We start from the raw sequence: 56,585 nt of genomic DNA, 5'->3' as shown, positions 1-56,585 counted from the left end.
GCGGTGTCGGAGTGCGGGGACGCCGCAAGTACGTCCTTGTAGGCTTGGCAGCCGCTTGCTCGTGTGCGCTTTCCTGCGCACACGGCAAGACCGGGGTTGGGCGTCCTGTCCAACCCGCCCGAGGCATGCCTCGGGCCCATGCGGCTGACACCCCGCACTCCGACACCGCCCCACCTCTGACAGATCGCGGCGGCTGTTGGTGGGTGTCGACCTTGGTCGACACATCTGTCAGGTATCGAATGAATCATCCACGCATGGCGTGGCTCTACTGTGTCGACCAAGGTCGACACCCACCAGAGCAGAACGCCATTCCGACAGATCGCGGAAAACTGTCGAAGGCGGGGTGGGTCCGGTGGCGGGAGTGTCCGCGGCATGGATGCCGCGGCCAAGCCCCCATGGACGGGTTTACGGCGTCTCCCGCCACCGGACCCACCCCGCCAACCGTCAGGAAACCCGCTTCTGCTGTTGCTTCAGCCGTTGCGGTTGACGTTGCCTCTGCGGGTGCAGGGCTGCAAGCCCTGCCGAACAACCCTCAACCTTCGCAGTTGGCGAACACGTCGCGATCGCGCTCGTACAGCGCCGTCTTCACTTGCATCAGGCCCAGCACCGACGGGAACAGGTTGTCATGGTCGGTATACGCCGCCGAACGCTTGCGCACGCACTGCAGGTCCAACCCACGGCTGCTGGCGAAGCCCGGCGAGAACCACATCGTCATCGGCACACGGGTCTGCTCGGCCGGGGCGATCGCATACGGCACGCCATGCAGGAACAGGCCCTTTTCGCCCAGCGATTCGCCATGGTCGGACAGGTAGATCATCGCCGTGTCGTAATCCTGCATGCCCTGCAGCGTGCCGATGGTCTTGCTCAGGAAGTGATCGGTGTACAGCACCGCGTTGTCGTAGCTGTTGGTGATCTCTTCGCGCGAGCAGCGGCCGATGTCACGGGTGTCGCAGGTTGGCTTGAAGCGGGCGAAGGCGGCCGGGTAGCGCTCGAAGTACGCCGGGCCGTGGTTGCCCAGCTGGTGCAGCACCACCACCCGGTCGCCGGGCTTTGCGCGTACCTGGGTAGCCAGGTCCTGCAGCAGGATTTCGTCCATGCAGCGGCCATCGGCACACAGCCCCGGCGTGGTCGCATCGGACAGCGACTGGAACTCCAGGCCTTCGCACACGCCCTTGCAGCCGGACTGGTTGTCACGCCACAGCGGTGCGATGCCGGCGCGGTTCAGCACATGCAGCAGCGACTGGTGTGCACGGATCTTCTTCTCGTCGTACTCGTGGCGTCCCCACGGCGAGAACAGGCACGGCAGCGACACTTCGGTGCTGGTGCCGCAGGAGTGCATGTCGGGGAAGTTGATCACCGGTGCCTGGGCCAGTTCCGGGGTGGTGTTGCGGCCACCGTTGAGGCCCCAGTTCTGCGCACGCACGGTCTCGCCCATCACGATCACCAGCAGGCGAGGCTTGCTGGCCGCAGCGCGCGGCGTGGCCTTGGCGTCGGTGCCGATCGGCAGCTTCGGCGCGCGCTGCACCGGGTTGTCGCCACGCAGTGCACGCGGCAGGCCCAGCAGCACGTTGGCCGGGGTGGCGAGGTAACGCACTTCACGCTGGTTGCGCATCAGCGCGGAGACATCCTGGAACGAGATCAGCGCACCGCCAACGGCGGTCACCGCTGCCACGACCAGGAAGCCGACGCGCCACAGCAGGCTGCGGCCCCAGCTGCGGCGGCGCAGCTGCACGCGCCACAGCACGACCATCGGCAGGATGGCCAGCAACAGCACCGGCCACAGCAGCGACACGGTCATCAGCTCGCGGCTTTCCTTGGGGTCGGTCGCCAGCACGTTGCGCAGCATGTCCGCATCCAGGTAGATGTGGTAGCGGCTCATGTAGTGCGCAGCAAACGCTGTCACCAGCAGCAACAGGCTGATCACCACCTTGGCATTCCAGCGCCAGACCAGGATGCCCAGCAGCACACCGTGTGCACCCAGCAGCAACAGCAGCAGCGAAAGCCCGTAGCGCAGGCTGCCCGGATGGCTGGCCATCGCGCTGTGCCAGAACAGGCCGTTGCCGGCCACCGCAAAGAACAGGCTGGTCAGCGCGATCAGTGCTTCGGTGGAAAGCTGCGGCCGCCAGTTGCGAAGACCCGCAAGCGCGGGGAGGCGGGCGGGGCGTTGGACCGATGCACTCATGCGTTTGCCTCCTGGCGGTTGGGACGGTCCAGCTGACGGCGTGTCAGGACGCGTTTGACGATCAGATACAGGCCCAGCGAAAGCAGCCAACATATCAACGCAGTGGCAACGTCATGCGAAAGGAAATGGGCGCCCCGCAGCTGCTGGCTGACGCCGAATACCAGGCCGGTGCCGAGGCCGATCCACAGCCCGGCCAAGCGCCAGGACGGGCGCCACAGCAACGCGAAGAAATACAGGCAGAGCCACGCGTAACCTGCGCTGGCATGCCCCGCCGGGAAGCAGGCCTGCGCGGCCATGCCGGCCGGGCGTGTGGTGAACAGACCGATGAAAGGTTGGTTGCCACCATAGCGGAGCAGGTCCCAGGGGCATTCCATCGGCACCAGCGACTTCAGCAGGGAGATCACGCCGGTGCCCAGTGCCATGGCAATCACGACATAAAGCAGCGCCCATTGCAGAGTGCGATCGCGACCCTTACGCCAGTGGTGGAAGCACAGCAGGATCACGACCAGCGCCGCTGCCGTGCTCAGCCATTTGCCGGCCTTGTGCACGATGCTGCGGGTGATCCAGGCGTCCTGCAACGCCCAGTGGCCGCCTTCAAGGCGGAACAGATGATCGGCCACCCATTGATCGCCGCCGAAGCCCATCAGCAGCGTAAACAAGGGCAGACCGATTGCGACAGGCAGCCAGAGGTGAATTACGGCAAATCGAGACGCCAGTGGCGATGTCGCAAGCGGCGCTACCGAATCAAGGGGACGGACGGGCATGCTGGGAAAGGGCGGTTCGGGAATCCGCGGTCATGCTCGTCACCTGGATGTCGGAGAAGGGTCGGACGCTCGTTCGTGCCGGGTTAATGCTTGCCCGGCACGTGTCAACGTTCAGTCTTCTTCGGCGGTCGATCCTGTCCGCTCGGAGTGGCAGTCCGGGTTCCATGCCGTACCGGGAAGCAGTTGCCAACGATTCCTGTTGGCAACACCGATGTCGATCACCTTGGCCGGATCCACACAGGGGCTCATCGCGTCGTCCAGCACCAGCAGCCAGCGCTTGTCCGGTGCCTCGGCCAGCCACGGGCCGGCATCGTGCCATTGCTCGGCCCAGGGGCGCTTGAAGCCGAACTCGCGTACCGGGCGGTCGGCCTGCAGCAGGTTCTGTTCGCGCCAGGCCACCAGCGCCAGTTCGGCGTCTGGTCCGATCCGCGCGCCGACCCGGCGCATCAGCGCCGACGCCGAGGCGTAGGGGTCCAGCGCCGGAATCAGCACCAGGCCGTAGAGCATCCACAGCATGCCGTGGGTCAGCAGCACCAGCGTCGCCGCGCGGCGCACCCGCAACCAGACAATCAACGTCGCCAGCGCGATGGCGAAGGTCAGCAGGCCATCACCCAGCACCGGCAGCAGGGTGTCGGGCATCGCCCGGCGTTCCAGCTGGGCCACCGCCCACGGGTGTTCGGTCATCAGCATCACGCCCAGCGTGCCGGTGGCCAGCATCAGCACCACGCTGTAGCCGAACAGGTAGCGGCGCACGCACAGGCGGCGCAGCAGGCCGGGCAGCAATGGCGCCACGGCCAGGGCCATCGCCGGCAGCATCGGCAGCAGGTACACCTCGCGCTTGCCCGGGCTGGCGCTGAAGAACACCAGCACCAGCACGGCCCAGCCCAGCAGCAGCCACTGGCGGCGGTCGCCGCGGCGGATACGGCGCCACCAGGGCTTGAACAGCATCGGCAGCAGCAGGCTGCCCGGCAGCCACAGGGTCAGGATCACCTGCAGGTAGTACCAGGCGGGCTGCCGGTGGTGCCAGGCATTGGCGTAACGGGTACCGGTCTGCTTGAACAACAGCTCATGCGCGTAGGCCTGCAGTTCGGCCGTGGGCGTGTGCAGCAGGGCCCAGCCCAGCGGCGCCAGCCACACCCCGACACCCAGCAGGAAGGCCGGAATCAGCCACAGCAGGGTGGCCGGATGCGGGCCTTCCACCGCGTACCCCCGGCGACGCTGGTACAGCCACCAGCCAAACCAGGGCAGCACCATCAGCAGCGGCAGGAAGCCCACGCCCTTGGTCACGGTACCCACGCCGGCGGCAAAGCCGGCCAGCCACAGGGCGGGCAGATTGCGGCGTTCGCACAGGTGGCGCATCAGGCCCCACAGGGCCACGGTGGTCATGCCCACCAGCACCATGTCGATCTGCGCGCGCTTGGCCATCAGCCCGAACTGCAGGGTGCAGAACAGCGCCGCCAGGGCGTAGATGGAATGCCGTGGCGACCACAGCCGCCGTGCCAGGTCCGACACCAGCCACAGGCTGAGCAGGGCGCCCAGCAACGATGGCAGCAGGAACGACCACTGCCAGCTGCCGACGATCTCGTAGGCGGCGGCCTGCAGCCACATGAAGACCGGCGGCTTCTCCGCATACAGCTCCACGCCGCGGTGCGGCAGCAGCCATTGCCCGCTCTCGACCATGGTCCTCGCCGCCAGCACGAAGCGCGGCTCGTCCGGCGGCTGCGGCTGCCGAAGGCCGATCCCCGCTGCCAGCGCAGCAATGATCAGCAGCCACAACAGGGGCAGGCGCCAACGGCGGGGCAGGGCTACGGGCACGGCAGGCTCCGGGAGCAAAACGGCCATTCTGAGGTGGCGGGGGTGGGAAAAGCGTCAGAGCGGCGCCGGGGCGACCGCATTCCGACATGTGCGGCGCTACCATGGTACGAACTTCCGTGGATGTTTCGTGCATGCGTCTGTTGGTGATCGAGGACAACCGCCAGCTGGTGGCCAACCTGTTCGACTATTTCGAGTCGCGCGGGCATGTGCTCGACGTGGCGCCGGATGGCATCACCGGACTGCACCTGGCCGGAAGCCATCCGTATGACGCGGTCATCCTGGACTGGATGCTGCCGCGCATGGAGGGCCCGGAGGTGCTGCGCCGGCTGCGCGCCGAGCATGCATCGGAAGTGCCGGTGATCATGCTGACCGCGCGTGACGAGCTGCCGGACAAGATTGCCGGCTTCCGTGCCGGCGCCGACGACTACCTGACCAAGCCGTTCGCGCTGCCGGAACTGGAGGTGCGGCTGGAAGCGCTGCTGATGCGCGCGCAGGGCCGCAACCCGCGCAAGCGCCTGCAGGTGGGCGACCTGGTGCTGGATCTGGCCACCCTGGAAGCCCAGCGCGGCAACCAGGTGCTGCACCTGTACCCGGCCTGCCGCAAGCTGCTGGAGGTGTTGATGCGCGCCAGCCCGGGCGCGGTCACCCGCCAGCAGCTGGAATTCGCCCTGTGGGGCGACGAACCGCCGGATGGCGATCTGCTGCGTTCGCATGTCTACGAACTGCGCCGCAGCGTCGATGGTCCGTTCGCCGAGAAACTGATCCATACCCTGCCGCGGGTGGGCTACCGGCTGGCGGTGACCACCGCCAGCGATGCGAGCAAGGATGGCGATGAAGGCGCGTAAGCCGGGGCCGCTGTACCGGCGCGTGGTGTGGTGGTTGCTGGGCTATCTGGCGCTGCTGTCGATCGCGGTGTTCAGCGTCGGCAACTATGTGCATGAACATGCCGAGCATGCCGCCTGGCGCGCACTGCTCAATTCCGAACTTGACAGCATCGTCGAGCACGTCGAGCACGAGCCGCATTACCGCTGGCAGGATTCGGACACGCTCAGCCTGTACCGGTTCGATGCGGTCAACCTGCCCGAGGGCCTGCGCACATTGCATCCGGGGCTGCATGACGGCGTGATGGTCAAGGGGCGTGAGACGGCGGTGATGGTGCGCGAAACCGAGTCGATGGGCCGGGTCGCGCTGGTTCTGGACATCTCCGACTTCCATGACCTGGAACAGTTCGCCACGCGCTGGGTGATGCTGGCCGGGGTGATCATGATCTTCGTCACCGTGCTGATGGCGTCGTTCGGCATGGAGCGCATGGTGCGTCCGTTGAGCCTGCTGGCGCAGCACATCGCCGCGCTGCGGCCGGGCGTTCAGGGCCAGCGCATCGAGGTCGACCCGCGCGGCAGCTCCGAGCTGCATACCATTGCAGATGCATTGAACGACTACCTGGACCGCAACGAGCAGTTCGTCGAACGCGAACGGGTCTTCATCAGCACCGCCAGCCATGAACTGCGTACGCCGATCGCGGTGATGACCGGTGCTGCAGAGCTGGCACTGGAACAGCCGGGCCTGCCCGAGCGCGCGCGCCAGCAGATGCAGCGCGTATTGCGCACCGCGCAGAGCGTGGAGCAGCTGATCGAACTGTTGCTGGTGCTGGCCCGTGATCCGGCGCGTCTGGCCGCGCGCGCCGAGCGCATCGCGCTGGACCAGCTGTTGCCGGAAATCGTTGACGACCATCGTCATCTGCTCGGCGACAAGGACCTGAGCATCGGCATCCAGGCAGCGCCGGTGGATATCGTCGCGCCGTTGGCGGTGGTGCAGGCTGCGATCGGCAACCTGCTGCGCAATGCCATCGAGAACAGTGGGCGTGGTCACATCGAGTTGCGCCTGAGCTCGTCGGCGGTGTTGACCCTGCAGGACCCAGGGCATGGCATGAGCCCGGAGGAGATCGCGGCGATCCATGCGCGGATGGCCCGTGGCGAGCGCGCCGACCGTGGCGGCGGCATCGGCCTGGATCTGATCGCGCGGCTGTGTGAACACCTGGGCTGGACCCTGCAGCTGCATCCCTGTGACCCGCGCGGAACGCGTGCCACGCTCGATTTCAGCGCCTCACGTCCGGCCTGAACCGGCCGTCCTTCAGGATGCCAACCCTGGTTGGCATGCGGTCCGTCGACCCAGGTTGACGCCTACCCAGCCCAGGCTGGCCGCAATCCGGTAGATGCCAACCTCGGTTGGCATGCCGTCCGCATCACCGCCTGTTCGGCCGCGCCACGTGCTGGTCGATCAGGATCACATTGCCATCCGGATCGGCCAGCTGCAGATAGCCGGTGCCCTGCCCATCAGGGTCGGTGCGCACCGCCAGTTCGATGCCCTTCGCATCCAGCTCCGCCTGCAGCTCGCGCACGTCCTGGAAGTGGGGCAGTTCCTCCTTGTGCTGGTCCCAGCCCGGGTTGAAGGTGAGCAGGTTGCCTTCGAACATGCCCTGGAACAGGCCGATGACAATGCCGTTGTTGCGCATCACCAGCCAGTTCTGAGCCGGCTCGCCGCCGGTCACCGAGAAGCCCAGTGCTTCGTAGAAGGTGCGGGAGGCCGACAGGTCCCTGACCGAGAGGCTGACGGAGAAGGCGCCGAGCTGCATGGGAGAGGCTCCGGGAAAGGGCAGCCGGCACTGCAGCATGACCCGGCGTGAAGACAATGTTAATCTGCGGATGCGCCGCTTTATGCGGCGCTTTTTTTTCCCGCTCTTTCGATCGACAGAGGATCCCATGCCGACCGAACCCGCTACTGCCCTGATCAGCAACGACATCGTTGGACTGGGCCTGATTGCCGCCACCCTGGCCCTGATCTTCTGGGCCGCCAGTGGTCCGACCCCGTTGCTGAAGAAAATCTTCGCCTGGGTGCCGGCACTGCTGCTGTGCTACTTCATCCCCGCCATCTACAACACCGCCGGTGTCATCGACGGCCACAACACCTCGCTGTACAACCCGGTTGCACGCGACGTGCTCCTGCCGGCCGCGCTGGTCCTGCTGACCCTGTCGATCGACCTCAAAGGCATTGCCAAGCTCGGCCCCAAACTGCTGATCGTGTTCTGCGCCGGTACCGCCGGCATCATGCTCGGCGCCATCGTTTCGTTCCAGCTGATGAAGCTGATCCACCCGGAAACCGTGGCCGGTGATACCTGGGCCGGCATGGCGGCGCTGGCCGGCAGCTGGATCGGTGGCGGCGCCAACATGGTCGCCATGCGCGAAGTGTTCGGCACCGATGCCACCACCTTCGGCCAGTTCGCCGTGGTCGACGTGGCCTGCGCCAGCCTGTGGATGGCCATCCTGTTGTTCCTGGCCAACCGCGCACAGCAGATCGACACCCGCAACGGTGCTGACACCCGTGCCATCGACGAGATGAAGGCGCGCATCAGTGCCTACGAGGCGCAGAACGCGCGTATTCCCAGCATGACCGACCTGATGGTGATCGTCGGCGTGGCACTGGGCGGCGTCGGCCTGGCCCATGCCATCGCCGCGCCGCTGGCGGGCTGGTTCAAGGCCAATGTCAGCTGGGCCAGCCAGTTCAGCCTGGACAGCCAGTTCGTGTGGGTGATCCTGCTGTCCACCGCGATGGGCCTGGGCCTGAGCTTCACCCGTGCGCGCCGGCTGGAAGCCGCAGGCGCTTCGCGGCTGGGTACGGTGTTCCTGTACTTCCTGATCGCCTGCATCGGCATGCAGATGAACCTGCTGTCGCTGCTGGACCGGCCGTGGCTGTTCCTGCTCGGCGCGATCTGGATGGCCACCCACGTGCTGGTGCTGTGGGTGGTGGCCAAGCTGCTGCGCGCGCCGTTGTTCTTCTTCGCGATCGGTTCGCAGGGCAACATCGGTGCGGCCGCTTCGGCCCCCGTGGTGGCGGCGGCGTTCCATCCGACACTCGCTCCCGTGGGCGTGCTGTTGGGTACGGTGGGCTATGCCACCGGCACCGGGCTGGCCTATGTCACTGGCCTGATTCTGAAGTGGATGGCCAACGGCTGAGTCCGGGCCTCCGTGGGATCGCGTTCCCATGTAGAGCCGAGCCCATGCTCGGCTCTTTTTTTGCCGGCCGCGGGCGGAACTGTGCAGTACATACCGGAACGTATGGTGTCAGCGTCGTAGCGTAGGCAGCACCTGTCGCTCATCCGCAGCGACGTTGCCGGGGGCTGGAATGACGCAACGACAGATGATTCGCGGGGTTGCAGTGCTGGCGCTGCTGCTGGCCAGTGCGGGGGCAACTGCACAAGGTGCTGCAACTGCGCGTGGCGCCCAGGTTCAGGCCGTGACCGAGGCGAGTGCGCGCGAGGTGGCTTCGCTGATCACGCAACCGGGCTTTGCCGAGATCGTGCGCGGCACGCTGGTGGCATCGCCCGAGCAGGCCGTGGCACTGGATGCGGTGATGGAGCGCTTTGACCCGGATGTTCGTACCCGGGCCAGTGTCTCCCTGGCCAGCAACGATCAACGGTTGCGCCAGGCCAAGGGATTGTCGGAGCAGGGTGAGGGCCTGCTGCAGCTGCGCGCCTATGTTCCCGAGGGCCAGTCGCTGGCGGACACCGCTCCGCAACAGCTGTGGGTGGCCAGCCTGCCGCGCGGCAACGACCGGGACTGGACCACCTTGACCGCCTACGACGCGCAGGGCCGCGCGCATGTGCTGGATGCGAAGCGTGCGCCGTCATTTCCGGTGCTGATCGTCGATGTTGATACCCGCCGTTCGGTGCAGGAGGGCATGGCGCTGGTCAACGCCGGGTTGCGCGCACGCGGCCTGCAGTCACCCGAGCGCATCCAGCTGTCGGCCGATGGCGCGCGCGCGTCGCTGGATATCACCCGCCTCGACCGCATCCGCCTGGCCGATGACCAGGAGCCGTGGGCATTGGGCGCGGCCGAGGTGTTCGCGGTGGTGTCCGGGCTGCAGGTCGGCAAGGCCGAGCCGGAAATGGCCACGGTCGACATGCCCTACCTGGACTACGACAAGACCGACTACACCCCGCAGCAGGCGCTGATCCTGTGGGGCAACTACCGCTTCAACGCGGCCAACGTGCAGCTGTTCGAGGATGACGGCGACACCAACTACCAGGACCTGCTGGTGGCGTTGAGCAACGGTGTGAAGGCGGCACTGGGCGCGTTTGCGCCGGAGTATTCAGTGATCGCCGATATCGCCGGTGCGATTCTGAAGGCGATGCCAACGTCGTGGTTCTCCAACGACATCGATTACGTGGACAGCTTCTATCTGGTACAGCGTGGCCAGGCGTACACCGATCGCATGGGCGCGGCGAACAACGCCAGGGTCACGCTGACACCGATCACGCTGGTGGAGTAGGCCAGCAGGGCTTGCAGCCCTGCACCTGCTCAACGCAACGGCAACGGCCAGATCAAGAGCGGCATTCCGCAGGATGGCGGGGTGGGTCCGGTTGCGGGGGACGGCGCAAGTACGTCCATGTAGCCTCGGTCGCCGCATCCATGCGGCTCACGCCCCCGCAATCGGACCCACCCCGCCTTCGACAGTTGGCCGGCGTCCAGTAGATCCACGCCATGCGTGGATGAAATCTGTCAGATGTCGACAAACAAGATGGGGTCAGATCCGTTTTCCGAAGGAAAACGGATCTGACCCCGGTTGTGTCTTGCCGTCACCGGCAATCTGTCAGAGGCGGGGCACTGTGGGTTTGCGGGGTGTGAGCGGCATGGATGCCGCGACCAAGCCCCCATGGACGGGTTCACGGCGGCCCCGCAAACCCACAGTGCCCCGCCATCCCTCAGGAAGCCAGCTTCTGCAGGTGCCGTTGCCTCCGCGGGCGCCGGGCTGCAAGCCCGGCACCCACCCAGAACCCTCAGCAGCAGCGACCACCGTTGCGTCCGCCGTAGCGCGCTTCCTGGCGCTCGCGGAAGAACGTCTTGTAGTCCATCGGCTCCTGGTCCGGATGCTTTTCCAGCATGTGCCGGACGTAGTTGTCGTAATCAGGAATGCCACAGCACAGCCGTGCGGTCTGCACCAGGCGCCGCCAGATGCGGCGGTGCGCCTGGTACTGGCCGGCGGGAACCAGTTGCGTGCTCATCACAGGTCCACCATTTCATGCGGCTTCAGCGCCACGTACGGGGTCTCGCGGTCGCTGCGCTGCGGGTTGCGGCGTGCCGCCAGGATGGTCTTGATCGAATACACCAGCACTGCACCCACCACCAGCAGGAACAGCGCGGTCAGGCCGGTGTTGACGTAGGCGTTGACCACGATCTGCTTCATCTGCGCCACCGACTTGGCCGGTGCGGTGATGGTGTCGCTGGCGAGGGCGGCCTGGAACTTGTGTGCCTGGGCCAGGAAGCCCTGTGCCGGGTTGCTGTCGAAGATCTTGATGAAGCCGGCGTAGGTGGTGCAGATCAGCAGCCAGATGGCTGGCACCGCCGTCACCCACGCATAGCGGTCACGCTTCATCTTGAACAGCACCACCGTGCCCAGCATCAGCGCGATACCGGCCAGCATCTGGTTGGAGATGCCGAACAGCGGCCACAGCGTCTGGATGCCACCGAACGGATCGACCACGCCGGTGTAGAGCAGGTAGCCCCACAGCGCCACGCAGCCGGCGGTACCGATGATGTTGGCGGTCCACGATTCGGTCTTCTTCAGCGCCGGCACGAAGTTGCCCAGCAGGTCCTGCAGCATGAAGCGACCGGCACGGGTGCCAGCGTCGACTGCAGTGAGGATGAACAGTGCTTCGAACAGGATCGCGAAGTGGTACCAGAACGCCATCATCGCGTCGCTGCCACTGGGAATCGCTTCGTGCAGGATCTGCGCGATGCCCACCGCCAGTGTCGGTGCGCCGCCTGCGCGATGCAGGATGGTCGGTTCACCAATCGCCGCCGCGGTTGCGGTCAGCTGTTCGGGGGTGATGGTGAAGCCCCAGGTGTTGGTGATGTAGTGCGCCGCCGATGCGGCATCGGCACCGATCACTGCCGCCGGGCTGTTCATCGCGAAGTAGATGCCCGGATCGATGATCGAGGCCGCGACCAGTGCCATCACCGCCACGAACGATTCCATCAGCATGCCGCCGTAGCCGATGTAGCGCATGTGTGCTTCATTGGCCAGCAGCTTCGGCGTGGTGCCCGAGGAGATCAGCGCGTGGAAGCCGGACACCGCACCGCAGGCGATGGTGATGAAGAGGAACGGGAACATGCCGCCCTTCCATACTGGACCATCACCGCTGGCGGCGAACTGGGTCAGCGCCGGCATCTTCAGTTCCGGCATCACCACCAGGATGCCGATGGCCAGCGCGATGATGGTGCCGATCTTGAGGAAGGTCGACAGGTAGTCGCGCGGTGCCAGCAGCAGCCACACCGGCAGCACCGAGGCGACGAAGCCGTAGCCGATCAGCATCCAGGTGATCTGGGTGCCGGTGAAGGTGAACGCAGGGCCCCACACCGGATCGGCGGCGACCTTGCCGCCGTACCAGATCGCGGCCAGCAGCAGGATCAGGCCGACCACCGAGATCTCGCCGATCTTGCCGGGGCGGATGTAGCGCATGTACACGCCCATCAGGATCGCGATGGGCATCGTCGCGATCACCGTGAACATGCCCCACGGGCTTTCGGCCAGTGCCTTGACCACCACCATCGCCAGCACTGCCAGGATGATGATCATGATCAGGAACGCGCCGAACAACGCGATCGTTCCAGGCACCTGGCCCATTTCCTCGCGCACCAGATCACCCAGCGAACGACCGTTGCGGCGGCTGGACAGGAACAGGACCATGAAGTCCTGCACCGCGCCGGCCAGCACCACGCCCACCACCAGCCACAGCAGGCCGGGCAGGTAGCCCATCTGCGCGGCCAGCACCGGGCCGACCAGCGGGCCGGCACCGGCAATGGCGGCGAAATGGTGGCCGAACAGCACGTGCTTGTTGGTCGGCACGTAGTCCAGGCCATCGTTGTTGATCACCGCCGGGGTGGCCCGGGTCGGATCCAGCTGCATCACCTTGTTGGCGATGAACAGGCTGTAGAAGCGGTAGGCGACCAGGTACAGCGAAACTGCGGCGACGACGATCCACAGCGCATTGATGTGTTCGCCGCGGCGCAGGGCCACGGTGCCCAGACAGAAGGCGCCGAGCAGGGCGAGGGCCGCCCAGCCTATTTTGGAAAACCCTTTCATGAGGTGCTCTCTCCCGGAAAGACAGTCAAAGAGTCCCGCGTGCCCTCGGCAGGGTCAATTGGCACAGGACGAATCGGCGGTAGTACTTTGGTCGTACGCTTGTTGCGCTGACGTGCAGCGAACATCAGGGATGGAACAATCGGTTGCGGCGCTGTCCATTGGCGCGCAGCCGTGTGGCGTCCATCTTCAGTGGCATCCATCCAACAGGAGTCGCCATGAGCTTTCCCGAACCGGCCCGCGTGCTGCGGACCATCCGTGGCATGCCCACCTCCGACGGTGCCGGCGTGCGCCTGACCCGCGTCATCGGCGGCCCCACGCTGCCGGACCTGGATCCGTTCCTGCTGCTCGATGAATTCGGCACGGACCGTGCCGAGGACTACATCGCCGGCTTCCCGGAGCATCCACATCGTGGTTTCGAGACCGTCACCTACATGCTTGACGGGCGCATGCGGCATCGCGACAACCACGGCAACGAGGGCCTGCTGACCCCGGGCAGCGTGCAGTGGATGACCGCAGGCCGTGGCCTGGTGCATTCGGAAATGCCCGAGCAGGAAAGCGGGCAGATGCGCGGCTTTCAGCTGTGGGTGAACCTGCCGGCGAAGGAGAAGATGACGGATCCGAAGTACCAGGAATTCGCCCCTGAGCGGATTCCGGTCGTGCACCCGGAAGCGGGCGTGGACGTGAAGGTGATTGCCGGCAACGTGGATGGCACGCAGGGCCCGATCGTGCAGCCGGCCACCGAGCCGCTGTACCTGGACATCACGCTGGCCCCGGATCGCGCCTGGACCTATGCGTTGCCGGAAGGGCACAACGCCTTTGCATACGTGTTCGAAGGTGGCGTGACCGTGGGTGAGCAGGACGCGGCGCGCGATGTCGCCCGCCAGGAACTGGCGGTGCTGGGTGGTGGCGAGCAGCTGCATCTGTCGGCCGGCAGCGAGGGTGCGCGGCTGATCCTGGTGGCCGGTCGTCCGTTGCGCGAACCGGTGATGCGCCATGGCCCGTTCGTGATGAACACGCGGCAGGAACTGATGCAGGCCTTCGTCGATTTCCAGGAAGGCAAGTTCTGACGGATTGCGCCGGGCCATGCCCGGTGAAAGAAACCGGCAACGCCGCCGGGCCATGCCCGGCGGACGTCCCGCGCGTCGGATCCTGCGGGGATGCTGCCAGGCAGTCATCCCCGCCATCGTCAGTTCCCGGCAGCCACGGCCGACGGGGTCAGGCTCATGCCCTGCGCCAGCTGCTGCAGCGAGCCCAGTTCCTGCGCGCTGTCCGGATACAGCGAAATCTGCGCGTAACGCCCTTTGTCGAGCTTGACCACACTGATGCGGCGCTCGGCATAACCGGGCGGCTGCTGGCCTCCCAGATCGGGCTGGTACCAGTACAGCGATTCACCGCCGAAGCTGCCCTTTTCCTGGCGCAGCGAGCGGTTCAATGGAAGGTTGGGATCGCGCGCACTGAGCATCAGGGTCAGTACCTCGCGGCCATCGCCGGTGCTGGCGCGGCAGACCAGGAAATCGGCCTGTGCCTGCTGTTGCCACTGCAGGCCGCTGCTGGCCGGCAATGAAGGACATTCGGTGGGAGCCTGCGCGGCGGCCTGGGCCGCAGCGAACAGCAGGCTCGACAACACTACAGGCGCGAACTTCATGCATCCCCCAAGGTGGTGTGTCGTTGGCTCCGCCGGATGGACCGGCAGCCTTGGCATCCCATCCCCGGATGCCACCCCGGCCGGCATGTGCACGGACGGTCAACTCAACCTTAACGGAACGTGAGCGCTCGCACAAATTGCGGTTACAAGCGTAACCATTGCGGCCGAAGGTCGGCCGCAATGGTCGCGCACAGGTCTCAGCGGTCGTTGCCGATCCACTTGTAGATGATGCCGCCGATCGCACCGCCCAGCAGCGGGGCGACCCAGAACAGCCACAGCTGGCTGACCGCGCCGCTGCCGGCGAAGAAGGCCACGGCGGTGGAGCGGGCCGGGTTCACCGAGGTATTGGTGACCGGGATGCTGATCAGGTGGATCAGGGTCAGCGACAGGCCGATCGCCAGCGGCGCGAAGCCAGCCGGTGCCTTTCCATGGGTGGAACCCATGATCACGATGAGGAACACTGCGGTCAGCACCACTTCGCACAGGAAGGCCGCCGCCACGCTGTAACCGCCGGGCGACAGCGCGCCATAACCATTGCTGGCGAACGCACCGGCCTGGCTGCCGTCGATGGCGAAGCCGCTGGCCCCGGAGGCGATCTGCAGCAGGATGAAGCCGGCCAGCAGGCCGCCTGCCACCTGGGCGATGATGTACGGCACGAGGTCCCTGGTCGGGAAGCGGCCGCCGGCCCACAGGCCGATGCTGACCGCCGGATTGAAGTGCGCGCCGGAGATATGGCCGAACGCATAGGCGCCGGTCACCACGGTCAGGCCAAAGGCCAGGGCGACGCCGAGGAACCCGATACCCAGCGGATTGCCGTCACCGCCGAACTTGGCGGCCAGCACCGCACTGCCGCAGCCACCCAGAACCAGCCAGAACGTGCCGAGGAATTCGGCGGACAAGCGTTTACCCATGCTCATGTGTTGCACTCCTTTGACGGTGAAAGTGTGATTTATGTCACATTTCAGTGATCAGCGGGTGACTGTAGCGTCAACGCCGGGTGCAGGGATACACCTTCGGATGTGTGCAACACGCGATGTTCAGTACTGCGGCAGCGGGATGAATTCCTTGTCGTCGCCCGGAATGGTGCCGAAGCGGCCGGCTTCCCAATCGTGCTTGGCCTGCTCGATACGTTCCTTCGAGCTGGATACGAAGTTCCACCACAGATGACGCGGGCCATCCAGCGGCTCGCCGCCGAACAGCATCGCCTTCACCGGCGTCTTCGCGCGCAGGCGGCCACGCGCGCCGGCTTCCGGGATCACCAGGTGCTGCGCGGGGATGTCCACGCCATCCAGCTGCGCCTCGCCCTCGAGGATGTACAGCGCGCGTTCGCGATGGCCGTCGTCGATGTCGATTTCCGCATCCGGGTCGAGATCGATCGCCACGTTGAGGGTGTCGGCGAACACCTTCACCGGCGATTCCTCGCCATAGGCGCGGCCGGCGATCACGCGCAGCCAGGCACCGTTGCGGCGCTGCTCGGGCAGGGTGGCCGCCGCGTGGTGGTAGAACGCCGGTTCGATTTCCTCGTGCGACTTCGGCAACGCCACCCAGGTCTGCATGCCGTGGATCGGGTTGTCATGGTCGCGGTCCGGTTGCGGCGTGCGCTCGGAATGGGCGATGCCGCGGCCGGCGGTCATCCAGTTGACGTCACCGGGACGGATCACCTGGTCAGAGCCGAGCGTATCGCGGTGGCCGATCGCACCCGACCACAGGTAGGTCACGGTGGCCAGGCCGATATGCGGATGCGGGCGCACGTCGATGGCGGTGCCGGGGTGCATGAGTGCCGGGCCCATCTGGTCGACGAACACGAACGAGCCGATGCTGCGGGCCTGCAGGGTGGGGACGGCGCGACGGACTTCGAGGCCGCCGATGTCGTGCACGCGCGGGGCGATGATGGTGGTCATGCGGGCGTTCTCGCTGGCAGGGATCAGAGCGCCAGCATCGCATGCAGGTGTGACGGGGACATGCCCCGTATGGGTAACAGGTTGTTCCAGCCAACGGCGCAGCCCCTCGTGGCTGGACGCGCAATGCGTATCTCGTGCTTGGCCGGGCGGGTGGGTTGCGCAGGACACGCCGTGAACCCCGCTCCGCGGTCCGGCCCAGCCGCTGGCGGCTGTGCGTTCGGGCGCTTGCGAAGCAGTGCTTCGCAAGCAAAGCGTCCTCACCCATGGGGGCTCGATGGCGCCATCCATGGCGCCAACGGTCCTGCGCAACCCACCCGCCCGGCCTCTGACAGTTTCCGCGTGCGTCCAACCACGTAGAAGAAAAAAGAAAATCAAAATCAAAATCAAAATCAAACGCCGGTCGCTTCGCTCCTGGTGTCGACCAAGGTCGACACCCACCAGTTCGTAATGATCCGCCCCGCCCAACAAACAGAAAAGCCAGAGCCGGCTGTTGCTCCGGCTCTGGCTCTGGTTTTTGCTTCGGCGGTTGCCTCTGCGGGTGCCGGGCCGCAGGCCCAGCCGATAAAACCTCTTACACCACCGGTTCGCGCAGGGCGGGGTTGTCCCAGCCCGGGCGCGGGGCGAAGCGGTCGCCGTGGCGCTGCTGCAGCGCCTTCAGCCGCTCGACGATCGCATCGGCACCCACCGCCCGGATGTGCTGGATCGGACCGCCACGGAACGGGGCAAAACCGGTACCGAAGATCACGCCCGCATCCAGCAGGTCCGCATCGGCCACCACGCCTTCGTGCAGGCACGCCACCGCTTCGTTCAACAGCGGCAGGATCAGGCGGTCCTCAAGATCGGCCGGGGCCTGGTAATCGCTGGCCACGTCCGGCTTCTTCGGCTTGCCGTTCTCCCAGGTGTAGATGCCCTGGCCGTCCTTCTTGCCGCGCTTGTCCGGTTCCACCGTCTGCAGCGCGGCCGGAATCTGCAGGCCGAGGAACGGCGCCAGCTCGCGGCCGACGCCGGCGGCCACGTCCAGGCCCACGGTATCGATCAGCTCGATCGGGCCCATCGGCATGCCGAACTTCACCGCCGCCTTGTCGATCACCGGGCCCGGAATGCCTTCGGCATACGCGGTGGCCGCTTCCAGCATGTACGGGAACAGCACGCGGTTGACCAGGAAGCCGGGGCTGCCGGCCACCGGCACCGGGAACTTGCCCAGTGCCTTGCAGAACGCGGCCAGGCGGCGCTCGGTTTCCGGCGCCATGCCATCGTGGTGGATGATTTCCACCAGCGGCATCTGCGCCACCGGGTTGAAGTAGTGCAGGCCGGCGAACTGCGCCGGGCGCTGGATGTGGTCACGCAGTTCCACCAGCGGAATCGACGAGGTGTTGGTGGTCAGCAGTGCATCCACCTTCATCTTCGGTTCCAGCGTCTGGTACAGCGCACGCTTGGCTTCCGGGTTCTCGATGATGGCTTCGATCACCAGGTCGGCCTCGGCCACGCCGTTGCCTTCCAGGTCGGCACGCAGGCGTGCGGCCACCGCCGGGCGCTTGCTCTCGTCGCGCACCTTCTTGGCGAACAGCGCCTGCGCGCGTTCCATGGCCGGGTCGATGAAGCGCTGCTCGCGGTCCTGCAGGGTTACGTCGAAGCCCTTGTACGCGGCCCACGCGGCGATGTCGCCGCCCATCACGCCGGCGCCGACCACGTGCACGTGGCGGATGCCGGAGTCGCCGCCACCCAGGCCCTTCAGGCGCTCGGTCAGGAAGAAGATGCGGATCAGGTTGCGCGCGGTCGGGGTGCTGGCCAGTTTCACCACCGCACGGCGTTCGGCATCCAGGCGTGCCTGGATCGGCTTGCCGCCGCTGCGCTGCCAGGTGCTGATCAGCGCGTAGGGCGCCGGGTACTGGTCCTTCTTCGCCTTGCGCGCGACCTGCTTGACCATCTGCGGGGCCAGCAGGGTGCGGGCCAGCCAGGTGTTGGTCGCCCACGCAGTGGCGCGCTGCTTGAACGGGCGGGTGGTGCCGGACAGGGCCAGCGCCACGGCGGTATCGAGTACCACCGCCGGTGCCACCACCTTGTCGACCAGGCCGATGCCACGCGCGGCCGAGGCCGACAGGGTGCGGCCGGTCAGCATCATGTCCATCGCCGCCGGGGCACCCACCAGCTGCGGCAGTCGCGCGCTGCCACCCCAGCCGGGGAAGATGCCGAGCTGGGTTTCCGGCAGGCCGATGCGGGTGCTGCTGTCATTGGAGGCCACGCGATAGCGGCAGGCCAGTGCGAGCTCAGTGCCACCGCCCAGGCAGTGGCCATGGATGGCCGCCACGGTCGGGCAGGGCAGCTCGGCCAGCTTCTGGTAGGTGGCCTGGCCGCGGCGGATGGCGTCGTTGACGGTGCCGCGGCGGTCGAACTCCTGGAACTCCTTCAGGTCCGCGCCAGCAATGAACCCCGCCTTCTTCAACGACTGGATCACCACGCCCTTGGGCGGGTCCAGCGCGATGCGTTCCAGCAGGTCCCCCAGTTCCAGCAGCACGTCCTGCGACATCGCGTTGACGCTGCTGTCCTGACGATCCAGGGAGAGGACCACCACGCCGTCGTCGCGGATCTCGGGGTGCCAGTGGCTGAAGCGGAGACCATCGAAGCCTGAGAGCATGGACGTTCCATCCGGTTGTGTATGGAGAAGCGGCTATGATCCAGAGGTTGTTTCCCCCGCGTCAAATCCCAATAGCAGGGGAGTGGCGACCCCGGATCCATGGCCGTGGACCGGGACGCTAACGGAACGGTGGTTAAAAGCTGGTGCGGCGCCGGGTGATCGGCGACTGAACTTTTCCCGGGATTGGCAGTCTCATTGCCCGACGTCGGTTGGGCTGACAGGAGTGCGGCCCCTCATGGCCGAGGTTGATACACCACAGGAGCTGGATCTGGAACTGGTCCGGCGCGTGCAGCACGGCGAGAGCGCCGCGTTCGATGTCCTGGTGCGCAAGTACCAGCATCGCGTGGTGGCCCTTGTCGGTCGCTACATCGCCGACTGGAGCGAATGTCAGGACGTCGCCCAGGACACTTTCATCCGTGCCTACCGCGCGATCGGAAGTTTCCGTGGCGATGCCCAGTTCTCAACCTGGTTGCATCGAATCGCCGTGAATACCGCCAAAAACTACCTGGCTTCACACAATCGACGGCCACCGACCGATGACATCGACATCGGCGATGCCGAACAGTTCGACAGTGGTACGCGCCTGCGCGACACCGACACGCCCGAACGCGAGTTGATGCGCCAGGAGCTGGAACAGACGGTGATGAAGGCCGTCAACGCGCTGCCGGAAGAGCTCCGGTCGGCGATCACCCTGCGCGAGGTGGAAGGCCTGAGCTACGAGGAAATCGCGCAGAAAATGGGGTGCCCGATCGGCACCGTGCGTTCACGGATCTTCCGCGCGCGCGAGGCGATCGACACCGAACTCCGGCCGCTGTTGGACATCGGCAGCGCCACCCGTGAGAAGAGCCGCGTATGACCAGTAATCCGTTCAACGAATCGCAGAACCATCAATCGCCCGCCGGGCAGCGCCTGGACCAGCGCCATCGCGAGCAGCTGTCGGCCCTGGTCGATGGCGAGCTGGGTGCCGATGAAGCGCGCTTCCTGCTGCGCCGGATGGAGCATGACCCCGAACTGGCCGGCTGCCAGGAACGCTGGCAGCTGCTGGGCGATGTGATGCGCGGGCAGGCCTCGGCACTGGCGCCGGCCGGGTTCAGTGCCGCCGTGGCTGCCGCCATCGCGGCCGAGCCGACGCCGCAGGCCGAACCCCGCCGTCAGGTGCGCCGCAGTGGCTGGCGGGCCTGGGGTGGCGGCGCGGCCCTGGCCGCATCGGTTGCTGCGGTCGCCCTGTTCATAGGCGGCGAGAAGCTGAAGGAGGCCACTCCCGGCGAGCCGTTGGCACCGCAGGTGATCGCCAGCCAGGCAGAACTGCCGCCGGCGCCGTCTCAGCCGGCTCCGGTGACCGAAGCCTCGGTGGACACCGCCGCGATGGCGGTGGCCAGCGTGCCGGCCGTGGCGATGGCCGCGGCCAACCGCCGCCAGGACGCCCGCCGTGCCAGTGCCACGCGCAGCCAGCAGGCCGCACGTGCCGCCCAGCGCGACGACACCCCGCAGCGCGCCATCGCCGCCGCGCAGGCACCATTGACCCCGACCGTACCGGCCAACGCCAACCGCAACCTGCCGTTTGGTGAGGTCGGTGGGCTGCAGGCCCGGCCATGGCCGCGCTCCAGCCTGGCGCCCGCCGCCGGTGGTGCGCTCAATGCCAGCTTCCCGGCCCATGCCGGTGGTGCCGCGTTCTACCCGTTCGAGCCGCGCCTGCAGGACGACCTGCCGGTGCCGCCGCGCCCGCGCGACTGAGCTGGGCGCCTTCACGCCCCGCCGTCGGCGGGGCCCGTATTCCTCTTTCCACCCGATCCGGAGGTTGCCGTCCGATGACTCCCCGACTCCGCACGCAGGCCATTGGCCTGCTGGCCCTGACCCTTCCGCTGATGGCCTGCGCACAGGCGCCGGCGCCTGCCGCGCAGACCCAGCCTGCGCCGGCCGCGGCGCCGCGGGCGCCCGCGGCGCCGCTGGTCAGTGGCCTGCCCGACTTCACCAACCTGGTCGAACAGGTCGGCCCGGGCGTGGTCAACGTCGACACCACCATCGTCCGCAACAACCGCCAGGCCTCCCGCGGCCCGATGGGCGGCGACGATGACATGCCGGAGTTCTTCCGCCGCTTCTTTGGCCCTGACTTCCCGATGCCGGGGCAGGGCCCGGGTGGGCAGGATGGCGGTCCCAGCATCAAGGGCCGTGGCATGGGCTCGGGCTTCATCATCTCGCCCGATGGCTATGTGCTGACCAACTACCACGTGGTGGCCGACGCCAGTGACGTGAAGGTCAAGCTGGGCGACAGCCGCGAGTTCACCGCCAAGGTGGTGGGCAGCGACCAGCAGTACGACGTCGCCCTGCTGAAGATCGACGGCAAGAACCTGCCGACCGTGCGCGTGGGTGACTCCAACACCCTGAAGCCGGGCCAGTGGGTTGTCGCGATCGGTTCGCCGTTCGGCCTCGACCACTCGGTCACTGCCGGTATCGTCAGTGCACTGGGCCGCAGCACCGGTGGCGCCGACCAGCGCTACGTGCCGTTCATCCAGACCGACGTGGCGATCAACCAGGGCAATTCCGGTGGTCCGCTGCTGAACACCCGTGGCGAAGTGGTCGGCATCAACTCGCAGATCTTCTCCGCCTCCGGCGGCTACATGGGCATCAGCTTCGCGATCCCGATCGACCTGGCGATGAGCGCGGTCGAGCAGATCAAGAAGAGCGGCAAGGTCACCCGTGGCCAGCTGGGTGCGGTGGTCGAGCCGATCGATGCGCTGAAGGCGCAGGGCCTGGGCCTGCCCGACAGCCGAGGCGCGCTGGTCAATCAGATCGTCGCTGGCAGTGCCGCGGAGAAGGCCGGTGTGCAGATCGGCGACGTGGTGCGTTCGGTCAACGGCAGCCCGGTCAACAGCTGGTCCGACCTGCCGCCGCTGATCGGTGCGATGGCGCCGGGCAGCCGTGTCACCCTGGGTGTGATCCGCGATGGCAAGCCGCGCGATCTCAGTGCCACGCTCACGGCGCTGAGCGAAGACGGTCAGGGCAATGCCCGTGCGGCGGCTGCCGCCAAGCCCGATGCGGCACCGCAGGCCGGCGCCAACGCCCTGCTGGGCCTGGACGTGAGCGACCTGACCGCGCCGCAGCGCAAGCAGTTCGGCCTGGATGGCAACGAAGGCGTGCGCATCACCGGGGTCAAGGGCCAGGCGGCGCGTGATGCCGGCCTGTCTCCTGGCATGGTGATCCTGCAGGTCGGCCGCACCCCGGTCGGCAGCGTGGAGAGCCTGAACCGGGCGCTGTCCAGCTACAAGAAGGACGACGTGGTGATGCTGCTGGTGCGCACCGGCAACGGCAACAGCGCCTTCGTGGCGGTGAAGGCCGGCCAGTAAGGCCTGCCCGGGCCGCCCCCGCGGCCCTTGTCCGTCCCCCGAAGCCCCGCCCTGGCGGGGCTTCGGCCGTTCCGGGCGGCCCCCGATGAGACCGCTTTCGCGGCGGGGCGCCGGGCATGCGATAATCGACCGTTACCCTGACGACGCCGCGCGCCGCCGCCACCTATGTCTTCTGATTCGATGCGGAACATCCGCAACTTCTCCATCATCGCCCATGTCGACCACGGCAAGTCCACGCTGGCCGACCGCATCATCCAGCTTTGTGGTGGCCTGCAGGCCCGCGAGATGGAAGCGCAGGTGCTCGACTCCAACCCGATCGAGCGCGAGCGTGGCATCACGATCAAGGCGCAGTCGGTGTCGCTGCCGTACCTGGCCAAGGACGGGCAGACCTACCATCTGAACTTCATCGACACCCCCGGCCACGTCGACTTCTCCTATGAAGTCAGCCGCTCGCTGGCCGCCTGCGAAGGCGCGCTGCTGGTGGTCGATGCTGCCCAGGGCGTGGAAGCGCAGTCGGTGGCCAACTGCTACACCGCGGTGGAGCAGGGCCTGGAAGTGGTGCCGGTGATCAACAAGATCGACCTGCCGACCGCTGACGTCGAGCGCGCCAAGGCCGAGATCGAGGCCGTGATCGGCATCGACGCCTCCGACGCCGTGCCGGTCAGCGCCAAAACCGGCCTGAACGTGCAGGATGTGCTGGAAGCGATCGTGCATCGCATCCCGCCGCCGACGCCGCGCGATACCGAGAAGCTGCAGGCGCTGATCATCGACTCGTGGTTCGACAACTACCTGGGCGTGGTCTCGCTGGTGCGCGTGATGCAGGGCGAGATCAAGGCCGGTGACAAGCTGCAGGTGATGTCCACCGGCCGCAACCACCAGGTCGACAACGTCGGCGTGTTCACGCCGAAGCGGAAAGTGCTGCCGGCGCTGCGTGCCGGTGAAGTGGGCTGGGTCACCGCCAGCATCAAGGACGTGCACGGTGCGCCGGTCGGCGACACCCTGACCCTGGCCGGCGACCCGGCACCGAAGCCGCTTCCCGGTTTCCAGGAAATGCAGCCGCGCGTGTTCGCCGGCCTGTTCCCGGTCGATGCCGAGGATTACCCGGACCTGCGCGAAGCGCTGGACAAGCTGCGCCTGAACGATGCCGCGCTGCGCTTCGAGCCGGAAAGCTCCGAGGCGATGGGCTTCGGCTTCCGCTGCGGCTTCCTGGGCATGCTGCACATGGAGATCGTGCAGGAGCGCCTGGAGCGCGAATACAACCTGGACCTGATCAGCACCGCGCCGACGGTGGTGTATGAAGTCCTGAAGACCGATGGCTCGATCATCAACATGGACAACCCGGCCAAGCTGCCGCCGGTGAACCAGGTCGAGGAGATCCGCGAGCCGATCATCCGTGCCAACGTGCTCACCCCCGAGGAGTACATCGGCAACATCATCAAGCTGTGCGAAGAAAAGCGCGGCAGCCAGATCGGCATCAACTACCTGGGCAGCCAGGTGCAGATCAGCTACGAGCTGCCGATGGCCGAGGTGGTGCTGGACTTCTTCGACAAGCTGAAGTCGGTCAGCCGTGGCTACGCCTCGCTGGACTACCACTTCGTGCGCTTCGATGCCGGCCCGTTCGTCCGCGTGGATGTGCTGATCAACGGCGACAAGGTCGACGCGCTGTCGCTGATCGTGCATCGCAGCCATGCCGACCGCCGTGGCCGCGAGCTGTGCGAGAAGATGAAGGACCTGATCCCGCGCCAGATGTTCGACGTCGCCATCCAGGCTGCGGTCGGCTCGCAGATCATCGCCCGTACCACGGTCAAGGCCATGCGCAAGAACGTGCTGGCCAAGTGCTATGGTGGCGACGTTTCGCGCAAGAAGAAGCTTCTGGAAAAGCAGAAGGAAGGCAAGAAGCGCATGAAGCAGGTCGGCCGTGTGGAGATTCCGCAGGAAGCGTTCCTGGCCGTGCTGCAGATGGACAACAAGTAATCCCGCACCGGCCCTGCGGGGCCGGTCGTCCGGTGACGTTGCAAAGGACCCTGAATGAAACTGTTTGAGATCCTCCTGGTCGTGCTGACCCTGGCCTCGGGCCTGATCCTGCTTGCGGACAAGCTGTACCTCGCCAAGCGTCGCGCCCAGCGCGCCGGCCTGCTCGATTCCGAGCCGGTGCTGGTGGATTACTCGCGTGCGTTCTTCCCGGTGCTGGCGATCGTGCTGATCGTGCGCAGCTTCATTGCCGAACCGTACAAGATCCCGTCCAGCTCGATGATGCCGAACCTGCTGATCGGCGATTTCATCCTGGTCAACAAGTTCTCCTACGGCCTGCGCCTGCCGATCAGCAACACCAAGATCGTGCCGTTCGGCGAGCCCTCGCGTGGCGACGTGGTGGTGTTCCACTTCCCCGGCCACAGCGACAACGACCCGGCCAAGGGCGAGAACTTCATCAAGCGCGTGATCGGCGTGCCGGGTGACACCGTCGTCTTCGAAGGCGACGGCGTGATCCTCAATGGCGAGCCGCTGAAGTACGACAACAAGGGCATCTACGCCGGCCACAAGGGCCAGGGTGAAGGCGCCAACCTGCTGGTCGAGCACCTGCCGGGCCGCACCCACACCGTGCTGGAGACCGACTATCCGCGTGGCCAGGGCCAGTGGACCGTGCCGGCCGGCAAGTACCTGGTGATGGGCGACAACCGTGACAACAGCGACGACGGCCGTTTCTGGGGCCTGCTGCCGGAAGAGAACCTGCGCGGCAAGGCCTTCCTGATCTGGCTGAACTGCCAGGGCTGGTTCTGCAAGGATGGCTTCGAGCCGTCGCGGATCGGCTCGAGCATCAACTGATCGGGCATCAACTGAGTACTTTCACATCCAACGCGTATCTGGGGAGAACGCAATGAAGGCGATGAACACGCAGCGCGGCATGACCCTGACCTCGTTCCTGACGGTTCTGATCGTGGTCGGCTTCTTCCTCTACATCGGCATGAAGCTGTTCCCGATATACCAGGAGTACTACGCCGTGCGCTCGGCGATGAAGAGCCTGGCCAACGAGCCGGGCGTGGGCAGCATGGAGCCGTCGCGGATCCAGGACCTGTTCTTCAAGCGCCTGTACATCAACTACTCGGACAATGTGAAGCCGGCCAACGTGAAGTTCGACCGTCGCGACAATGGCTGGACCCTCAAGGTCAACTACGAAGTGCGTCGCCAGCTGATCGGCAACCTCGATGTGGTTGGCAAATTCGATTCTTCCCAGGACCTGACACGAAGCGGTGCCCAGTAAATTCATCCAACGCGGCGACCTCATCGGTCATCCCTTCGGCGATCCGGCCCTGCTCAAGCAGGCGCTGACCCATCGCAGTGCCGGCGCGCCGCACAACGAACGCCTGGAGTTCCTGGGCGACAGCATCGTCAACATGATGGTGGCCGAGGCGCTGTACCAGCGCTGGCCCAAGGCCGACGAGGGTGCGCTGACCCGTGCCCGCGCCGAACTGGTGCGTGAAGGAGCGCTGGCGGTGATCGCGCGTACCCTGCAGCTGGGTGAGCGGCTGACCCTGGGGCCGGGTGAAATGAAGTCGGGCGGCCATCGCCGCGACTCGATCCTGGCCGACGCGGTGGAAGCCGTGGTGGCCGCGATCTATCTGGATGCCGGCTTCGAGGCCTGCCGGGCGGTGGTGTTGCCCTGGTTCGGCGCCTCGATCGAGGCACTGCCGGCCACCGGCCGGCCCGAGAAGGACCCCAAGACCCGCCTGCAGGAATGGCTGCAGGCCCGACAGAAGGCGTTGCCGCAGTATGAACTGGTGTCAGAATCCGGTGACGACCATGCCAAGCACTTCCGGGTACGCTGCAACGTAGCGGACCCGGCCGCCAGCACCGAGGGCGAAGGCGCCTCGCGGCGGCTTGCCGAACAACAGGCGGCTGCGGCCGTCCTAGAACAACTGGATTCCAAGTGAGCGAACAAACCCCTCATCATTGCGGCAGCGTGGCCGTCATCGGCCGCCCGAACGTGGGCAAGTCGACCCTGACCAATGCCCTGGTCGGTGCGAAGGTCAGCATCGTTTCCAACCGCCCGCAGACCACGCGTCATCGCCTGCTGGGCATCGCCACCTACCCGGAAGGCCAGCTGGTGCTGGTCGACACCCCCGGCCTGCACAAGGTGCAGAAGCGGGCGATGAACCGGGTGATGAACCGCGCCGCGCGCGGCTCGCTGGAAGGCGTCGATGCCGGCCTGCTGGTGATCGAGGCCGGTCGCTGGGATGAAGAAGACAGCCTGGCCTTCAATGTGCTGCGCGACGCTGGCATTCCGGTGGTGCTGGTGGTCAACAAGATCGACCGCCTGAAGGAAAAGGGCGCGCTGCTGCCGTTCCTGCAGCAGGTGACCGAGGGCCGTGATTTCGCTGCCGTGCATCCGATCTCGGCGCAGAAGCGCAACGGCCTGGAAGCACTGGTGCGCGACGTGCTGAAGCTGCTGCCGGAAGCGCCGCCGATGTTCGGCGAGGACGAGATCACCGACCGCAGCCAGCGTTTCCTGGCCGGCGAACTGGTACGTGAGCAGCTGATGCGCCAGCTCGGCGAAGAGCTGCCGTACGCCACCACCGTTGAGATCGAACGCTTCACCGAGGACGGCAACCTGCTGCGCATCGGTGCGGTGATCTGGGTCGAGCGCGAAGGCCAGAAGGCCATCGTGATCGGCAAGGGCGGCGCCCGCCTCAAGGAGATCGGCGCCAAGTCCCGCCTGCAGATGGAACGTCTGTTCGGGGCCAAGGTGTTCCTTGAGACCTGGGTGCGCGTGCGTGAAGGCTGGTCCGATGACGAGGCCGCGCTGAAGGCCTTCGGTTACGAGTAAGCCGTTGCGGTCGCTTCGATGATGATCGAGGACGACACCGGCTTCGTGCTGCACGCGCGGGCCTACCGCGAGACCAGCCTGCTGGTCGAGGTGTTGAGCGCGCAGCATGGCCGCATCGGCCTGCTCGCGCGTGGCGTGTCCACCGCCAAGGGCCAGGTGCTGCGCGCCGCCCTGCAGCCGCTGCAGTGGATCCGCTTCAGTGCCCAGCAGCGCGGTGAACTGGCCCAGCTGCGCGGCGCCGAAGCGCTGGACGCCGCACCGCGGCTGGTCGGCCAGGCGATGCTGGCCGGCTTCTACCTGAGTGAACTGACACTGCGCCTGGCACCCCGCCAGGACCCGTTGCCTGAGTTGTATCTGGCCTATGGCGAAGCGCGCGCGCGGCTGGCGGTCGGTGCCGGCCTGGCCTGGACGCTGCGTCGTTTCGAGCGTGAGCTGCTGACCGCACTGGGCCTGGGCTTCGAACTGGACAGTGCCAGCGACGGCCAGCCGATCGACCCGGCGGCACGTTACGAACTGGATCCCCAGGAAGGGGCGCAGCGTCTGCTCAGCGAGCGCGGCGGAGAACGACGGGCAGCCGCGACCGGCTCGGCGCTGCTGGCGTTGGCCGCCGACGAAGAACCCGATGCGGCCGACCTGGCCAGCCTGCGCCTGCCAATGCGGCGGGTGCTGGCCCATCACCTGGGTGCCCGCGGCCTGAAGTCCTGGGAACTGCTGGAGCAGCTGGCCCCCCGACGGTAGGGGTGTTCGGCAGGGCTTGCAGCCCTGCACCTGCCGAATCAACGTCAACGTCAAAAGCAAAAGCTGGCTGTCCGTGGGTAGGCGGGGTGGGTCCGGTTGCGGGAGACGCCGTAAACCCCGCTCCGCGGTCCGGCCCAGCCGCTGGCGGCTGTGCGTTCGGGCGCTTGCGAAGCAGTGCTTCGCAAGCAAAGCGCCCTCACCCTTGGGGGCTTGGCCGCGGCATCCATGCCGCGGACACTCCCGCAACCGGACCCACCCCGCCTTCGACAGTTTTCCGCGAGCTGTTGGACATGCCGACGGGGTCAGATCCGTTTTCCCTCGGAAAACGGATCTGACCCCAGATTGATTTCGATATCTGACAGAAATTCATCCACGCATGGCGTGGATCTACCCGATCACGGAAAACTGTCAGAGGTGGGGCGGTATCGGAGTGCGGGGTGTCAGCCGCATGGATGCGGCTGCCAAGCCCCCATGGACGGGTTTACGGCGTCCCCGCACTCCGATACCGCCCCGCCAACCCACGGAATGCCAGCTTTTGCTTTTGCTGTTGCTTTTGCTGTTGCTGTTGCTGTTGCTGTTGCCGTTGCCTTGGCTTGGCTTGGCTTGAAGCCTCTGCGGGTGCAGGGCGCAGCCCCGCCGAGCAACCCTCAATGCAGCAGGGCAGCCACCGCGGCGCGGAACCCGGCCTGCGCCTGTCCAGACTCCGGCGCATGATGCAGCTGGCGTACCGCACGCCCCAACCGAGCCGCGCCGACAAACCCGCAGCTGGCCTGCAACCGGTGCAGCTGGCTGCGCAGCTGGCGCTCGTCGTGCTGGTCCACGGCCTGCTCGACCGCGTCGCGTACCCCCGGCAACTCGGCCAGGAACAGCTCGCGCAGGGCGATCAGGTGGTTGCGCTGGCCATTGAGCGCGGCCAGTGCCGCGGTCTCGTCCCAGTCCTGCACCTGCAGCTCGACCGCTGCCGGGGCCGGGGCAACGAAGATCCCAGCCGGGCTGTTCACCAGCGCGCGGCGCACGGCTTTCAGCAACTGGTCGCGGCCCAGCGGCTTGACCAGCGTGTCGCTGAAGCCAGCTTCACGCAGGCGGGCATGGATGGAGGTGTCGCCATCGGCGGTATGCGCCAATGCCGGGGTATCAGGGTGCGAACGGCGCAGTTCACGCAGCAGCTGCGCGCCGTTGCCGTCCGGCAGGTTGACGTCGATCAGCCACAGGTCATGCGCGCCGGGCTCGGCGCTGGCCAGCGCACTGGCCAATGAATCTGCGGTGTCCACGTCCGCCGGTAACGTTTCCAACGCCGCTTTGAAAAAACCGCGGCTGATGATGTCGTCCTCGACAAGCAGGAAGCGGGGCCGGCTGGCCCGCGGGGTCATCTGCATCAGGGCTGCCTCCATGTCAGCTGCTGCAATCATCAAGCACGGCGGCGGCGGGCGCAAGCGGGTCCGGACCCTGCCAGTCAGGATCTGCGACAATGTGCCCCCATTTTTGCCCGCAGCCTGTTGCCACGTGGCCCGATCCCGCTCCCGCATCGACCGTACCCCGTTCCAGACCGAGATCCTCGACCTCAGCCATGATGGTCGCGGCGTCGCCCGCCGTGAAGGCGAGGGTGGCAAGGTCACCTTCATCAGTGGCGCCCTGCCGGGCGAGGTGGTGATGGCCGAACAGACCGCCCGCAGCCGCCATTTCGACGAGGCACGCACGGTGGAAGTACTGCAGGCCTCGCCCCAGCGCGTGACCCCGAAGTGCCCGCATTTCGGTACCTGCGCCGGCTGCGTGCTGCAGCACCTGGACGAAGAGCAGCAGATCGTCGCCAAGCAGCGCGTGCTGATGGACAACTTGGAGCGCATCGGCCACGTGAAGCCGGGCACCGTGCTGGCGCCGCTGGTCGGCGAGAGCTGGGGCTACCGCCGCAAGGGCCGGTTCTCGGTGCGCCGGGTCGAGAAGAAGGACAAGACCCTGGTCGGCTTCCGTGAACAGGATCCGCGCTTCGTCGCCGACCTGAGCCAGTGCCTGACCGTGATCCCCGAGATCGGCACCAAGGTCGAAGCCTTGTCGACCTTCATCGAATCGCTCGATGGCAAGCGCGACATTCCGCAGATCGAGTTCATCGCCGGTGACCAGGCCGTGGTGCTGACCGTGCGCCACCTGCAGCCGCTCAGCGATGCCGACCGCGCCTCTTGGGCCGCCTTTGGCCAGCAGCATGGTTTCGTGATCTACCTGCAGTCCGGCGGCGTGGACACTGTGCAGCCGCTGGACGGGCAGGGCGTGCCGCTGTCGTTCCGGCTGGCGCCGTGGGATGTGGAACTGGCGTTCCGCCCACTGGACTTCATCCAGGTCAACGCCAAGCTCAACGAGAAGATGATCGCCCACGCCCTCGACCTGCTGGAGCCAGGTGAGGACGAGCGCGTGCTGGACCTGTTCTGCGGCCTGGGCAACTTCACCCTGCCGCTGGCGCGCCGCGTGCGCGAAGTGGTCGGCGTGGAAGGCGATGCCGGCCTGGTCGCGCGCGCCCGTGAGAATGCCGAGCGCAATGGCCTAGCCAACGCGCAGTTCTTCAGCGCCGACCTGACCCAGGACCAGCGCAGCACCCCGTGGATGCGCCAGGGCTTCGACAAGCTGCTGCTGGACCCGCCGCGCTCGGGCGCGATCGAAGTGCTGCAGCAGCTGCCGCTGAAGCAGTTCAAGCGCATCGTCTATGTCAGCTGCCACCCGGGCTCGCTGGCACGCGATGCCGGCTATCTGGTCAACGAACAGGGCTTCACCCTGGTCAGCGCCGGTGCCATGGACATGTTCCCGCACACCGCACACGTGGAAAGCATCGCGGTGTTCGAAAAGCGCTGATCGGCTGTCATGCCCATCGCGCATAATGGCGCGATGGGCATCGAAATCGAACGCAAATACCTCGTCAGCAGTGACGGCTGGCGTGCCGCCGCGCATCGGGTGATCCCGATGGCGCAGGGTTACATCAACGATATGGGTGCGCTCGACCGCGGCACCCAGAATGCCTCGGTGCGGGTCCGCATCGAAGGCGACCACGCCGCGCTCAACCTGAAGTCGCGCACCATCGGCCACACCCGACAGGAGTTCGACTACCCGATCCCGGTGGACGACGCGCGCGCGCTGCTGGCGCTCTGTGTTGGCGGCCTTATCGACAAGCGCCGTCATCTGGTCGAGCACGCCGGGCTCACCTGGGAAGTGGATGAATTCCTCGGCGACAACGCCGGCCTGGTGGTGGCCGAGGTCGAGCTGGACAGCGCTGACCAGGTCATCGAACTGCCGGACTGGGTTGGCGCCGAAGTGACCGACGACGCCCGTTACTACAACGTCGCGCTCGCCAGCCACCCCTATTCACAGTGGTGAACCCCTGAACAGGGGACGGAGGGGATTAAGTCGTCTTTACCCCGCCTGTGCGGAAAGCGACTTAATCCCCTCCGTCCCCTTTTTTCGGCGAGGGTGGGCCCCATGTTGGGGGGATGAGAATCGACATCTACTCCGACGTGGTCTGTCCCTGGTGCTGGATCGGCAAGCATCGTTTCCAGCAGGGCGTGCAGTTGCTGGGCGCCGACGCGCCTGAGCTCGACATCCATTGGCAGCCGTTCCAGCTGGATCCGGACGCGGACGCCACACCGGTACCGCTGCGCGAGGCCTACGTGCGCAAGTTCGGCGGTGCCGAACGTACCGAGCAGATCCTCAGCCAGACCCAGACCACCGCGCGTGCCGAAGGGCTGCCAATGGACTTCAGCCAGGGCCAGGTGCGGGTGACCACGCTGCCGGCGCACCGGGTGCTGTGGCTGGCCGGGCAGCACGACGTGCAGGACGCGGTGGGCGAGGCGCTGTTCCGCGCCCACTTCGAGCAGGGCCAGAACCTGGCCGACCCGCAGGTGTTGATCAAGGCCGGCGTCGCTGGCGGCCTCGATGCGGGTGAGATCGCGCAGATGCTGGCCTCCGATCGCGGCCTGGCCGAAGTGGACGCCAAGCTGGCCCAGGCCCATGCGCTGGGCATTTCTTCGGTGCCGACCTTCGTCATCGATGGGAAGTGGGCCATTTCCGGGGCGCAGCCGCCCGAGGCCTTCGCCAACGCACTGCGCCAGATCGCCGCCGAGCAGGGCGCGCCAGAGCCCCCGGCCGATGGCGACGAGGCCTGCGGCCCGGACGGCTGCAAGGTCTGAGCAGCGCGGGGTCAGAGCCCCTGCGGGGATCCGACCCCGGGGTCAGATCCGCACTGCGGCGCTGACCCCACACGCCCCTTTTGCCTTGACCACTGCGCCTGTCGGCCGGTTCTGCGACAATGCGGCACTGCGCCATGCGGGCGCGCGTTGTGGAGATCGACCATGCTGCTGATCGGCGTTGCCGGCACCGAACTGACTGCCCAGGAACGTGACTGGTTGCAGCACGATGCCGTGGCCGGGGTCGTGCTGTTCAAGCGCAACTTCGCCTCGCGCCAGCAGGTGACCGATCTGAGCGCGGCCATCCGCGCCGCCGCGCCGCGCCCGCAGCTGATCTGCGTGGACCAGGAAGGCGGCCGCGTACAGCGTTTCCGCGAGGGTTACAGCGATCTGCCGCCACTGCAGGACATTGGTGCGCTGTATGCCACCGACCCGCAGCAGGCCTTGGCATTGGCCGAACGGCACGCCTGGCTGATGGCCAGCGAGGTACGGGCCAGCGGCGTGGACCTGAGCTTCGCGCCTGTGGTCGACCTTGGCCGTGGCAACCGTGCCATCGGCAACCGCGCCTTCAGTGAAGACCCGCAGGTGGTGGCCGCGTTCACCGCCGCCTACGTGCGTGGCATGCATTCGGTCGGCATGGCCGCCACGCTCAAGCATTTCCCCGGCCACGGTACCGTGCTGGAAGACACCCACGTGGACACCGCGATCGACCCGCGCGCGCTGGACGAGCTGCGTGCGCAGGACCTGGTGCCCTTCCAGGCCGGCATCGCCGCCGGTGCCGACGCGGTGATGATGGCGCACGTGATCTACCCGCAGGTGGCGCCGGAACCAGCCGGTTACTCGCCGCGCTGGATCCAGGACATCCTGCGCGGCGAGCTCGGCTTCCGTGGCGTGGTGTTCTCCGACGATATCGGCATGGCCGCCTCGCACAGTGCCGGCGGCGTACCGGCGCGCGTGCACGCCCATCTGGACGCCGGCTGCGACGTGGTGCTGGTCTGCCACCCGGAGCTGGTCGATGAAGCCCTGCACGCGGTGCAGGGGCGCTCCCTCAATACCGCTGCGCTGCTGGGCCTGATCGGCCGCGGCGCGCTTGGCTGGGATGGCCTGCTGGCCGATGCCCGCCATGGCGATACCCAAACCCGTCTGCTTGAAACCCTTGGAAGAACCGTCTGATGCCCAACCTCACCATTTCCCAGGCCCTGGCCCAGGCTGACCTGCTGGTCGACCGCCCCACCATCGACAAGGCCATTGCTGGTATCGCCGACGCCATCGCGCGCGACTACAAGGGCGAGGTGCCGCTGTTCCTGTCGATCATGCACGGCGCGCTGCCCTTCGCCGGCCAGCTGGCGCTGGAACTGGGTGCGCGCGGGCAGGACGTGCAGTTCGATTACCTGCACGCCACCCGCTACCGTGGCGAAACCACCGGCGGCGACCTGGTCTGGAAGCACAAGCCGGCCACCTCGCTGTTCGGCCGCCGCGTGCTGCTGGTCGACGACATCCTCGACGAGGGCTACACCCTGCAGGGCGTGCGCACCTGGTGCCTGGAGCAAGGCGCCACCGATGTGCGCATCGCCGCGATGACGGTGAAGAAGCACGACCGCGCGCTGCCGGACGTGACCGCCGATTACGCCGGCATCGAACTGCCGGACCGCTATGTGTTCGGCTTCGGCATGGACGTCAACGAAACCCTGCGCTGTGTGCCGGCCATCTACGCAATGAAGGAATAACGGCGCAGCCGCCTGCGGCGTGTCTTCTTCCATCGCCGGCATCCTCGGGTGCCGGCGTTCGTCTTTTCATGGAGTGCTTCGAATGCAACAGATCGCCCTGGCCGTGATCGGCGGTACCGGTGTCTACAACCTGGCCAAGCTCGACGACGTGCAGACCCACGAGGTCGACACCCGCTTCGGCCGCCCGTCCGGTCCGGTGCGCGTGGGCACGCTGCTCGGCCATCGCGTCGCGTTCCTGGCGCGCCATGGTGAAGGCCACTCGCTGCCGCCGCACAAGATCAACTACCGCGCCAACCTGGCCGCGCTGCAGCAGCTGGGCGCGCAGCGCGTGCTGGCGTTGAACACGGTCGGCGGCATCACCGAGGATTTCGGTCCGCGCGTGCTGGCCTGCCCGGACCAGATCATCGACTACACCTGGGGCCGCATCAGCACCATCTGTGAAGAAGAAGGCACCGACGTGGTCCACGTCGATTTCGGCCACCCGTACACGCCGATGCTGCGCAGCAAGATCCTGGCGGCGGCCAAAGTGACCGGTGTCACGGTCCATGACGGTGGCTGCTACGGCGCGACGCAGGGCCCACGCCTGGAAACCATCGCCGAGATCGCCCGCATGCGCCGCGATGGTTGTGATCTGGTGGGCATGACCGGCATGCCCGAAGCCGCGCTGGCACGGGAGCTTGGGCTGGATTACGCCTGCCTGGCGATCATCGCCAACTGGGCGGCGGGCTGCGGTGATGGCGAGGAGATTACGATGGCCGAAGTGCTGGCCAACGTACAGGCGGCGAGCAACGGACTTCCGGAACTGGTGGGCGAATTGGCGCGGGGGTGATTGTCTTCCCCGAGCAAGCTTTGCATACTCAGCTTGTGCGCGGGTTCAGCGTACACCACCCATTCATTGCATAAGGTCTCGCATCACCATGCCGAACGGTACCGTCAAGTGGTTCAACGACGCCAAGGGATTTGGCTTCATCTCGCCGGAGGATGGCAGCGCCGACGTGTTCGCGCACTTCTCCGCCATCAACTCCAAGGGCTTCCGCAGCCTGCAGGAAGGCCAGCGTGTCACCTATGACGTGACCCAGGGCCCGAAGGGTGCCCAGGCTTCGAACATCACGCCGGCCGAGTGATCCACTCGACAGTGCGTTGAAAACCCCGCTTCGGCGGGGTTTTTTTTGCGCGGCGTGCCCGCGGGCCGTTCGCGATCCACCCGCCTCGGGCACAATGCGGCCATGACGGAACGACTGCGTATCGCCGTGATCGGCTACGGCACCGCTGGACAGGCAGTGTCCATCCTGCTCACCCGTGACGGCCACGAGGTGGAAATCTTCGAACGCGTGCCCACGCCGGGGCCGGTGGGTGCAGGTTTCCTGCTGCAGCCCAGCGGCCTGCAGGTGCTGTGGCAGATGGGCCTGCTGGATGCGGTGCGCGCGCATGCGGCGCCGGTGCACCGCCTGTATGGCGACACGCCATGCGAGCGCGCGGTGATGGACATGCGCTACGACGGCCTGGATGCGCGCCTGCACGGACTGGGCATGCAGCGTGGGGCGTTGTTCTCGCTGCTGGATGATGCCCGTGGCGGGCTTGGCCAGCTGCATGCCGGTACCACCATCACCGAGGTGGATGCCGGGCATGGACGCCTGCGCGACAGCGATGGGCGCACGCATGGCCCGTTCGATCTGGTGGTGGCCGCCGATGGCGCGGCCTCTGCGCTGCGCGGCACGATCGCTGGCGGTGCCGGGCTGGACCGCGTGTACCCGTGGGGGGCGCTGTGGTGCCTGTTGCCGGCCGAAGACTGGCCGCACGTGCAGGAGCTGCGGCAGCGCTACGTGGCCGCGCGCAAGATGATCGGCCTGCTGCCGGTCGGTACGCGCCCCGGCGATGACACGCCGCGCCTGAGCTTCTTCTGGAGCCTGCCACGCGCCGACTTCGAGCGTTGGCAGGCCGATGGCATGACGCCCTGGCTGGACGAGCTGCATGCGCTGTGGCCGCAGGCCAGTGCGCGCTTCGCCCACTTGCGCGATGCCGGCCAGCTGGCGCGCGCGGTCTATCGCGATGCAGTGATGACGCGCTGGCACCAGGGCCGCATGGTGCTGGCAGGGGATGCCGCGCACGCGATGAGCCCGCAGCTGGGGCAGGGGGTGAACATGGCGCTGCTCGATGCGTTGGCATTGCGCGATGCCGTTCGCACGCATGGCGGTGGTGCCGAAGCGTTGCAGGCGTACCAGGCGCAACGCAGGGCGCATGTGGCGGTCTACCAGCGCTGGAGCCGTTGGCTGACGCCGTTGTTCCAGTCGGACCGCGATGCCTGGGCGAAGGCGCGCGACGTGCTGCTGGGCCCGATGGGGCGCCTGCCCGGAGGCCGTGGCCACATGCTGCGCGTGCTCAGTGGAACGCAGCAGGGCTGGTTCGGTTCGCTCACGCTGGATCCGGCCTTCATCGACGCACTGGCCACGACGATGGACATGCCTCGCAGCAACGTGGTCACGGCCAGCGCGTGAAGCGAGCCATCACGTGAATTAACGGTTGCCTCACCGCGGATGTGCGAGAAGTAGGTTGCACGCGACTGCGCGTCGCCCGTTTTCCTTTCCGTGATCAACATCGCGCGTGGCCCGGGCTACGCTGCCGTTGCGGCCTGTTGCGGCCCGGACGTGCCGCCTGATGTTGAAGAGGAGGATGCCATGTTGTTCGCGGTCGAGGAGCTGGAATCGGAAATCTGCAAGCTGCGCGGACTGCTGCAGATGCTGCACGAGGACCAGCCCGACGTACTGGAGGATGTATTCGAGTTCCATGTCGGCAGCCTGATCAGCCATGCGTCACCGGAACACCACGCACGCATCCGCACCTGCGCGCAGGAGATGCTGGCGGCAATCCAGGCCTTGCCGCGGCGGCGTGAGGACGACACGCCTGATTTCCAGTTGATGCCGCAGCTGGGCATTCGCCCGGCCTGAGTCAGGCGACCGGCAGTTCCACCAGACCGCTCTCCACGCAGGCGATCATCTGTTCGCCGCGGGCGGGGGCAGGCACGATGCCGGCAGTGAATGCGGAGAAGGCCGGCAGGATCGTCATCCGGTCACGCAACCAGAATGCGGGGAAGCGCCTTCGCAAGGGCGCCAGAGCGATCTGCGGGTGCAGATGTCCTGCGATCACGTGCAACGCCGCATCGGGCATCGGCTCATGCCGAAGCAGGAACGGCGACAGCCGTACATCATCGTGGATCTGAACCTGCAGCTGCGCATGCGGTAGCTGCCGGTCGTGATTGCCGCGAACAACATGCACGTCCAGCGCGGCATTGCGTTCGCGCCATCCCAGCCACTGCTGGTACCACGCGGCGCGATGCGCCGGTCCATGCAGGATGTCGCCCAGGATCCACAGTTCGCGGCAGGCATGCCGGTCCAGAAGCCGCTGCAGGCGCTGCAGGTCTTCGCCGGTGCCGCCGCTGGGCAGCGCGATGCCGGCACGGCGGAACACATCGGCCTTGCCCAGGTGCAGGTCTGCGATCAGCAGTGCCTGCCGCGCGGGCCAGTACAGCGCACGCGCGCCAACCAGAACCACGGATTCTCCGGCAAGCAGCAGGGGCAGTTCATCGGCCATGGCGACGCTCCAGCTGCTGCGCCGCGCGTTGTACGCGTGTACGCCAGTCTTCGTTGCTGAACTGACCACGCTGGCGTTCGGCCCACAGTGGAAAGCCCAGTGGCGTGAGTGATGAAGGGCGCTGCACCGACAACCGCTGCGTGCCGATGCGCTCCAGTACCTGCTGCAGCCCCGGCAGGTCGAGGCTGTCGTACAGCACTTCACGTTCCGCCAGTGCCAGCAGCAGGTGGTCCGGATCGTGCTCGCGCAGCACGTCGTACAGCAGGCCCGCGGACGCCTGCAGCTGGCGCAGTGACCGTGGCATGCCACCAGGAAGGCTGGGTACCAGCAGGCCCGCCACGCGCGCGATGCCACGGAACTGGCGTCGCGCCAGCTCGCCCAGGTTCACCGCCGCGCGCAGATCATCCAGCAACCGGTCATTGCTGAACAACGCGCGCCATTGCGACGCATCCAGATCGATCGGCTGCGCCGGCGCCAGCACCAGACCGTGATCGTTCACCGCATAGCCGATGCTGTTGCGTTGCTGGCGGGTGCTGCGCAGCGCCAACAGTGCCGCCAACGCTTCGTGCACGTGGCGGCCGGCAAAGGGATAGATGAACAGGAACTGGCCGTCTCGGCGCCTCACGTCTTCCACCAGCAGATGATCCGCACCGGGACGTGCCGACAAGCGCGCCTGCAGTGCCAGCAGTGGCGCCAGCCAGCGCGATTCCGCGCTGTCATCGCGACCGGACAGTACTGCTTCCAGTTCGCGGCCGAGCGCCATCGACAGCGGCAGCTGGCCCCCTTGCCAGCGCGGCACCACACCATCACCGCGCCCCCGTGCCAGCCGCACGAAGGCGGTCATGTCGCGCAGCTGCACCAGTTCCAGCAGGCGCCCGGCGAACTGGAAGCGATCACCGCGGCGCAAGCGGCTGGCGAACTGTTCCTCCACTGCACCAAGCCCGCCACCGCGCAGGAACTGCACGCGCACGCTGCCATCACTGCTGATGGTGCCGATCGACAGGCGGTGCCGCAGCGCCTGGCGGCGATCATGCATGCGATAGCTGCCATCGGCATCGCGCACGACCTTGTGGAAGTCGGGATACTGGGCCAGGGCCTGGCCGCCCTGCACGATGAACGTCAAAACGGCCTGCCATGAAGCGTCACCGAGAGACGCGAAGGCATGCGTGCGCCGTACCTGCGCCAGCAGCGTGTCACCGTCGAAGCCCCCGGCCAGCGCGCGGCTGACCGCATGTTGGGCCAGCACATCCAGCGACAGCGTTGGCGGCCTGCGTGCTTCGACCACGCCTTCGGCCAGTGCACGGCGCACGGCGGCGTACTCGGCCAGTTCCAGCGCATGGCTGGGGATGCACAGGATGGCGCCACGGGCGCTGGGACGGTGGCGTGCACGCCCGGCCCGCTGGCGCAGCCGCGCAACGCCCTTCGGGCTGCCCAGCTGCAGCACCTGGTCGACCTCCGGGAAGTCGACGCCCAGGTCGAGGCTGGACGTGGCGACGACGCAACGCAGCCTGCCTGCGCGCAGGCCGTCCTCCACCTGTTGGCGCAGTGCCGGGTCCAGTGAGCCGTGATGCAGTGCCAGCGTATCGGCGTCTTCCAGCCAGACCGCCGCCAATGCCTGGTGCCACAACTCGGCCTGGGCACGGGTATTGGTGAACAGCAGGCTGCTGCGCGCCTGCATCAGCGCATCCAGCACGCGCGACAGCTGTGCCAGCCCCAGGTGCCCGGCCCATGGAAAACGTTCGCCGGGTTCCGGCAGCAGGCTGCGCACGGTGATCGCGCGCGGGCGAACGCCCTGCACGATCGGTGCCTCCGGCTGGTCAGGCAGCAGCACGTCGCGGGCCTGGGGCAGATTGCCCAGGGTGGCCGACAGGCCCCACAGCTGCAATGAAGGGGCGGTATCGCGCAGCACCGCCAGGTTCAACTGCAGCAGCACCCCACGCTTGTTGCCCAGCAGTTCGTGCCATTCGTCCACCACTACGCAGCGCAGCTGGCGCATGCGGGGCAGCGTATCGGGATAGCTCAGCAGCAGCGCCAGCGATTCCGGCGTGGTCACCAGCACGTCGACGCGGCCCTCGCGTGCCTGTCGTCGCTCGCGGCTGCTGGCATCGCCGCTGCGCAGGCCGACCCGCCAGCCCAGCCCCAGTCCGTCGACCACCGTCTGCAGCGCGCGCGCGGTGTCGCTGGCCAGTGCGCGCAGCGGCGTCACCCAGAGCACCTGCAGTGGCCGCACCGCACTGGCGCGGCGGGGTGGCGGCAGCGGATCGATCATCGCCTGCAGCAGCGGCCCACCGAACATCGCCAGTGTCTTGCCGCTGCCCGTAGGCGTATGCAGCAAGCCGGATTCGCCTGCGAGATAGTGACGCCACATCGCGCGCTGGAACGGCAGCGAGCGCCAGCCGCGACCGGCGAACCAGTCTTCCAGCCGGCGCAGCGCCTGGCTGCGGGTCATCGCGCCAAGGCCTGCAGGGCGGCGAGCTGGTCGGCCTCGCTGGCCGGCTTGTCGTGGCGCCAGCGCAGGATGCGTGGAAAGCGCACGGCGATGCCCGACTTGTGCCGTGAGCTGCGGTTGACCGCCTCGAAGCCCAGCTCGAACACCTGCTCGGCACGCACGCTGCGCACCGGGCCGAAGCGCTCGCGGGTATTGGCGCGGATCCAGCGGTCGAGCGCGAGGATCTCCTTGTCATCCAGGCCCGAGTAGGCCTTGGCGACCGGCACCAGCGTGTCGCCGTCCCAGACCCCGAAGGTGTAGTCGGTGTACAGCGTGCTGCGCCGCCCATGGCCGGCCTGTGCGTACAGCAGCACCGCATCGAGGGTGAGCGGATCGACCTTCCATTTCCACCAGTCGCCGCGGCGGCGTCCGGCCTGGTAGGGGGACGTGCGCCGTTTCAGCATCAACCCCTCCACGCCGCGTTCGCGTGCGAGATCGCGCATCGCGGCGGCCTGCGGCCAGTCGTCCGCTGCGACGTCGGGCGAAATCTGGATCCGCGCATCATCCAGCGTACCGATGACCTCGGCCAACTGTGCGCGCCGTTGCTGCAGCGGCAGCCCGCGCAGATCCTCGCCCTCGCGTTCCAGCAGGTCGTACGCCAGTACGCGCACCGGCGTATTGCGCAACGTCGCCGCGCCCGGCTTGCGGCGCTGGATGCGGGTCTGCAGCGCGGTGAACGCGCGCGGCAGGTTGCCGGCTTCGTCCCATGCCAGCAGCTCACCGTCCAGCACGCAGCCTTCCGGCAGCGCCAGCGCTGCGTGCTCGATCTCGGGGAAGCGGCCATCCAGTCGTTCCTCGCCGCGGGACCACAGCGCCACCTCGCCGCGGCGGCGCAGCAGCTGCAGGCGGATGCCGTCCCATTTCCACTCCAGCAGCCAGTCGTCGATGGGCCCGAGGCGCTCGGCAGGGGCGCCTTCGAGCGGCGAGGCGAGGAAGAACGGATAGGGCTGCTGCCGGTCCGATGGCAGCTCGTCCGGCGACAGCAGCTCGGACAGCACACCCGGCGAGGGCACCCACTCGCCGAGCATGCGCTGGGCAATGCGTGCGATGTCCAGGCCGGACCATTCGGCCAGCGCCTGCTGTACCTGGCGTTGCGAAACACCCACCCGCAGGGCGCCTGTCAGCAGCTTGTTGAACACCAGTCGTTCGCTGGCCGGCAATTGTCGCCACCCCGCGAGCACAGCGGCCCGGCGTTCCTCCTCCGGCCGGTTGGCGACGGCCAGCAGGTGCTGTTCGATCCAGTCGGCCAGCGGGCGGTCGGGGGCAACCTGCGCCGGGTCATCCAGCAGCAGGGTCAACGTTTCGGCCAGGTCGCCCACCTGCGCATAGCTGTCCTCCACCAACCATGGCGGCAGGCCTGATTCCTCGCTCACCCACGCGCGCAGTTCGCCGCTGGCGGCGATCTTCCGGCGTGCGCCGCCCACCTTGCCGCCGCTGAGCAGGTACATCGCCCACGCCGCGTCATGCGCGCGCGCCTGGCGGAAGTAGTCGACCAGCGCCGCACGCTTGTCCAGCGTGGCGGTGCTGCGGTCCAGGCGCTGGTAGAGCGCGGCGAAGCTCTTCATTCCTCGCTCCCGAAATCGGTGCGGAAGGCTTCAGCCGCCACGCCGCGCTCGCGCAGGAACGGAATCAACGCATCGGTATTGCCATGGGTGGCGATGACCCGCCGTGCGCCGGTCTGTTCGATGGTCTGCAGCAGCGCGGGCCAATCAGCGTGATCGGAAATGACGAAGCCACGGTCGACGTTGCGTCGCCGCCGATTGCCGCGCAGCTGCATCCAGCCCGAGGCGAACCCCAGTTGATGCGGTCCGAAGCGGCGCATCCATGGCGTGCCTGCGGCCGAGGGCGGGGCCAGGATCAGCTGGCCGGCGGCATCGGGATGTCGCCCCTGTTCGGCCACGGTAAGCGTCTCCAGCATCGGCACGCCGGCCTGCCGATAGACCGCCACGCCATTGGCGATCGCGCCATGCAGCCAGGCCGGGCGGTCGTCCAGTGGCAACAGCTCGGCCAGCACCCGCTGCGCCTTGCCGAGTGCATAGCACAGCAGGATCGCCGCTTCGCCACGTTGTTCGCATTCGCGGCGCCACGCCACGATTTCCGCAGCCACCGCAGGCGTGTCCGGCCAGCGATAGATCGGCAGCGCGAACGTCGCTTCGGTAATGAACGTATCGCAGGGCACCACTTCGAAGGGCGTGCAGGTCGGGTCCGGTTGGCGCTTGTAGTCGCCGGACGCCACCCAGACCTGTTCGCCATCGTCGATGCGCACCTGCGACGAGCCGAGCACATGGCCGGCAGGATGCAGCGATACCTGCACCCGGCCCAGGCGGAACGGCACGCCTTCGGCATGCACCTGCACCGGCACATCGCCCAGCCGCCAGCGCAGGATGGGCAGGCTGCCTTCGCTGCAGTGGTACTCGCCCATGCCCGGGCGCGCGTGATCGCCGTGGCCATGGGTGATGACCGCGCGCGGGACCGGGCGCCACGGGTCGATATGGAATTCGCCAGCTGCGCAGTACAGCCCTTCCGGGCGCAGCACCACCAGATCATCATTGCCTGCCATGCGGCCACTGTGGCGTGCGTCTCGTGCACGGGGTGAGAACCGGCCTGAACACGGGCTTGGCGGTGCATGCGGCACAATCGGACCGCATACCTCTTGCCGCCAGGATGGACCGGATGAGTGGACCCAGCTTCAGCAGCAACGCGCCGTTTGAAACCCATGTGGTGCTGAACCAGCCGCCACCGTTCGCGGGCCGCCAGCTGTGGACCGACGATGTGGCGTTGACGGAGGCGGTGCAGCGTGAGGGGGGCGGTGCCTTCGCGCCACGCCTGGCCGTGTACGGGGCACTGGCCGGCGACGAGTTGTACCGGCTCGGCTTTGACGCCAACCGTGATCGCCCACGCCTGCGCACGCACGATGCGCAGGGCCATCGCATTGATACGGTCGAGTTCCACCCTGCGTACCACCAGCTGATGGCCGCAGCGAAGCAGCATGGCGTGGCGGGTTTGTCCTGGCATGAGCCGCAGCCCGGCGCGCATGTGGCGCGTGCGGCACTGAGCTATCTGCACCACCAGGCCGAAGCCGGCACCAGTTGCCCCTTGACCATGACCCATGCGGCGGTGGCGGTGCTGCAGTCGCAGCCGCACCTGTCCGAATGGGCGCGCAAGGCCGCCGCGCCGGTCTATGACCCGCGTGATGTGCCCGTGGCGGACAAAGCCGGCATCACGCTGGGCATGGGCATGACCGAGAAGCAGGGCGGTTCGGATGTGCGCGCGAACAGCACGCGCGCCGAGCCGATCGATGGCGAACGCTACCGCCTGGTCGGCCACAAGTGGTTCTTCTCTGCGCCGATGTGCGATGGCTTCCTGGTGCTGGCGCAGGCGCCGGGCGGACTGACCTGCCTGCTGATGCCGCGCCGCTTGGCCGACGGTGACCGCAATGCGTTCCGGCTGATGCGGCTGAAGGACAAGCTCGGCGACTGGGCCAATGCGTCCAGCGAGGTCGAGTTCTGTGGCGCGCAGGCATGGCGTGTGGGCGAAGAAGGGCGTGGCGTGGCGACCATCATCGGCATGGTGATGATGACCCGCCTGGACTGCATGCTGGGTGCGGCCGCGGAGATGCGCATGGCGCTGGCGCAGGCGCTGCATCATGCACGCCATCGGCGCACCTTCGGCAAGTTGTTGGTGGAGCATGCGTTGATGGCCAATGTGCTGGCCGACCTGGCGCTGGAGTCGGAAGCGGCAACCGTGTTGGCGATGCGCGTCGCGCGGGCGGTGGATCGCGCCGGCGAGGATGCCAGCGAAGCCGCGTTGGCGCGGCTGGGGACCGCACTGGGCAAGTACTGGTTGTGCAAGCGCGCGCCGTCCTTCGTCAACGAAGCGCAGGAATGCCTGGGCGGTGCGGGTTACGTTGAGGAGTCGATGCTGCCGAGGCTGTACCGCCAGGCGCCGTTGAATTCGATCTGGGAAGGCAGCGGCAACATCCAGTGCCTGGACGTCCTGCGCGCGCTGTCACGCGAGCCGGAAGCAATGGCGGCATTGCGCAGCGAGCTGGCCGCGGTGGCCGATCTCGATGCGCGTTACGCAGCTGCATTGCAGCGTTGGGCAGCGGCGCCAGCGCCTGAGGAATCGCAGGCGCGACTGTTCTGCGAGCGCACTGCGCTGCTGCTGCAGGCGGCGCTGCTGCTGCGTGCGCGCAGTCCAATGGCGGAGGCGTTCGTGCGCAGCCGGTTGGACGGGGAGCACGGGCTGGCATTCGGGACGCTGCCGGCGGGATTGGATCTGTCGGGGATGCTGGCGCGCGCGCTGCCGTAGGGAGCGGCCAACGGCGGAGCCCCTCGTGGTGGGCGCTGATATCGGCAGTGGCCGCGCGAGTGGGTTGCGCAGGGGACGCCGTGAACCCGTCCTTGGGGGCTTGGCCGCGGCATCCATGCCGCGGACACCCCTGCGCAACCCACCCGCGCGGCCTTGGACATTCCCCGTGCGCGTCCACCACGGAATCAACAGAGAAGGCGGAGAGCGAAAAGCGAAAAGCCGCGGCAGTGCCGCGGCTTTTCCTGTAGCGCCGGGCGCATGCCCGGCTGGCCGGTAGCGCCGGGTCATACCCGGCGAACGCGGAGGCCTCAGTGCTTGGCTTCTTCCTTGGCGGCATTTGCCTTCGCGTCGTTGGCCACATCGCGGGCCTTGTCGGCGACCTTCTGCGCGGCGTTGGCGGTGGCGTCGCTGGCGTGCGCAGCAGCGTCGGTTGCGGCGTCCTTGGCCTTGTCGGCGGCGTTGGCAGTGGCGTCTGCGGCCTTGTCCAGCGCCTGCTGGGTATCGGCGGCGGCCTGCTCGGAAGCGGCGGCGGTCTTGTCGGCGGCTTCGCGGGTGGCGGCAGCAGCCTTGTCGACGGCGTCGCGGGCGGCAGCGCCGGCGCTGTCGGCCGCCTGCTGCGCGTCCTGCTTGGCCTGTTCGGCTTCCGGGCCCTTGCAGGCGGCCAGGGCCAGCAGCAGGGAGGCGGCCAGCAGGGTGGTGGTGATCGGACGAATCTTCATGGCGGTCTCCGGCACTGCAATGGATGGGGACGCCAGCCTATTCATGTCGTTGTGAAGACCGGGTCGCGATGCAGGGGCTTGATCGCCGGCATCCACGCAAAGAAAAAGCCGCTGGCGAACCAGCGGCTTTTCCAGAACAGCGTGAAGAAAGAAGTTATTACTTCTTGGCTTCTTCAGCAGCGTCCTTGGCCTTCTCAGCGGTGCCTTCAGCAGCCTTGGCAGCGTCAGCAGCAGCGCCGGCAGCAGCGTCGGTGGCAGCACCGGCGGTCTGGGCAGCGGCGTCGGTGGCAGCGTCAGCAGCGGTGGCGGCGGTGTCAGCGGCCTGCTGGGCAGCGTCGGCGGTCTGGGCGCCAGCAGCGGCGGCCTGGTCGGCAGCAGCCTGGGCTTCGGTGGCGGCTTCGTTGGCCGAAGCAGCGGCGTCCTGGGCAGCTTCCTGCTTCGAGCAGGCGGCCAGGGCCAGAGCCAGGGACATCGCGACCAGCAGCTTGTTGATGCTCATTGTGTAAATCCTCGTCGTTAGAATTAGGCAACGCGCATGCTGCGCGCCGACAACATGATGACAAGCCAAGATTGGGTGTCAAGCGATCCCGCATTCATTTTTGCGAAATCATCGTTAAATCTTTTTAAATCAATTCGATGGCGATTGCCGTTGCTTCGCCGCCGCCGATGCAGAGGGTGGCGATGCCGCGCTTGCCACCACGCGTGCGCAGAGCGTTGACCAAGGTCACCACAAGGCGTGCGCCGGAGGCACCGATGGGATGACCCAGTGCGCAGGCGCCGCCATTCACGTTGAGCTTGTCGTGAGGGATGCCCAGTTCGCGCATCGGGGCCATCGCCACCACAGCGAAGGCTTCGTTGATTTCGAACAGATCGACCTGGTCCAGCGACCAGCCGGTCTTGTCCAGCAGCTTGTGCAGCGCGCCGATCGGGGCGGTGGTGAACCACTCCGGTTCCTGCGAGTGGGTGGCGTGGCCGACGATGCGGGCCAGCGGCGTGATGCCTCGGGCGGCAGCGTCCTCTTCGGTCAGCAGCACCACCGCGGCGGCGCCGTCGGAGATGCTGGAGGAACTGGCGGCGGTCACGCTGCCATCCTTCTTGAAGGCCGGACGCAGGGTCGGGATCTTGGCGATGTCGGAGCGCCCCGGCTGCTCGTCGGTAGCGACCTCGACCTCACCCTTGCGGGTGGCAACCTTCACCGCGACGATTTCATCGGCAAACGCACCATTGGCCTGGGCAGCCTGCGCCCGCTTGACCGACTCGATCGCATAGGCGTCCTGCTCTTCGCGGCTGAACTGGTACTTGTCCACCGCGCACTCGGCGAATTCGCCCATTGCCTTGCCGTCGTAGGCGTTGACCAGGCCATCGTGGGCCATGTGGTCGACCGCCTGGAAGTTGCCGAAACGGTTGCCGGTACGGGAGTTTGGCAGCATGTGCGGGGCGTTGGACATCGATTCCATGCCGCCGGCGACCACGATGCTGGCCGAGCCGGCCTTGATCAGGTCATGACCGAGCATGATGGTCTTCATGCCCGAGCCGCACACCTTGTTCAGCGTGGTGGCACCGGCCGACAGCGGGATGCCGGCGGCGATCGCGGCCTGGCGGGCGGGCGCCTGGCCGAGGTTGGCCGGCAGCACGCAGCCCATCAGGACTTCAGAAACGTCGCTGGCCGGGACACCCGATTGTTCCAGGGCGGCGGCGATGGCGGCCGCGCCGAGGGTCGGGGTCGGCACGCCGTTGAACTGGCCGAGGAAGGAGCCGATGGCGGTGCGCTTGGCGGCGGCGATGACGATGTTGGACATGGCAATCTCGTTGATGCGTAAGCAATGTTCGGAAAGGAGACCGGAGGCCGTTGGATGCGCCCCGGTTTCCCGGCAGACTGCGTGGGGGTCGGCCCAAGTATAGAGGGTCGGGGAGGGCTGCCGCTGTGCGGCGCCGAACGCCTGCCGGGATGAAGGCAGGCCAACGTTCACGGGAAGGAATCGATGGAACGCAAGATGATGGTGAGGTCTGTGCTGGCAACCGCGCTGGCGATGGCGCTGACGGCCTGTGGCGGCGGCGGAGGCGGCAGCAACGTGCGTGTCGACCCGCCCCCGACCACGCCGACACCTCCGACCACGCCTCCCCCGACGACACCACCGCCGGCCAAGCCGCAGGAGCCGGCCTTTGATGCGCATCTTTCAGTCACCAACGCGCGTGCCGCACAGGCCGCCGGCCTGACCGGGCAGGGCGTGCGCATCGGCATCGTCGATTCGGGCGTGCAGCGCAATGCGGTGGCCTTGAATGGTCGCGTGCTGGCCAACTTCAATTACATCGATCCGGCCAGGAACAACCTGGGGGTTGATGACGTGGTCGGGCATGGCACCGCCGTGGCCAGCCTCGCTGCCGGTGCAGCAGTGGGAAGCTGGCCGGGCGGTATCGCGCCAGGTGCTCAGATCGTCTCGGCACGGATCATTTCCGACAAGCCGCCGACCGATGACGGCAGTGGCCAGGGCAATGCCTTCAGTGGGCCGCTGGGTGTGGCCCAGGTCCATCAGGACCTGATCAGCTACAACGTGAAGGTGATGAACAACTCGTGGGGTGGCCTGTACTGGACCGACCTGCCCACCACCGCGCAGGTGGCCGCCGAGTACCGGCCGTTCGTGATCAATCATGGCGGCCTGGTGGTGTTCGCCGCCGGCAATGACGGCCGCAGCGAGCCGAGCAGCCTGGCCGCGCTGCCCAGCCAGAAGGGTGTGGCAGGCACGCTTCCGGCGGCCGACCTGGAGCGCGGCTGGCTGGTGGCCACGGCGGTGGATCCGTATACGCCGGGCGCGCTGGCCAGCTATTCGAATGCCTGCGGCCAGGCGGCCCGCTACTGCCTGGCGGCGCCGGGCAGCGCGGTCTACCCGGATGCCAATGGTGGCAGCTACTACTGGAACTACGGTACGTCGTTCGCCGCGCCGCTGGTCTCCGGTGCGGCTGCGCTGGTCTGGCAGCGCTTCCCCTACTTCAACAACGATCTGGTGCGGCAGACCCTGCTGGGGACCGCCAAGGACATCGGCGCGCCCGGTGTGGATCCGGTGTTCGGCTATGGCCTGCTCGACATCGGTCGCGCGATCAATGGTCCCGGCCGCTTCGACTGGGGTGATGTGGCCGCCAATGTGGATGCGGGTTCGACCGGTTCGACGTGGAGCAACGACATCACCGGCAGCGGTGGCCTGGTCAAGCAGGGAGACGGCAAGCTGGTGCTGACCGGCAACAACGGTTACACCGGTGCCACCCGTGTCGAGCGCGGCATCCTGGCGCTGCAGAACGGTGGCGTGATCCGTTCCAACGTGACGATCCTCGCCCAGCCTGACCCGGATTCCACCGGTCTGCAGTTCAACGGTGGCACGCCGCGGGTGATCGGCAACGTGGTCAACGGCGGCAGCGTGTTCCTCACCACCGGCAACACCACCGGCACCATTGAGGGCAACTATACCCAGCAGCCCGGCGCGCAGCTGATGATCGCCCTTGGCGCCAACGCCCTGCAGGTCACCGGCAGCGCAACGATCAATGGCAGTGTGCGCGTGCATGGCTTCGTCTCCGGTTATGTGCCGCAGAACGGAACCCGCCAGGACCTCATCCACGCCGCGGGGGGCCTGAACGGCATCTTCAGTACCGAGGCCACGTCCACCGGCCTGCAGGGACTGACCCTGGTGGCGCCCACTTATGGCTACGACAGCAACAACGCCTGGTTGAACGTGACCCAGGTCAGCGTCACCGCCGCAGCCAGCGGGCTGAGCGCTTCCGCACAGGTGGCCGCGCAGCGCCTGGAAGGCGCATTCGCAGTGCTCGACGGCAACACCGGCCTGCAGGGATCGCCCTTCGGTGCTGCAGCCGGTGCGCTGCAGTGGACCGGCGGCGGCCAGCAGGGCCTGGCCGACAGCCTGCAGAGCCTGTCCGGCCAGGCGCATGCGCGCGCCGAGGCCGCCACCTTCGACAGCATCGACATGTCGCGGCGTGCGATTGCCGAGCGCTTCGACCGCGTGCAGGCCACCCCGCGCCTGCGGGGCACCTGGCAGAGCGCGTTGGGCGAGGCCGGGCAGGGCAGCTTTGCCGGCAACAGCGCAGACAGCCGTGGCTGGGTGGCCGGACAGGATCTGCCGCTGGGCGGCAACGGCCTGATGGGCGTGGCCTTCGGGGAGACCCGCAGCAATGGTGGCAGCAGTTTCGGCGGTGATCGTGGGCGTGACCGCCAGGCGCAGGCGCAGTTGTACGCTGGCTGGAGCCTGGGCCGAGGCTATGCGCTGGCCCAGTTCGGCAGTGGCCAGTTCACCCGCGCGCTGGATCGCCAGCTGCTGCTGGGTGCGGGTGCCTACGGTGTCTCGGCGCGTTACGGCGGGCGTTTCAGCAGCGCCAGCGTGGAAGGCGGATATCGGCTGGGCCGCGCAGGCGCTTCGTTGACGCCCTACCTTGGTGCCAGCACTACGCGTGTCGATACCGATGCGTTCAATGAGCTGGGCGGTTTCGGCTTCGGCCTGCGTGGTGATGCCACCCGGGTGCAGCGCAGCCAGATGCTGGCCGGCATCCGCGGCGAGCGTGGATGGGGGCGTTGGACCCTGCGTGGACACGCCGAGTGGCAGCAGCGGCTGGACGGCGGTGACGCCGATTGGCAGGCCAGTTTTGTCGGCGTGGATGCATGGGCGCCGCTGGCAGGCTGGAATGCGCCGCGTGGCAGTGCGCTGATCGGCCTGGCGCTGGAATCGTGGTGGGGCCGCAATGGCCGCTTGAGCCTGGGCTTCGACCAGCGTATCGGTGGCGAGGGCGCGCGGCAGGCTGCGTTGCGCTACAGCACCCGGTTCTGAGCAATCGGTCGCGCCGGGAAGACTCCCGGCGCGACGTCTGCAGCCTCAGCCGCCGCGCAGGTTGCCCAGGCGCGGCGTGCTGCGGCCCAGCGGCATCTTCAGCTTGCCGATCGACAGGATGCGGCTTTCCGCAATGCGGTCGGCTGCGCGCTGCGGCGCGATGTTCTCGCGCTGCGACAGTTCGAAGATGCGGGTGAGGTTGTGGTAGATGCTGCGGATCAGGCGCATCGCGCGTTCGCGGTTGTAGCCGTCGATTTCCAGCGACACGTTCATCACGCCGCCTGCGTTGACCGCGTAGTCCGGGGCGTAGAGGATGCCGCGCGCATGCAGTTCGTCGCCGATCTCCAGGCTCGACAGCTGGTTGTTGGCGGTGCCGCAGATGATCTTGGCCTTGATCCGCGGCAGAGTGTCGGCGTTGATCGCGCCTTCCAGTGCACACGGTGCGAACACATCGGCGTTCACCTCGTGGATCTCGTCCGGCTTGACCGCTTCAGCGCCGAAATCGCTGACTGCACGATCAACCAGCGCACTGTCCAGGTCGGTGACATACAGCTTGGCGCCGCGGTCACGCAGCAGTTTCACCAGTTCCATGCCGATGTGGCCCAGGCCCTGCACCGCGATGCTGGTCTTGCCCACTTCCTCATGGCCGAACTTGAAGCGCATCGACGCCATCAGTGCCTGCAGTGCGCCGTAGGCCGTGAACGGCGCCGGATCGCCGGAGCCACCATGGACCTGGTGCACGCCGGTCACGAACTGGCTCTCCAGGTAGATGTTCTCCATGTCGTTGACGTCGGTGCCAACGTCCTCGGCGGTGATGTAGCGGCCGCCCAGCGAATCGACGTAGCGGCCGAAGGCGCGGAACAGCACCTCGGTCTTGTCCGTCTTCGGGTCGCCGATGATCACCGCCTTGCCGCCGCCCACGTTGAGCCCGGCCAGCGCATTCTTGTAGGTCATCGTCCGGCTCAACCGCAGCGCATCGGCCAGCGCCTCGTCGGTGCTGGCGTAAGGGCGCATGCGCACGCCGCCCAGGGCCGGGCCCAGGGTGGTGTTGTGGATGGCGATGATCGCCTTCAGGCCGGCATCGTGGTTGTGGCAGAACACCACTTGTTCGTGGCCGGTGGTGGCGAGGGTTTCGAATAGCATGGCGTCTCCGATGGCGCGAACAGCGGCGAACTGCAGCGAACGGCCAGTGAACGGTAGGGTCCCAAAACAAAAAAAGCGACGTCGTCAGTGCAGGGGGACGGGTCGCGCGGCGCCATTCTAGTCCATTCCCCCGGCCGCTGCCGTCGACATCGGCGGCCTTCCGGTTAAAGAAGATGAAAGTGCGGCCGATGCTGCGACGACGGCGGGTGGCCGGATTCGCGTGAAGAGGCAGGGCGGTCAGTGACGGCAAGGGCACCACAACGACAGGGCGGGCGGCGATGACGCCGGCCTGGTGGCGATCGCTGCGCGCCTGGCTGGCGCGGTCGACCGGGGCGGCTCCGCTGCGCCTGGCGGCCGTATCGCGACAGGCCGTCGCTGCTGCCGCGGCCAGCCTGCAGGGCGAGGCCCTGCAGGCCGGTGAGATCGCCGCGCACCTGCAGCGCGGCCTGCACGCACTGGCCCTGTACCCACGGCTGGCCGGCGAGCCTGCCCCCGTCCAGGATCCGGCACTGGGCGAAGCGGTGGCGCGCGCGCTGCAGGACCGTGACTGGGCCGCCCGACACCTGCCGCGGCGCCCGCAACTGCTGCCGCAGCTGATCCAGACCGTCAACGACGATGCCGCCTCGGCACGGGTGATGGCGGCGATCATCGGCCAGGACCCGGTGCTGACCGGCAATCTGCTGCGCATCGCCAACAGCCCGGCCTACAAGGTGCATGAGCGGCCGGTGGAAAGCCTGCAGCGTGCGGTGACCCTGGTCGGTACCGAGGGCGTGCGCCAGATCATCAGCGCGGTGCTGGTGCAGCCGGTGATGCAGGTGCAGTGCGGCATGTTTCCGCAGTTCAGCACGATCATCTGGGAACACGCACTGCTGGCCTCGCGTGCGGCCGCCGATCACGCGCGCACGGTCACCTTCGGTGATGCCTTCGCTGCGCAGTGGCTGGGCCTGGTGCAGGGGCTGGGATCAGCGCTGGTGATGCGCCAGTTGCTGCAGGAAGCGCAGGCGCGCGACGAAGCCGTGGAGCCGGCGCTGGCCCTGCAACTGCTCCAGCAATGGTCGTTGCCGCTGGCACAACGCGTGGCTGCAGCCTGGGAGCTGCCCGAGCCCGTGCACCAGGCACTGGCGCCGGAGGCCGATGGCCCACTCGCCGACAGCCTGCGGCTGGCCAGCGCCGCGGCGGCGGCCAGCCTGCTGTGCCGGCATGGACATGCCAGCCAGAGCCGCATGCTGGCCCTGCTCGAACAACTGCCGTCGGCGCCGCCGCACGCGCTGCGCTGGATCTGGCGGCGCCTGCATGGGCGCAGCGTGGAGACGCGGGATGAAGCCGGCCAGGAAGAGGTCGGTCCGGTGCGCTGAGGCTGAGGTTACAGCTGCGATTCCACCGGCAGCCAGCTGATCACTCGCGCGGTCCAGCGCTTGCCGAGGCCGGCACCGGGCTCGGGTTCCACCCAGTGCGGTGGTGGCTGCCGTTCCAGCCAGCGTAGGTCATCGTCGTGACCGAGCGCCAGCCACCAGCTGTGTTCCGGGCTGGCCAGGCGCAGGTATTCGTTGCGCAGCTGCGCCCCCAGTACGGGGTCGTCGAACAGCACGCCCATCTCGGTATTGAGATAGGCCGAGCGCGGGTCGAGGTTGAACGAGCCGACGAAGCCGCGCCGGTCATCGACCACGAACGCCTTGGTATGCAGGCTGGCGCCACTGCTGCCGAACAGGCTGGTATCGGGCCTGCCGTGTGCCTTCAGTTCGTACAGCCGCACGCCGGCCTTCAGCAGCGGAACGCGGTAGCCCATGTAGCCGCCGTGTACTGCGGCCACGTCGTTGGCGGCCAGCGAGTTGGTGACCACGCCAACCTGCGCACCGCGCGCGGCCAGCGTCGACAGCGCCTGCACGCCATCATGGCCAGGCACGAAGTAGGGGGAGATCAACAGCGCACTGCTGCGGGTGCTGTGCAGTTCGTCGCTGAGAGTGCTGACCAGCCAGCTGCGGCGATCATCGCCACGGTGCTTCATCGGCGGATCGGAGGCGATGCGCACGTTTGCGCTCCAGTGCAGCGGATCCGGGCTGGGGCGTTGCAGGCGGCGTGATTCGGCCACGCGTTGCAGGTAGGGCTGTGCCTTGGCATGCATCGCATCCAGGTCCGACTGGCGTACCAGTTGCTGCAACTGTGCATCGGTATACGAGGCAAGCGCCGAAATCGGGACGGCCGCGCTGCTGTTCCAGTAGTCGTCGAAGATCCGGCTGGCCTGCTGCACCGCCGGCCCGGCCACCACCAGGTCCAGATCCTGGAAGTTCACGTCATTGCGCGCGCTGAAGTATTCCTCGCCGATGTTGCGGCCGCCGACGATCGCGATGCGGCCATCGGCGATCCAGCTCTTGTTGTGCATGCGGTAGTTCACGCTGAAGGCGCGCTGCACCAGCTCCAGCGTGCGCGCGATGCCACTGCGGTTGCGGAACGGGTTGTACAGGCGCAGTTCGATGTTGGGATGCGCATCGAGCGCCATCATCAACGCATCCTTGTCCTTGGCGTTCATGTCGTCGAGCAGGATGCGCACGCGCACGCCGCGCTCTGCGGCGTCGTACAACGCCTTGGCCATCAGGTGGCCGATCAGGTCGTCGTGCCAGATGTAGTACTGCAGGTCCAGGCTGCGGCCTGCCTGCGCGGTGATCATCGCGCGTGCGGCGAAGGCATCCATGCCATCACTGAGGAAGGCCACGCCGGACTTGCCGGGATGGGCGTCCCGCAGCGGCTCGATCTCCCGGTCGATGCGGGTCTGTGCCGGCTGCAGCGGCAGCACCTGCGAGGGCGTGCCCCGTGCCTGCGGGGTGAGATGGTCGGCCAGCAGCAGGCCGGACAGGACCAGCAGCGACAGCGCAGCGAGAATGATTGCAGCGATGCGCAGCAGGCGTCGCCATAAGGGCTTGGACAGGCTCATGCCCCGATGGTAGATCCACGCCGTGCGTGGAAGAAGATCTGCAGGATCAATCTGGGGTCAGAGCCCTTGCCTGCGGCAAGGGATCCGACCCCGGCGGGCGTCACGGATGAGGGCGGATCCCTTTCCACAGGAAAGGGCTCTGACCCCGGAGCCTCAGAAGCGCTCGTCGCTGCCCAGGTAGCGCCACTGGCCCGGCGGCAGCGGCCCCAGCGCCACGCGGCCGATGCGCAGCCGGCGCACCGCGGTCACCTGCAGCCCGGCGGCCGTCACCGCTGCACGCAGGCCCTTGGCGGTGAGCCCCTTGCCGGCGAACCGCAGCCGCTGTTCGCTCTGCCAGCTGACCTTGCCGCCGCCGGCCTCCTGCTGCAAGCGCGCCATCAACCAAGGCCCGCGCTCTGGGCCGCCCTCGGCCACTTCGATCAGGTATTCCTGTTCGGTGCGGCCCAGGTTGCGTTGCAGATGGGCCAGCGTGGCGGGGTCCTGGCTGACCACCACCAGGCCGCTGTCGCTGGCCGGAAGTGCAGCGGCCAGCTGCAGGCCGTGGAAATGCCGCTGCAGCGGGCGGATGTCGCTGGCATCGAGTTCGCTGCGGCTGTCACTGCTGACCAGCGCGCACAGGGTTTCGGCGGCGACACCGGCGGGCTTGTGCAGCAGCATGCTGGCCCGTTCGGCCTTTTCATCGCTGGCCTGCTCCGCCACTACGATCACCGCGCTGTCATCGACCGGGCGCTGCGGCTGTTCCACCACGTCGCCATTGACCGTCACCCAGCCGCCCTCGATGTAGCGCCGCGCTTCGCCGCGCGGGATACCGAGCAGGGCGGACAGGTGTTTGTCGAGACGGATCGGTTCCATGGCGGGCAGGTCGGGCTGGGGGCGCGCAGTGTAGCTGCTGCGGCCGGTCAGCGCTGGCCGCGGTTGGCCAGCTCGGTCAGGTACAGGCGGGTATCGAACTCCAGTTGCAGGTAATCCGGCTCCATGTGCTGGCACAGCTGGTAGAAGGCCTTGTTGTGGTCGGCTTCCTTCAGGTGGGCCAGCTCGTGCACCACGATCATGCGCAGGAACGCCGCCGGGGCCTGGCGGAACACGGTGGCGATGCGGATCTCGCGGCTGGCCTTGAGGCGGCCACCGTGCACGCGGGAAATGGCGGTGTGGGTGCCCAGCGCATGCTTGATCACCTCCAGCGTGTTGTCGTAGCAGACCTTGTTGAGCGGCACCGATTTGCGCAGGTAGCGATCCTTCAGGTCCTGGGTGTAGTCGTACAGCTGGCGGTCGCTGCGCACCTCGTGCGGGTCGGGGTAGCGCTGCTGCAGCCAGGGGCCGAGCTTGCCCTGCGCCAGCAGTTCGCTGACCTGCGCGACCAGGGGTTCGGGATAGCCGGTGAGGTACTTCAGGACTGCCATGCAGGGGCGGCGGGGCGTCGGTAGAATGGGACATCCAAGATTACACGCGGTACGCATCGACCATGGCAAAGCCCAACGCGCTGCAGGAACAATTGCTCAAGGCCGGCCTGGCCAAGAAGTCCCAGGCCAGCGCTGCCGCGAGCGCGCAGGCCAAGGCCCGCCAGGGCAAGGCCGAATCGACCTCGGCCGAGGTCCAGCGCGAGGCCGAACGCGCCCGTGCCGAGAAGGTCGAACGTGACCGCGCGCTGGCCGCCGAGCGCAATGCGCAGGCCCGCCAGGCTGAACAGAAAGCCCAGGCCCGGCAGATCATCAGCGCCCACGCTGTGCCCCACAAGGGCGATGACGAGTACCGCTTCAGCGATGGCGCCGCGATCCGCACCCTGCTGATCGACCCCAAGCTGCGCAAGGCGCTGTCGGTCGGCGTGCTGGTCATCGTTGCCCACGGCGACGGTTACGCCCTGTTGCCGCGCGCCGCCGCCGAGAAGGTACGTGAACGGGCCCCGGAGGCGATCATCGTCGACCACGGCCAGCCGGGCTCGACCGCCGAGATCTCCACCGGCAACGCCGAGGACGACGCCTACTACGCCCAGTTCCAGGTACCCGACGACCTGGTCTGGTAAACAAAAAAGGGGACGGAGGGGATTAAATCGCAATCGGCTTGATCGAACCCGTCCGCGTTCTGTTTGGCATCCTGAAGAGCAGCCGAGCATGGCCCGGCGCTACAGGAAGGCGTTCCTTTTTGCCGGGGTGTATCGTCCCCATATCAGGCGACACACCTGCGGAGGATGGCCATGGCCACCGGTTGGGCGGGAGACGGCGCGGTCCAGGACCAGATCGACGCCACCGTCGACGATGCGATCGCCCGCGCGCGGCGCCAGCTGCGCGAGGGCCCCGGTCTGGAACACTGTGAGGAATGCGACGCGCCGATTCCGTTGGCGCGGCGCCAGGCTGTGCCTGGTGTACGTCTGTGCGTGGCGTGCCAGCAGGCGCATGACGACGAAGCGCAGGCGCATGCCGGCTACAACCGCCGCGGCAGCAAGGACAGCCAGCTGAGGTAAGGGGGTTCGGCAGGGCTGCGCCCTGCACCCGCCGAAGCAACGTCAACGTCAAAAGCGGGCATTTCGTGGGGTGGCGGGGCGATATCGGAGTGCGGGGACGCCGCAAGTACGTCCCTGTAGCAACTGTGTTGCTGGGGAGGCTTGGATCTCTCCGGCAAGCGGGCACGGTAGTGCCGGCCGCTGGCCGGCAGCCTCCGGAGGGACGCCGCGACTGTCCTTAGGCGGGGATCGGTCTGCTTCGGGCGTCG

At 67.3% G+C, this 56,585-nt stretch carries 50 protein-coding genes; 28 read left to right on the top strand and 22 right to left on the bottom strand.

Annotated features, from left to right (window positions below):
* Positions 1-532: 532 nt before the first annotated feature.
* From AC5P88_RS15455 to AC5P88_RS15445, 3 genes are all read right to left on the bottom strand, one after another.
* Complete coding sequence (locus AC5P88_RS15455) at positions 533-2,182, bottom strand: phosphoethanolamine transferase (RefSeq protein ID WP_495225444.1); 1,650 nt, start codon at positions 2,180-2,182, stop codon at positions 533-535.
* Entirely contained in the window at positions 2,179-2,946 is a 768-nt protein-coding gene (locus AC5P88_RS15450) for a phosphatase PAP2 family protein (protein WP_495225443.1), read from the bottom strand. Before AC5P88_RS15450 ends, AC5P88_RS15455 begins: the two co-directional genes overlap by 4 nt.
* A 111-nt stretch (positions 2,947-3,057) precedes the next feature.
* Positions 3,058-4,761 (bottom strand): ArnT family glycosyltransferase, encoded by a 1,704-nt coding sequence (locus AC5P88_RS15445; protein ID WP_495225442.1) that lies wholly within the window; start codon positions 4,759-4,761, stop codon positions 3,058-3,060.
* 131 nt (positions 4,762-4,892) lie between these two features.
* On the opposite strand from AC5P88_RS15445, the gene AC5P88_RS15440 reads away from it, so the two are divergent.
* Entirely contained in the window at positions 4,893-5,606 is a 714-nt protein-coding gene (locus tag AC5P88_RS15440) for a response regulator transcription factor (protein ID WP_459048347.1), read from the top strand.
* Positions 5,593-6,879, top strand: coding sequence for a sensor histidine kinase (locus tag AC5P88_RS15435; protein ID WP_111205302.1), 1,287 nt, complete (start codon positions 5,593-5,595; stop codon positions 6,877-6,879). The genes AC5P88_RS15440 and AC5P88_RS15435 overlap by 14 nt, the downstream gene beginning before the upstream one ends.
* Before the next feature lie 124 nt (positions 6,880-7,003).
* Here AC5P88_RS15435 and AC5P88_RS15430 read toward each other — a convergent pair whose 3' ends face one another.
* The gene (locus AC5P88_RS15430; RefSeq protein WP_459048348.1) at positions 7,004-7,393 is read right to left on the bottom strand and encodes a VOC family protein; all 390 of its coding nucleotides are present in this window, start codon (positions 7,391-7,393) and stop codon (positions 7,004-7,006) included.
* Between the two features lie 127 nt (positions 7,394-7,520).
* Here AC5P88_RS15430 and AC5P88_RS15425 point away from each other — a divergent pair, with 127 nt between their 5' ends.
* Both AC5P88_RS15425 and AC5P88_RS15420 read left to right on the top strand, forming a co-directional pair.
* Positions 7,521-8,771 (top strand): DUF819 family protein, encoded by a 1,251-nt coding sequence (locus tag AC5P88_RS15425; protein ID WP_049445483.1) that lies wholly within the window; start codon positions 7,521-7,523, stop codon positions 8,769-8,771.
* Positions 8,772-8,955: 184 nt separating this feature from the next.
* A complete protein-coding gene (locus AC5P88_RS15420; protein ID WP_181358251.1) occupies positions 8,956-10,086 on the top strand; it encodes a DUF3103 family protein in 1,131 nt (376 codons plus the stop codon).
* Positions 10,087-10,594: 508 nt separating this feature from the next.
* On the opposite strand, the gene AC5P88_RS15415 is transcribed toward AC5P88_RS15420, so the two are convergent.
* Complete coding sequence (locus tag AC5P88_RS15415) at positions 10,595-10,819, bottom strand: YbdD/YjiX family protein (RefSeq protein WP_005410613.1); 225 nt, start codon at positions 10,817-10,819, stop codon at positions 10,595-10,597.
* Complete coding sequence (locus AC5P88_RS15410; RefSeq protein WP_049427667.1) at positions 10,819-12,900, bottom strand: carbon starvation CstA family protein; 2,082 nt, start codon at positions 12,898-12,900, stop codon at positions 10,819-10,821. Before AC5P88_RS15410 ends, AC5P88_RS15415 begins: the two co-directional genes overlap by 1 nt.
* A 215-nt stretch (positions 12,901-13,115) precedes the next feature.
* Between AC5P88_RS15410 and AC5P88_RS15405 the strand changes: the two genes are divergently transcribed.
* Complete coding sequence (locus tag AC5P88_RS15405; RefSeq protein ID WP_111205298.1) at positions 13,116-13,967, top strand: pirin family protein; 852 nt, start codon at positions 13,116-13,118, stop codon at positions 13,965-13,967.
* A 119-nt stretch (positions 13,968-14,086) separates the two neighbouring features.
* On the opposite strand, the gene AC5P88_RS15400 is transcribed toward AC5P88_RS15405, so the two are convergent.
* The 4 genes from AC5P88_RS15400 to AC5P88_RS15385 form a co-directional block, all read right to left on the bottom strand.
* Positions 14,087-14,545, bottom strand: coding sequence for a hypothetical protein (locus AC5P88_RS15400; RefSeq protein ID WP_495225440.1), 459 nt, complete (start codon positions 14,543-14,545; stop codon positions 14,087-14,089).
* A 197-nt stretch (positions 14,546-14,742) separates the two neighbouring features.
* Positions 14,743-15,462 (bottom strand): aquaporin Z, encoded by a 720-nt coding sequence (gene aqpZ, locus AC5P88_RS15395; protein WP_495225439.1) that lies wholly within the window; start codon positions 15,460-15,462, stop codon positions 14,743-14,745.
* A gap of 120 nt (positions 15,463-15,582) precedes the next feature.
* Positions 15,583-16,446, bottom strand: coding sequence for a pirin family protein (locus AC5P88_RS15390; protein ID WP_049427674.1), 864 nt, complete (start codon positions 16,444-16,446; stop codon positions 15,583-15,585).
* Positions 16,447-17,017: 571 nt separating this feature from the next.
* Positions 17,018-19,081 (bottom strand): 3-hydroxyacyl-CoA dehydrogenase NAD-binding domain-containing protein, encoded by a 2,064-nt coding sequence (locus AC5P88_RS15385; RefSeq protein WP_106551284.1) that lies wholly within the window; start codon positions 19,079-19,081, stop codon positions 17,018-17,020.
* A gap of 235 nt (positions 19,082-19,316) precedes the next feature.
* Between AC5P88_RS15385 and rpoE the strand changes: the two genes are divergently transcribed.
* The 9 genes from rpoE to recO all read left to right on the top strand — a co-directional run bounded on the left by rpoE (position 19,317) and on the right by recO (position 27,985).
* Complete coding sequence (gene rpoE / locus AC5P88_RS15380) at positions 19,317-19,937, top strand: RNA polymerase sigma factor RpoE (protein ID WP_005414197.1); 621 nt, start codon at positions 19,317-19,319, stop codon at positions 19,935-19,937.
* Complete coding sequence (locus AC5P88_RS15375) at positions 19,934-20,815, top strand: sigma-E factor negative regulatory protein (protein WP_495225438.1); 882 nt, start codon at positions 19,934-19,936, stop codon at positions 20,813-20,815. The genes rpoE and AC5P88_RS15375 overlap by 4 nt, the downstream gene beginning before the upstream one ends.
* A gap of 74 nt (positions 20,816-20,889) precedes the next feature.
* On the top strand, positions 20,890-22,425 hold the full coding sequence (locus AC5P88_RS15370) for a DegQ family serine endoprotease (protein WP_495225437.1): 1,536 nt from the start codon (positions 20,890-20,892) through the stop codon (positions 22,423-22,425).
* Between the two features lie 180 nt (positions 22,426-22,605).
* Complete coding sequence (gene lepA, locus AC5P88_RS15365) at positions 22,606-24,399, top strand: translation elongation factor 4 (RefSeq protein WP_495225465.1); 1,794 nt, start codon at positions 22,606-22,608, stop codon at positions 24,397-24,399.
* Positions 24,400-24,453: 54 nt separating this feature from the next.
* Positions 24,454-25,248, top strand: a complete 795-nt coding sequence (gene lepB, locus AC5P88_RS15360; protein ID WP_014038087.1) for a signal peptidase I — start codon at positions 24,454-24,456, stop codon at positions 25,246-25,248.
* Positions 25,249-25,300: 52 nt separating this feature from the next.
* Positions 25,301-25,684 (top strand): DUF4845 domain-containing protein, encoded by a 384-nt coding sequence (locus tag AC5P88_RS15355; protein WP_495225436.1) that lies wholly within the window; start codon positions 25,301-25,303, stop codon positions 25,682-25,684.
* On the top strand, positions 25,674-26,354 hold the full coding sequence (gene rnc, locus AC5P88_RS15350; RefSeq protein ID WP_106551280.1) for a ribonuclease III: 681 nt from the start codon (positions 25,674-25,676) through the stop codon (positions 26,352-26,354). Before AC5P88_RS15355 ends, rnc begins: the two co-directional genes overlap by 11 nt.
* Positions 26,351-27,247 (top strand): GTPase Era, encoded by an 897-nt coding sequence (gene era, locus AC5P88_RS15345; protein WP_005410599.1) that lies wholly within the window; start codon positions 26,351-26,353, stop codon positions 27,245-27,247. Before rnc ends, era begins: the two co-directional genes overlap by 4 nt.
* 18 nt (positions 27,248-27,265) lie before the next feature.
* The gene (gene recO / locus AC5P88_RS15340; RefSeq protein ID WP_106551279.1) at positions 27,266-27,985 is read left to right on the top strand and encodes a DNA repair protein RecO; all 720 of its coding nucleotides are present in this window, start codon (positions 27,266-27,268) and stop codon (positions 27,983-27,985) included.
* Positions 27,986-28,632: 647 nt separating this feature from the next.
* Here the strand turns inward: recO and AC5P88_RS15335 are convergent.
* The gene (locus AC5P88_RS15335) at positions 28,633-29,361 is read right to left on the bottom strand and encodes a response regulator (RefSeq protein WP_099552126.1); all 729 of its coding nucleotides are present in this window, start codon (positions 29,359-29,361) and stop codon (positions 28,633-28,635) included.
* Between the two features lie 127 nt (positions 29,362-29,488).
* Here AC5P88_RS15335 and rlmD point away from each other — a divergent pair, with 127 nt between their 5' ends.
* The 9 genes from rlmD to AC5P88_RS15290 all read left to right on the top strand — a co-directional run bounded on the left by rlmD (position 29,489) and on the right by AC5P88_RS15290 (position 36,820).
* Positions 29,489-30,823 carry a 23S rRNA (uracil(1939)-C(5))-methyltransferase RlmD gene (rlmD, locus tag AC5P88_RS15330; protein WP_495225435.1) on the top strand — a complete coding sequence of 445 codons (1,335 nt, stop codon included), beginning with the start codon at positions 29,489-29,491 and terminating at the stop codon, positions 30,821-30,823.
* 33 nt (positions 30,824-30,856) lie between these two features.
* A complete protein-coding gene (locus AC5P88_RS15325; protein WP_495225464.1) occupies positions 30,857-31,342 on the top strand; it encodes a CYTH domain-containing protein in 486 nt (161 codons plus the stop codon).
* 113 nt (positions 31,343-31,455) lie between these two features.
* Positions 31,456-32,151 carry a DsbA family oxidoreductase gene (locus AC5P88_RS15320; protein ID WP_106551013.1) on the top strand — a complete coding sequence of 232 codons (696 nt, stop codon included), beginning with the start codon at positions 31,456-31,458 and terminating at the stop codon, positions 32,149-32,151.
* 162 nt (positions 32,152-32,313) lie between these two features.
* Entirely contained in the window at positions 32,314-33,321 is a 1,008-nt protein-coding gene (nagZ, locus tag AC5P88_RS15315; RefSeq protein WP_111110950.1) for a beta-N-acetylhexosaminidase, read from the top strand.
* Complete coding sequence (locus AC5P88_RS15310) at positions 33,321-33,875, top strand: hypoxanthine-guanine phosphoribosyltransferase (RefSeq protein WP_005410592.1); 555 nt, start codon at positions 33,321-33,323, stop codon at positions 33,873-33,875. Before nagZ ends, AC5P88_RS15310 begins: the two co-directional genes overlap by 1 nt.
* 82 nt (positions 33,876-33,957) lie before the next feature.
* Positions 33,958-34,704: an S-methyl-5'-thioinosine phosphorylase gene (locus AC5P88_RS15305; RefSeq protein WP_006461208.1), complete on the top strand. Its 747-nt coding sequence runs from the start codon at positions 33,958-33,960 to the stop codon at positions 34,702-34,704.
* 88 nt (positions 34,705-34,792) lie between these two features.
* Positions 34,793-34,999 (top strand): cold-shock protein, encoded by a 207-nt coding sequence (locus AC5P88_RS15300; protein ID WP_005410590.1) that lies wholly within the window; start codon positions 34,793-34,795, stop codon positions 34,997-34,999.
* A gap of 102 nt (positions 35,000-35,101) precedes the next feature.
* A complete protein-coding gene (locus tag AC5P88_RS15295) occupies positions 35,102-36,370 on the top strand; it encodes an FAD-dependent oxidoreductase (RefSeq protein ID WP_111110948.1) in 1,269 nt (422 codons plus the stop codon).
* Between the two features lie 180 nt (positions 36,371-36,550).
* Positions 36,551-36,820, top strand: a complete 270-nt coding sequence (locus AC5P88_RS15290; protein ID WP_111110957.1) for a hypothetical protein — start codon at positions 36,551-36,553, stop codon at positions 36,818-36,820.
* 1 nt (position 36,821) lies between these two features.
* Here AC5P88_RS15290 and pdeM read toward each other — a convergent pair whose 3' ends face one another.
* Genes pdeM through AC5P88_RS15270 form a run of 4 tightly spaced genes read right to left on the bottom strand, consistent with a single transcriptional unit; the run spans position 36,822 to position 42,511 of the window.
* Entirely contained in the window at positions 36,822-37,463 is a 642-nt protein-coding gene (gene pdeM, locus AC5P88_RS15285) for a ligase-associated DNA damage response endonuclease PdeM (protein WP_495225434.1), read from the bottom strand.
* Positions 37,453-39,912, bottom strand: coding sequence for a ligase-associated DNA damage response DEXH box helicase (locus AC5P88_RS15280; protein WP_495225433.1), 2,460 nt, complete (start codon positions 39,910-39,912; stop codon positions 37,453-37,455). The genes pdeM and AC5P88_RS15280 overlap by 11 nt, the downstream gene beginning before the upstream one ends.
* Positions 39,909-41,516: an ATP-dependent DNA ligase gene (locus AC5P88_RS15275; protein WP_495225432.1), complete on the bottom strand. Its 1,608-nt coding sequence runs from the start codon at positions 41,514-41,516 to the stop codon at positions 39,909-39,911. The genes AC5P88_RS15280 and AC5P88_RS15275 overlap by 4 nt, the downstream gene beginning before the upstream one ends.
* Positions 41,513-42,511, bottom strand: a complete 999-nt coding sequence (locus AC5P88_RS15270) for a ligase-associated DNA damage response exonuclease (protein WP_495225431.1) — start codon at positions 42,509-42,511, stop codon at positions 41,513-41,515. Before AC5P88_RS15270 ends, AC5P88_RS15275 begins: the two co-directional genes overlap by 4 nt.
* 113 nt (positions 42,512-42,624) lie before the next feature.
* On the opposite strand from AC5P88_RS15270, the gene AC5P88_RS15265 reads away from it, so the two are divergent.
* Positions 42,625-44,262, top strand: a complete 1,638-nt coding sequence (locus AC5P88_RS15265; protein ID WP_495225430.1) for an acyl-CoA dehydrogenase family protein — start codon at positions 42,625-42,627, stop codon at positions 44,260-44,262.
* A 308-nt stretch (positions 44,263-44,570) separates the two neighbouring features.
* On the opposite strand, the gene AC5P88_RS15260 is transcribed toward AC5P88_RS15265, so the two are convergent.
* From AC5P88_RS15260 to AC5P88_RS15250, 3 genes are all read right to left on the bottom strand, one after another.
* Entirely contained in the window at positions 44,571-44,981 is a 411-nt protein-coding gene (locus AC5P88_RS15260) for a hypothetical protein (protein WP_006461120.1), read from the bottom strand.
* A 157-nt stretch (positions 44,982-45,138) separates the two neighbouring features.
* Entirely contained in the window at positions 45,139-45,480 is a 342-nt protein-coding gene (locus AC5P88_RS15255) for a hypothetical protein (protein WP_005410581.1), read from the bottom strand.
* 124 nt (positions 45,481-45,604) lie between these two features.
* Complete coding sequence (locus AC5P88_RS15250; RefSeq protein WP_106551008.1) at positions 45,605-46,780, bottom strand: thiolase family protein; 1,176 nt, start codon at positions 46,778-46,780, stop codon at positions 45,605-45,607.
* Between the two features lie 183 nt (positions 46,781-46,963).
* On the opposite strand from AC5P88_RS15250, the gene AC5P88_RS15245 reads away from it, so the two are divergent.
* Complete coding sequence (locus AC5P88_RS15245) at positions 46,964-49,807, top strand: S8 family serine peptidase (RefSeq protein ID WP_495225429.1); 2,844 nt, start codon at positions 46,964-46,966, stop codon at positions 49,805-49,807.
* 45 nt (positions 49,808-49,852) lie between these two features.
* On the opposite strand, the gene AC5P88_RS15240 is transcribed toward AC5P88_RS15245, so the two are convergent.
* On the bottom strand, positions 49,853-50,950 hold the full coding sequence (locus tag AC5P88_RS15240) for a Glu/Leu/Phe/Val dehydrogenase dimerization domain-containing protein (protein WP_495225428.1): 1,098 nt from the start codon (positions 50,948-50,950) through the stop codon (positions 49,853-49,855).
* A 278-nt stretch (positions 50,951-51,228) separates the two neighbouring features.
* Here AC5P88_RS15240 and AC5P88_RS15235 point away from each other — a divergent pair, with 278 nt between their 5' ends.
* Positions 51,229-52,305, top strand: a complete 1,077-nt coding sequence (locus tag AC5P88_RS15235; RefSeq protein WP_111205258.1) for an HDOD domain-containing protein — start codon at positions 51,229-51,231, stop codon at positions 52,303-52,305.
* 8 nt (positions 52,306-52,313) lie between these two features.
* On the opposite strand, the gene AC5P88_RS15230 is transcribed toward AC5P88_RS15235, so the two are convergent.
* From AC5P88_RS15230 to AC5P88_RS15220, 3 genes are all read right to left on the bottom strand, one after another.
* On the bottom strand, positions 52,314-53,879 hold the full coding sequence (locus AC5P88_RS15230) for a phospholipase D family protein (RefSeq protein ID WP_495225427.1): 1,566 nt from the start codon (positions 53,877-53,879) through the stop codon (positions 52,314-52,316).
* Between the two features lie 153 nt (positions 53,880-54,032).
* Entirely contained in the window at positions 54,033-54,731 is a 699-nt protein-coding gene (locus AC5P88_RS15225) for an RNA pseudouridine synthase (protein WP_106551003.1), read from the bottom strand.
* A gap of 47 nt (positions 54,732-54,778) precedes the next feature.
* Positions 54,779-55,279: a M48 metallopeptidase family protein gene (locus AC5P88_RS15220; protein WP_014038064.1), complete on the bottom strand. Its 501-nt coding sequence runs from the start codon at positions 55,277-55,279 to the stop codon at positions 54,779-54,781.
* Between the two features lie 62 nt (positions 55,280-55,341).
* On the opposite strand from AC5P88_RS15220, the gene AC5P88_RS15215 reads away from it, so the two are divergent.
* Both AC5P88_RS15215 and AC5P88_RS15210 read left to right on the top strand, forming a co-directional pair.
* Entirely contained in the window at positions 55,342-55,899 is a 558-nt protein-coding gene (locus tag AC5P88_RS15215; protein ID WP_286069361.1) for a DUF2058 domain-containing protein, read from the top strand.
* 171 nt (positions 55,900-56,070) lie between these two features.
* Positions 56,071-56,337, top strand: coding sequence for a DksA/TraR family C4-type zinc finger protein (locus tag AC5P88_RS15210; RefSeq protein ID WP_032129365.1), 267 nt, complete (start codon positions 56,071-56,073; stop codon positions 56,335-56,337).
* Positions 56,338-56,585 lie beyond the last annotated feature (248 nt).

The organism is Stenotrophomonas sp. YJH_SMC_8 (assembly GCF_059371315.1).
The sequence above is the reverse complement of the archived record's forward strand: the minus strand, read 5'-3'. Positions and strand labels throughout refer to the sequence as shown.

Bases quoted from the DNA above. Each gene is read 5' to 3' on its own strand.
- AC5P88_RS15455 (WP_495225444.1), bottom strand. From the start codon at position 2,182: ATGAGTGCATCGGTCCAACGCCCCGCCCGCCTCCCCGCGCTTGCGGGT.
- AC5P88_RS15450 (WP_495225443.1), bottom strand. From the start codon at position 2,946: ATGCCCGTCCGTCCCCTTGATTCGGTAGCGCCGCTTGCGACATCGCCA.
- AC5P88_RS15440 (WP_459048347.1), top strand. From the start codon at position 4,893: ATGCGTCTGTTGGTGATCGAGGACAACCGCCAGCTGGTGGCCAACCTG.
- AC5P88_RS15435 (WP_111205302.1), top strand. From the start codon at position 5,593: ATGAAGGCGCGTAAGCCGGGGCCGCTGTACCGGCGCGTGGTGTGGTGG.
- AC5P88_RS15430 (WP_459048348.1), bottom strand. From the start codon at position 7,393: ATGCAGCTCGGCGCCTTCTCCGTCAGCCTCTCGGTCAGGGACCTGTCG.
- AC5P88_RS15425 (WP_049445483.1), top strand. From the start codon at position 7,521: ATGCCGACCGAACCCGCTACTGCCCTGATCAGCAACGACATCGTTGGA.
- AC5P88_RS15420 (WP_181358251.1), top strand. From the start codon at position 8,956: ATGATTCGCGGGGTTGCAGTGCTGGCGCTGCTGCTGGCCAGTGCGGGG.
- AC5P88_RS15415 (WP_005410613.1), bottom strand. From the start codon at position 10,819: ATGAGCACGCAACTGGTTCCCGCCGGCCAGTACCAGGCGCACCGCCGC.
- AC5P88_RS15410 (WP_049427667.1), bottom strand. From the start codon at position 12,900: ATGAAAGGGTTTTCCAAAATAGGCTGGGCGGCCCTCGCCCTGCTCGGC.
- AC5P88_RS15405 (WP_111205298.1), top strand. From the start codon at position 13,116: ATGAGCTTTCCCGAACCGGCCCGCGTGCTGCGGACCATCCGTGGCATG.
- AC5P88_RS15400 (WP_495225440.1), bottom strand. From the start codon at position 14,545: ATGAAGTTCGCGCCTGTAGTGTTGTCGAGCCTGCTGTTCGCTGCGGCC.
- aqpZ (WP_495225439.1), bottom strand. From the start codon at position 15,462: ATGAGCATGGGTAAACGCTTGTCCGCCGAATTCCTCGGCACGTTCTGG.
- AC5P88_RS15390 (WP_049427674.1), bottom strand. From the start codon at position 16,446: ATGACCACCATCATCGCCCCGCGCGTGCACGACATCGGCGGCCTCGAA.
- AC5P88_RS15385 (WP_106551284.1), bottom strand. From the start codon at position 19,081: ATGCTCTCAGGCTTCGATGGTCTCCGCTTCAGCCACTGGCACCCCGAG.
- rpoE (WP_005414197.1), top strand. From the start codon at position 19,317: ATGGCCGAGGTTGATACACCACAGGAGCTGGATCTGGAACTGGTCCGG.
- AC5P88_RS15375 (WP_495225438.1), top strand. From the start codon at position 19,934: ATGACCAGTAATCCGTTCAACGAATCGCAGAACCATCAATCGCCCGCC.
- AC5P88_RS15370 (WP_495225437.1), top strand. From the start codon at position 20,890: ATGACTCCCCGACTCCGCACGCAGGCCATTGGCCTGCTGGCCCTGACC.
- lepA (WP_495225465.1), top strand. From the start codon at position 22,606: ATGCGGAACATCCGCAACTTCTCCATCATCGCCCATGTCGACCACGGC.
- lepB (WP_014038087.1), top strand. From the start codon at position 24,454: ATGAAACTGTTTGAGATCCTCCTGGTCGTGCTGACCCTGGCCTCGGGC.
- AC5P88_RS15355 (WP_495225436.1), top strand. From the start codon at position 25,301: ATGAAGGCGATGAACACGCAGCGCGGCATGACCCTGACCTCGTTCCTG.
- recO (WP_106551279.1), top strand. From the start codon at position 27,266: ATGATGATCGAGGACGACACCGGCTTCGTGCTGCACGCGCGGGCCTAC.
- AC5P88_RS15335 (WP_099552126.1), bottom strand. From the start codon at position 29,361: ATGCAGATGACCCCGCGGGCCAGCCGGCCCCGCTTCCTGCTTGTCGAG.
- AC5P88_RS15325 (WP_495225464.1), top strand. From the start codon at position 30,857: ATGGGCATCGAAATCGAACGCAAATACCTCGTCAGCAGTGACGGCTGG.
- AC5P88_RS15320 (WP_106551013.1), top strand. From the start codon at position 31,456: ATGAGAATCGACATCTACTCCGACGTGGTCTGTCCCTGGTGCTGGATC.
- nagZ (WP_111110950.1), top strand. From the start codon at position 32,314: ATGCTGCTGATCGGCGTTGCCGGCACCGAACTGACTGCCCAGGAACGT.
- AC5P88_RS15310 (WP_005410592.1), top strand. From the start codon at position 33,321: ATGCCCAACCTCACCATTTCCCAGGCCCTGGCCCAGGCTGACCTGCTG.
- AC5P88_RS15305 (WP_006461208.1), top strand. From the start codon at position 33,958: ATGCAACAGATCGCCCTGGCCGTGATCGGCGGTACCGGTGTCTACAAC.
- AC5P88_RS15300 (WP_005410590.1), top strand. From the start codon at position 34,793: ATGCCGAACGGTACCGTCAAGTGGTTCAACGACGCCAAGGGATTTGGC.
- AC5P88_RS15295 (WP_111110948.1), top strand. From the start codon at position 35,102: ATGACGGAACGACTGCGTATCGCCGTGATCGGCTACGGCACCGCTGGA.
- AC5P88_RS15290 (WP_111110957.1), top strand. From the start codon at position 36,551: ATGTTGTTCGCGGTCGAGGAGCTGGAATCGGAAATCTGCAAGCTGCGC.
- pdeM (WP_495225434.1), bottom strand. From the start codon at position 37,463: ATGGCCGATGAACTGCCCCTGCTGCTTGCCGGAGAATCCGTGGTTCTG.
- AC5P88_RS15280 (WP_495225433.1), bottom strand. From the start codon at position 39,912: ATGACCCGCAGCCAGGCGCTGCGCCGGCTGGAAGACTGGTTCGCCGGT.
- AC5P88_RS15275 (WP_495225432.1), bottom strand. From the start codon at position 41,516: ATGAAGAGCTTCGCCGCGCTCTACCAGCGCCTGGACCGCAGCACCGCC.
- AC5P88_RS15270 (WP_495225431.1), bottom strand. From the start codon at position 42,511: ATGGCAGGCAATGATGATCTGGTGGTGCTGCGCCCGGAAGGGCTGTAC.
- AC5P88_RS15265 (WP_495225430.1), top strand. From the start codon at position 42,625: ATGAGTGGACCCAGCTTCAGCAGCAACGCGCCGTTTGAAACCCATGTG.
- AC5P88_RS15260 (WP_006461120.1), bottom strand. From the start codon at position 44,981: ATGAAGATTCGTCCGATCACCACCACCCTGCTGGCCGCCTCCCTGCTG.
- AC5P88_RS15255 (WP_005410581.1), bottom strand. From the start codon at position 45,480: ATGAGCATCAACAAGCTGCTGGTCGCGATGTCCCTGGCTCTGGCCCTG.
- AC5P88_RS15250 (WP_106551008.1), bottom strand. From the start codon at position 46,780: ATGTCCAACATCGTCATCGCCGCCGCCAAGCGCACCGCCATCGGCTCC.
- AC5P88_RS15245 (WP_495225429.1), top strand. From the start codon at position 46,964: ATGGAACGCAAGATGATGGTGAGGTCTGTGCTGGCAACCGCGCTGGCG.
- AC5P88_RS15240 (WP_495225428.1), bottom strand. From the start codon at position 50,950: ATGCTATTCGAAACCCTCGCCACCACCGGCCACGAACAAGTGGTGTTC.
- AC5P88_RS15235 (WP_111205258.1), top strand. From the start codon at position 51,229: ATGACGCCGGCCTGGTGGCGATCGCTGCGCGCCTGGCTGGCGCGGTCG.
- AC5P88_RS15230 (WP_495225427.1), bottom strand. From the start codon at position 53,879: ATGAGCCTGTCCAAGCCCTTATGGCGACGCCTGCTGCGCATCGCTGCA.
- AC5P88_RS15225 (WP_106551003.1), bottom strand. From the start codon at position 54,731: ATGGAACCGATCCGTCTCGACAAACACCTGTCCGCCCTGCTCGGTATC.
- AC5P88_RS15220 (WP_014038064.1), bottom strand. From the start codon at position 55,279: ATGGCAGTCCTGAAGTACCTCACCGGCTATCCCGAACCCCTGGTCGCG.
- AC5P88_RS15215 (WP_286069361.1), top strand. From the start codon at position 55,342: ATGGCAAAGCCCAACGCGCTGCAGGAACAATTGCTCAAGGCCGGCCTG.
- AC5P88_RS15210 (WP_032129365.1), top strand. From the start codon at position 56,071: ATGGCCACCGGTTGGGCGGGAGACGGCGCGGTCCAGGACCAGATCGAC.